Below are 56,576 nucleotides of genomic sequence, written 5' to 3' on the forward strand. Positions count from 1 at the left end.
ATGGCGGACCGGACGGGACTCGAACCCGCGACCTCCGGCGTGACAGGCCGGCATTCTAACCAACTGAACTACCGGTCCGCATGTTTCCATTACGTGAACGCTACCATCGGTCGATATCGACAAAATCGCATCAAAATCAACAATCAATGGTGGGTGGTACTGGGTTCGAACCAGTGACCCCCAGCTTGTAAGGCTGGTGCTCTCCCAACTGAGCTAACCACCCGATCACGTGGCGCTGCATTCTACAGCGACACGGGGGAATGTCAACGCTTTTCATCGCCCGGCGAGAAGCCCGCTTTCTGTTTCGATTTCATCGACTTGCCGCCATCGTCGCGGCGATGCCGGCGGCTCCTTCGGCGATCAAATCCGCCTGGTCGCGCCCGGAAATCCTGCGCGGTTTCCAGTCGTGATCGCCATCCTCGAGAAACCGCACGCTGACGCTTGCCGGCAGATCGTAACCTTCGACCTCGTCACGCGTGCCAAACGGGTCTCGTGTGCCCTGCATCACCAGCGTCGGGCAGGCGATTGCCGGCCAGTGCGCCAGGCGCGTCTTGTCGGGCTTGCCGGGCGGGTGGAATGGGTAGCCACACAGCGCCAGACCCGCGGCGCCATCACGCGCCGCCAACATGCTCGCCACACGGCCACCCAACGACTTGCCACCCAGCCAGAGTGCCGGCGAATTCGGCTGTGACACAACGTCGCACCAGCGCGCCATTTCCTCGATCAATCCATCGATTTTCGGTGGCGGTCGGCGGCGGTTTTCCTCGCGCATGCGCTGCATGTAAGCGAATTCGATAGCCAGGGTTTGCACGCCATTTTCGGACAATGCCTGGCGCAGTAAACGCATGAAGGTCGAGTCCTGCCCAGCCCCCGCGCCATGGGCGATCAGCAAGCGTCCCTTGCGTGCTTCACCGCGCTTTTCCAGCGGGCCAATACCCTCGATAAATAGCTTGGCATCGCCTGGCTCTTGCAAGGCCGTGCGCAACTGTTGTGGGGTCACTTTCCGATATCCCAGATGAGTGTAGACCGACAAATAAGTTCCCTCTCGCTGCTCAATACATGTGTACTTTCGTTGCAACCATTGGGCCGAGCTTATTCAGCTTGGCCGCCGGCTGCGCTAGACTCCCGCCCTGCATCTTGATCTGCATTATCGTGCGGGTAGTCAATCCGCGGCATACGGCTGCGCGGGTATGTCTGCCCAGGGAATTGCTGACAAAACCGCGTTCGATGGGAACCTGACATGAGCACAGCATTGGAACACCCGACCTACAACTACAAGGTAGTTCGGCAGTTCGCGATCATGACCGTGGTATGGGGCATCGTGGGCATGGGCCTGGGTGTCGTCATCGCTGCACAACTGGTCTGGCCGGAACTGAATCTTGGCCTGCCCTGGACGAGCTTCGGACGCCTGCGCCCGATGCACACCAATACCGTCATCTTCGCCTTCGCCGGTTCCGCGCTGATCACGACGTCGTATTATGTCGTGCAGCGTACCTGTCAGACGCGGCTGTTTTCGGATGGCCTGGCGCAGTTTACCTTCTGGGGCTGGAACGCGGTCATCGTGCTGGGGCTCGTCACCCTCAACATGGGCTGGACCACCTCCAAGGAATACGCCGAGTTCGAATGGCCGATCGACATTCTGCTCGCGGTGGTCTGGATCGCCTACGCCATCGTCTTCCTCGGCACGCTCAAGCAGCGCAAGACCTCGCACATCTATGTCGCCAACTGGTTCTATGCCTCGTTCATCCTGACCGTGGGCGTGCTGCACATCGTCAACTCCGCCGAGGTGCCGGTCTCCTTCGGCAAGTCCTATTCCGCCTATGCCGGCGCCATCGACGCCATGGTGCAGTGGTGGTACGGCCACAATGCCGTCGGCTTCCTGCTCACCGCCGGCTTCCTGGGCATGATGTACTACTTCGTACCCAAGCAGGCCGAGCGCCCGATCTATTCCTATCGCCTGTCGATCGTGCACTTCTGGGCGCTGATCACCACCTACATGTGGGTCGGCGCACACCACCTGCACTACACCGCCCTGCCCGACTGGGTGCAGTCGATCGGCATGATCATGTCGATCATCCTGCTGGCGCCCTCCTGGGGCGGCATGATCAACGGCATGATGACGCTCTCCGGCGCCTGGCATAAGCTGCGCACCGATCCGACGCTGCGCTTCCTGGTCGTGGCCCTGTCGTTCTACGGCATGTCGACCTTCGAAGGCCCGATGATGGCGATCAAGACCGTCAACGCGCTTTCCCATTACACCGACTGGACCATCGGTCACGTTCACTCCGGCGCGCTCGGCTGGGTGGCGATGATCACCTTCGGCTCGCTGTACCACTTGATACCGCGCCTCTACGGCCGCAGCGAGATGTTCTCGGTGCCACTGATCGCCGTGCACTTCTGGCTGGCGACCATCGGTACCGTGCTGTACATCACCGCGATGTGGGTCAACGGTATCCTGCAGGGCCTGATGTGGCGCGCGGTGAATGAAGACGGCACCTTGATGTACACCTTCATCGAGGCCCTCGAGGCGAGTCATCCGGGCTATGTGGTGCGCTGGATCGGTGGCTGTTTCTTCCTGACGGGGATGCTGTTAATGGCCTTCAACGTCTACATGACGGTGAAACGCAGCGAGCAGGTGCGCGAGCCGCTCCCGCAGACCGCCTGATCAACCGGGGAACCTGACACCGATGAGACACGAGATAGTTGAAAAGAACGTTGGCCTGCTCTCCATCCTGATTCTGGTAGTGATCAGCTTCGCAGCCATGGTCGAGATCGTGCCGCTGTTCTTCGCCAAGGAAACCACCCAGCCCGTCGATGGTCTGGAGCCGCTCTCCGCGCTGGAGCTCGAAGGCCGCGATATCTATATTCGCGAAGGTTGTGTCGGCTGCCATTCGCAGATGATTCGCCCGTTCCGCGCCGAGACCGAGCGCTATGGCCACTACAGCGTGGCCGGCGAGTTCGTCTACGATCATCCGTTCCTGTGGGGCTCCAAGCGTACCGGCCCGGATCTGGCTCGCGTCGGTGGCCGTTATAGCGATGCCTGGCACCGCGCCCACCTGTACAACCCGCGCGACGTGGTGCCCGAATCGAAGATGCCGGCCTACCCCTGGCTGTTCGAGAACACCCTGACCGGCGAGCACACCGCCGACAAGATGCGCGCCTTGCAGAGCCTCGGCGTGCCATACACCCGGGAGCAGATCGAGGGCGCCGCCGTTGCCGTGCGCGGCAAGCAGGAGATTACCGCCCTGGTCGCCTATCTCCAGCAACTGGGCACCGTGCTCAAGGACACGCGCTGAACCATGGATATCGGAACCTTTCGTGGCATTACCACGCTGCTCGTCCTGTTCTGCTTTCTCGGCATCGTATTCTGGGCGTACTCGAAGCGCCGCAAGAAGGACTTCGACGAAGCGAAGAACCTGCCGTTCGCCGACGAAGAAGACGACAACAAGTCGGGCCAGGAATCCGACACCTCGACGGGCGAGATCCGTTCCCGATCAGATAGGGGAGACAACGATTCATGAATAACCTGTGGGGTGACTCCCTTAGCGGCTTCTGGAGTGCATGGGTCATCGTCATTACCCTGGGCACCATCGTCTTCTGCTGGTGGCTGCTGTTCGCCAATCGCAAGACCGACAAGCAACCCAATGCCGATGGCAATGTCGAGACCACCGGGCATAGCGCCGACGGCATCGATGAATTCGACAACCCGCTGCCACGCTGGTGGTTCATGCTGTTCATCGGTACCATCGTCTTCGCGGTGGGCTATCTGCTGCTCTACCCCGGCCTTGGCAACTTCAAGGGCGTGCTCGGCTGGACCCAGGAAGGCCAGTGGGAGGAAGAGATCGCCTACGCCCAGCAGCAGTACGCGCCGATCTTCGACCAGTACGGCGAGATTCCGGTGCCCGAACTGGCACAGGATGGCCAAGCCATGCAGGTTGCCGAGCGCATTTTCCTCAACAACTGCGCGGTGTGCCATGGTTCCAATGCGCAAGGCGGCTATGGCTTTCCCAACCTGACCGATAACGACTGGCTGTATGGCGGCGCGCCGCAGGATATCATCGCCACCATCACCAACGGGCGTAACGGCCTGATGCCTTCCTGGCAGCAGCTGGGCGGGACCAACTTGCGCAACGTCGCCAACTACGTAGTCAGCCTGTCCGGCGCCGAGCACGATGCCGAACTGGCCAAAGAAGGCGAGGCGATCTTCGACTCCGCCTGCGTGGCCTGCCACGGCCTCGACGCCACCGGCAACCAGGCGCTCGGCGCGCCCAACCTGACCGATGCCACCTGGCTATATCGCCAGCCCGGCCAGGAGACGCTCGATGCCGTGCTCGAGACGCTGCGCAACGGCCGTAACGGGCATATGCCGTCACAGATCGCCTATATTGGCGAGAACAAGGTGCATCTGGTCGCCGCCTACGTCTACAGCCTATCCAACTAAGCAATAAACCACGGGTGCGGCTGGCAGTCGCACTCTGTCCTCTCCTCCCGCCGCACTCGGTAGAATCCGCACTCGGCTCGCAAGATTTCCTTTGTGACACAGCAGGTGGCACATGACGGACAAGATCCCGCTTCGGGACGAGACCCCAAACCCGGCCGTGGGCATACATGATCCACGGCGCGGCGCGGCCCAGGATTTATACGCCTCGCGCCGACACATCTACGTGCGTGAGATCAAGGGACTGTTCCAGCGCGTGAGGCGCAGCGCCAACTGGGCGCTGATGGCGCTGTATTTCGGCACGCCCTGGCTGAGCTGGGGCGAGCGTCAGGCGGTGTGGTTCGACCTGCCCTCGCGCCAATTCCATATCTTCGGCGCGACCTTCTATCCGCAGGACTTCATGCTGCTGTCGTGGCTGTTGATCATCTGCGCCTTCGGCCTGTTTCTGATCACCGTGTTCGCCGGCCGGGTGTGGTGCGGTTATACCTGCCCGCAAAGCGTATGGACCTGGCTGTATATCTGGGTCGAGCACCTGACCGAAGGCTCGCGCAACCGGCGCATCAAGCTCGACAAACAGCCAATGAGCGCCGAAAAGGCCGCGCGCAAGGGTGCCAAACACAGCCTGTGGCTGTCGATCGCCTTCGCCACCGGGCTGACCTTCGTCGGCTATTTCACGCCGATTCGCGGCCTGGTCAACGACTTCGCGACGCTGAGCGTCGGTGGCTGGGCACTGTTCTGGACCGGCTTCTTCACCGTGTTCACTTATCTCAATGCCGGCTGGCTACGCGAGCAGGTCTGCGTGCACATGTGTCCTTATGCGCGCTTCCAGTCGGTGATGTTCGACCGCGATACGTTGATCGTCTCCTATGACGAGGCGCGCGGCGAACCACGCGGTGCGCGTAGAAGGGACATCGATCACCGCGAGCGGGGGCTCGGCGACTGCATCGATTGCGGCCTGTGCGTGCAGGTCTGTCCCACCGGGATCGATATCCGCGACGGCCTGCAGATCGAATGCATCGGCTGCGCCGCCTGCGTCGATGCCTGCGACAGCGTGATGGACCGGATGAACTATCCGCGCGGGCTGATTCGCTACACCACCGAACACGCCCTCGAAGGCGGCAAGACGCGCGTCTTGCGCCCGCGTCTGCTGGCCTATTTCGCCGCACTGGTAGTGATGATCGGCCTGTTCGTGTGGGCCATCGGTGACCGCGTGGCGCTGGATATCGATATCCAGCGCGACCGCAATCGGCTGTATAGCATGACCCCGGAGGGCGATATCAGTAACTCCTACACCTTGGGCATTCGCAACCTCGACGACGAGGCGCATCGTTACGCGATCACGGCCCAGGGCCTGGCGGGCCTGCGCCTGATCGGTAACCACACCATCACCGTCGAGGCAGGGACCAGTCGCAGCGTGCCACTGCAACTCGCCGTGCCGCCCGGTTCGCTCGACTCACCCAGCGAAGCGATCACGCTACGTGTCGAAGCCCAGGACGACCCGACTATCACATTGACCACGGAAGCCCGCTTCCTGGGCCAAGTCAGGAGATAACCCCATGAATCATCCGCCGCCCTGGTACAAACAATTCTGGCCATGGTTTCTGCTCGGCATACTGGGCCTCTCCATCGTCGTAAGCACGATCTTTCTGGTGGTCTCCATCACCAGCTTCGATGGCATGGTCGAAGACAACTATTACAAGCACGGCATGGCGATCAACGAGAGGCTCGAGCAGGATGACCATGCCAAAGCATTGAATATGGTCGCCGAACTGCGTATCGACGACCTCACCGGCGGCGTGGTGGTGGTGCTCGACGGCGAGGCACGCCCCGAGCGCCTGCTGTTGGAATTGATCTTTCCCACCCAGGGCGAGCGCGACCAGCGGGTGGTTCTCGAGCACGTACGCGATGGCCACTATGCCGGCCAGTTGCCGCACGCCCTGCAATACCGTTGGTACGTACACCTGGCGCCGGATACCAGCGATCCCGAGTGGCGCCTGCGCGGCGAGATCGAACTACCACGCCAGGCCCCGCTGACCCTGAGCGCCGACAGCGAGAGCGCATGAGCGCCACGCTCGAGCACAGCTCCGATACGCCGGGCTGCTATCACTGCGGCGCCGGCGTCCCGCGCGGCGCGCCCTGGCGCATCACTCTCGATGGCGAGCCGCGACCGCTGTGCTGCCCGGGCTGCGAGGCGGTGGCGCACGCCATCGTCGATGGCGGCCTGGCGAGCTATTACCGCTTTCGCACCCAGTTGCCCGCGCGCCCCGACGACCGCCAGGCCGCTCGCGCCGAAACCTGGGCGGTATTCGACGACCCTGAACTGCAACGCCAGTTCGTACACCGCGTGCCTGGCGACGCCGTCGACGATTCTCGCGTCCAGGCCACCTTCGCCGTCGATGGCATCACCTGCGCCGCCTGCGCCTGGTTGATCGAGCATCGCCTCAACGATCTCGATGGCCTGGAGTCCAGCGCGGTGAACCTGAGCCATCATCGCCTGCATCTGATCTGGGACCCGACCCGGCTCGCGCTGTCGCGGATTCTCTCCGAGCTCGCCGCCATCGGTTATCCCACGCAGCCCTACGAGCCGAATATCGCCCAGCAGAAACTCCAGCGCGACGAGCGCCAGGCGATTCGCCGCCTGATCGTCGCCGGCGTGGCGATGATGCAGGTGATGATGTTCTCGATTCCGCTATATGTCGCCGGCCCGGATGGCATCGGCGAAGGCTTCCAGCAACTGTTTCACTGGCTGTCGCTGACCCTGTCCACCGCAGTAGTAACGTTCTCCGCCGTGCCGTTCTTTCGCGGCGCGCTGCGCGACCTGCGCGTCCGCCACCTGGGCATGGACGTGCCGGTAGCCATCGCCATCCTCGGCGCCTACCTGGCCAGCGCCTATGCGGTACTGATCGGCAGCAACGAGACTTACTTCGACTCGGTGACCATGTTCACCTTCTTCCTGCTGTTCAGTCGCTATATCGAGATGCGCGCGCGGCGCCGCAATGGGCATAGCGGCAATGCCATGACTGGCGTGCTGCCAGCGAGCGCGACGCGCCTCGAGGCCGACGGCAGCGAGCGCATCGTGCCCGCCAATCATCTGCGCCCCGGCGACCGCGTGCTGGTGCGTCCCGGGCATGGCGTGCCCGCCGATGGCATGATCGTCTCGGGCCAGGCCAGCCTCGACGAATCGATGCTCAGCGGCGAGTCGCTGCCCATCGCCCGTAGCGTCGGCGATAGCGTCACCGGCGGCAGCCTGAACACCGACAGCCCGCTGACCATCGAAGTGACGCGTAGCGGCCGCGACGCCCGCGCCGCCGGCATCCTCGAACTTAGCGATCGCGCCTTTGCCAGCCGCCCCAAGATCGCCGAACAGGCGTCGCGCATGGCACACCATTTCGTGCTGCGCGTGCTGATCGCCACCATCGGCGTAGCGATCGTGTGGAGCTTCATCGATCCGTCGCGGGTACTGTGGGTCACGCTCTCGGTACTGGTCGTCACCTGCCCCTGCGCATTGGCACTGGCCACGCCTACAGCGCTGACCGCCAGCCATGGGCAACTGCGCCGGCGCGGCGTGCTGATCACCCGCGCGCATGCCATCGAGGGGCTGTCCCAGGCCACCCGGGTGGTATTCGACAAGACCGGCACGCTGACCGAGGGGCGCATGCGCCTGCGCGAGACCCGCCCGCTGGCCGATGGCTTGTCCGCGCAGCGCGCACGCGAGTTGGCCGCCACGCTGGAAGCGCATTCCGAGCACCCGATCGCCCGGGCATTTCGCGACCATCGCGAGCCACGGCTGTCCGCCTGCGAGGTGCGCAATCATCCCGGCCAGGGGCTGGAAGGCGTGATCGACGAGCACCGCTATCGGCTAGGCCGCGCCGATTTCTGCATGGCGACGCCACCCGCCGAGCCCGAGCAGCGAGGCCAATGGTTGCTATTGAGCCGTTATGAACCGGGGGATGCCACGCCGCTGGCTTGGTTTCGCCTAGACGACGCCCTGCGCGAAGATGCCCACGCTACCATCGCCGCACTGCGCCAGGCGGGACTCGAAGTCGAGCTGCTGTCCGGTGACGGTCGCAACGCGGTCGCCGCGCTGGCCGATGAGGTAGGCATAACCACCTGGACCGCCGGCGCCACGCCGGAAGATAAACTCGCCCGCATCCAGGCATTGCAAGCCGATGGCGAACAGGTAGTCATGGTCGGCGACGGCATCAACGACGTGCCGGTACTCGCCGCCGCCGACGTATCGGTGGCGATGAACGGCGCCACCGATCTCGCCCGCACCCGCGCCGATGGCGTATTGATGAGCCCCCGGCTGTGGCGTATCGTCGAGGCCGTGCAGCTCGCCCGCCTGACCCGTCGCCTGATCCGCCAGAACCTGACGTGGGCGCTGTGCTACAACCTCTGCGCCCTGCCGTTGGCCGCGCTGGGCCTGGTGCCGCCGTGGGCCGCCGCGCTGGGCATGTCGGCCAGTTCGCTGGTGGTGGTGGGCAACGCCCTGCGTCTCAATCGCACGCGCCTGCCGGCGACGCGCTCACCCCTGGCGGAGTCCACATGAGCATTCTCTATCTGTTGATTCCCCTGTCGCTGCTACTGCTCAGCCTGGCCGTGGCTGTATTCTTCTGGGCGGTCAAATCCGGCCAGTTCGACGACCTCGAAGGCCCGGCGCACCGCATCCTCTTCGATGACGACGACAACGACCTGACACCCGAGCAGCGCCGGCGCAAGGCGCAAGGCGAAACGCCAAACCGCGATTCAAGCGACAGCGAAAACCACGACCACGATACGCGGCCGCCTCGATGAACCCCACCGGACTCGACCTCCCGCCGCTGACCGCCGCCTTCGTTTTCGGCTTGCTGGGTGGCGCGCACTGCATCGGCATGTGCGGCGGCATCATGAGTGCGCTGACCTTCGCCGTGCCGCCCAGCATGCGCAGCCCGGCCCGGCTCGGCGGCCTGCTGCTCGGCTACAACCTGGGGCGCATCGCAAGCTACATGCTCGCTGGCGCACTGGTAGCGGGGCTCGGTACGCTGATCGGCGGCACCCACCCCGGCCTGCGCCTGGCCCTGCAGGTGCTCGCTGCGCTGATGCTGATCCTGATGGCGCTGTACCTGGCCAACTGGTGGCGCGGGCTGACCCGCGTCGAAGCCTTGGGGCGTCGGCTATGGCGGCATATCGAGCCGCTTGGCCGCCGGCTGATGCCGGTGGTCAGGATTCCTCAGGCGGTGGCGCTGGGCGCGGTGTGGGGCTGGCTGCCCTGCGGGCTGGTCTATTCGATGCTGGCCTGGAGCCTGGCCGGCGGCGATCCCGCGCGTGGCGCAGCGCTGATGGGCGCATTCGGCCTCGGCACGCTACCGGCGCTACTGGTGACCGGCGTCGCCGCGCGCCAGATGACCGCGCTGATTCGTCACCCCGCCACGCGCACACTGGCCGCCGTGCTGATCATCGCCTTCGCGCTGTGGCAACTGTGGGGACTATGGCCGCAGTTCTTGCCGGGTAGCGAGATGCCGCACGCCCATGGGCATCATCATGCTTGAGATAGCGCCATTTGGCTGAAAGCGTTTTCTGCCTCGCTTCAAGCGCATCTAATACCCACTTAATCCCGCCCTGCCAGACTGTTGCCCTTTATCCCGATGGAGGGCGCAAATGTCTGACAGGTTCTTGATGCGAGCCTGGCGCCAGTGGACTCTACTAGCCATTGCCGCGCTGCTTGCGGTTCTTTCCTTGCCTGCGTCGGCAACCGAAGACTTCCTGCCGGTTGACCAGGCCTTCCAGCTCGAAGCCGAGCAGCAGGGCGATGAGATCGTGCTGCGCTGGGAGATCGCCCCTGGCTATTACCTGTATCGCCATCGCCTCGGGGTAGAGGGCATGCCCTCTGCCATAACGCCGCCGGCGATGCCCAATGGAGAGACCATCAGCGACGAGTACTTCGGTGAGTCCGTGGTCTATTATGACGTTCTGGAAGTCCGCGTCGATCCCGGTCAAGCCGAGCGCCTTGCGCTGACCTGGCAGGGCTGTGCCGAGGCGGGGCTATGCTATGCCCCACAGCATGACACCCTCGACCTGACGAACCTGACCCTGGAGAATGGCACGCTCGCCGATAATGGCGGTTTTTTCTCCCAAAGCAGCCCCGGTCTTTTTGCCAACGCTTCTCCCAGTGCCTCGTCAGAGCGCACCAATGTCACCAGCAGCGAGGCGCTTACGGCCACCGGCGTTACCGAAGCGAGCCTGGGTGAAGACCAACGGCTGGCCGCACGGCTCGCCAACGCTCATATCGGTTGGACGCTGGCGGCCTTTTTCGGCATGGGCCTGTTGCTCGTATTCACGCCCTGTGTGCTGCCGATGGTCCCGATCCTATCCAGCCTGGTGGTGGGCGCCGGCGCGAGTGCACGGCGCGGGCTGCTGCTCTCCATCGCCTTCGTCATGCCCATGGCACTGACCTATGCCGCCCTCGGTGTCGTTGCCGCGCTGGCCGGGGCCAGCCTGCAGGCCATGCTGCAGACGCCGTGGGTGTTGGGCGGCTTCGCCGCGCTCTTCGTGGTGCTCGCCCTGGCCATGTTCGGCCTCTTCGAGCTCGAGCTACCGCAGGCGCTGCGCCAGCGGTTCGCCAGCCTCCAGCAGCGTCAGCGCGGCGGCACCCTGGGCGGCGGCGCGGCAATGGGCGTGCTCTCGGCACTGCTGGTCGGCCCCTGCATGACCGCGCCGCTGGCCGGGGCCCTGCTGTATATCGCCGATAGCGGCAATGCCCTGCTGGGTGGCTCGGCCCTGCTGGCATTGGGGCTGGGCATGGGCGCGCCGCTACTGCTGGTCGGTACGCTGGGGGCACGCCTGCTGCCCCGCCCCGGGCCCTGGATGACCCGCATCAAGGCCCTGTTCGGATTCGTGTTGCTGGGCATGGCGATCTGGTTCGTGGCTCGGGTCATCCCCGCCAGTGTCGAACTGGGGCTCTGGGGCGTCTGGCTAATCGGCGCCGCGGTCGCCCTATGGCAGATGAGCGTGTCGCACTCACCGACGGCCCGGCAGTTGATTGCCAGGACGTCGGGACTGGTACTCGGCCTGTGGGGCGCCACGCTGATCGTCGGCAGTGCTGGCGGCGGAGAAAGTTTCTATCGCCCCTTGGCGACGATCCAATCGAATGCTAGCACCGAGCGCCTCCAGGAAGCTTTCATGGCGCGCTTCGCAGCCGTCGAGGGTAGCGCCGACCTAAAGCGCCGGATCGAGCAGGCCGGCAACCGGGGGCAATGGACGCTGGTGGATGTCTATGCCGACTGGTGCGTCTCCTGCCAGGTCATCGAAGATGAGGTCTTCGGCGATGCCCGCGTCCAGGCCAAGCTCGCCGGCATGCAATTGCTACGTCCCGATGTGACCGACAACAACGCCGCGGATCGCGAGCTCCTCGAGGCCTACGGCATTCTCGGCCCTCCCACGCTGATGCTGTTCGACCCCGATGGACGCGAGCGGCGCGCCCAACGCATCGTCGGTGAAATCGATGCCGAGGCCTTCCTCAAGCGGCTCGAACGGGCGCGCCAAGCCACTGGAGACGCCTCATGACGGCCCTGACCCAGAGCATCGCCCTTGGCCCGATGGTGCTGAGCCTGAACCAGCTGCTTATCGGCCTGGCACTGAGCATGGCCCTATTGACCAGCACCCTGGTCGGCTCGCGACGTGGCGAATCCGCCAGCGACACGCTGTTCAATACACTGCTGATAGGCATCGTTGCCGCGCGGCTGGTCTTCGTGACGCGCTATCACGCCGACTATGCCAGTGTCTGGGCGATGTTCGATATCCGTGACGGCGGTTTCGACACGCTCGGCGGTGTCGTGGCCGGCTCCGCCTATGTCTGCTGGCGACTGTGGCGCGCGCCCCGACAACGCGTGGTATTGGCCAGCGCCGTGCTAACGGGTGCGCTGGCCTGGAGCGTTGCGGCCGGCAGTCTACTGCTGATCGACAACCAGGTACGCTCACTGCCCAAGACGCAACTTGCGACGCTGGATCACCGCCCCATCACGCTGACGGCGCTGGCCGAGCGCGCCGACCAGCCCATGGTGGTCAACCTCTGGGCGACCTGGTGCCCGCCCTGTCGGCGCGAGATGCCGATTCTGGCCGCCGCGCAACGGGCACGAGACGATATCACCTTCGTGTTCGTCAACCAGGGCGAATACGCCGCTCGGGTAAAGCAATATCTAAAAAACGAATCGCTGGAACTGAGCCATGTGTGGCTCGATCCGGGCCAGGCACTGGGCAGGGCGGTCGGTTCGCAAGCCATGCCCACCACCCTGTTCTATGACGCCGATGGGCGGTTGCGCGATAGCCACCTCGGCGCGCTTTCCCGCGCCAGCCTGAGTGCCAAGCTCGAACAGCTGTACTGATGCCCCCTAACACGACCCAGGCAAGGAGATGCCGATGATCGTCAGCAACGCACGCTTCCCTCTCACCCTACTGGCCCTTTCGGGCCTGCTATGGCCAGCGGCTGGCATCGCCGAAGAGTGGCCGGCTCCCATCGCCGCACTGGAGAAGCAGGGACTGAACGTCCACCAACGCTTCGATGCGCCCAGCGGATTGACCGGCTATGCCGCCAGCGTGCGCGGGCAGGCGGTGGCCGTCTATCTCACCGAGGACGGCGAGCACGCCATCGTCGGCACGCTGCTGGACGCCGAGGGCAACGACCTATCGGCCGCGCAGCTCGACGAGCTGGTGCGCAAGCCGCAGGACGCGGCGACCTGGAACAATCTGGGGGACAGCGCCTGGATCGCCGATGGTGCTGCCGATGCCGAGCGGATCGTTTATGTCTTTACCGACCCCAACTGCCCCTATTGCCAGCAGTTCTGGAGCGAGGCACGGCCCTGGGTCGAGGCCGGCAAGGTCCAGCTACGCCATATCATGGTCGGCATTCTGAAGCAGGACAGCCCACGCAAGGCGATTTCACTGCTGGCCGCCGATGATCCTGCCGCGGCACTGCATGCCCATCAGCAGGGTAGCCAGGCGATCGCCCTGCTCGAGTCGCTTCCTCGTGAATTCGAAGATGCCTTGGCAAAAAACCATCGGCTGATGCAGCGGCTGGGGCTACGGGCGACGCCGAGCATTCTCTACCGCCGCGACGGGCTGCTGAAGATCGCCCAGGGAGTGCCTGCCGAGCAGCAGCTCGAGGCCATCATGGGTTCACCGAGGCCCTGAGCCACAGCCATTCCCCATCACCTGGGCCCGGTCGATCCGGGCCCAGCGGGCTCAGGCATCCGGCGTGGCTGGCCGTTCATCCTGACCATAGTTGGCGTGATCGCCGAGCGTCTGGCCATTGAATGGCCGGCCGTAGTAGCCGCCATGCTGATGGAAGGTCTCGACGGTCGCCTCGAGCGATTCCATCGTGCGGCGGCGAGGATCCTGTGGACGCTCATGACTGTTGATGTAGGCCGCCACGTCCCAGGCTTGCTGGTTGCTCAGCGAATTGGGCTGGCCCAATGGCATATTGGCCTTGATGAAGGCGGCGGCAGTACTCACCCGATGCATGCCGGCCCCCCAGTTGTAGGCACCGTCTCCCCACAGCGGCGGAAACACCTGGCGGTCGCCGACCTGCTGACCGGCACCGTCCGCGCCATGGCAGACGGCACAGTTCTGGGCATAGACTTCGGCGCCACGCGCCGGATCGTAAGCCTTCTCGGGTTCTGGCAGATCCGGATAGCCGCGTCCCGGCATGGCCTGGTTGATGGGCGCGCCCGTGGCCATCCAATGCAGGTACGTCTGCATGGCGACCAGTGGCTCGCTGCCCGCCGCCGGGGGCTTGCCATTCATCGAGTAGGTGAAGCAGCCCTGAATACGCTCGGCCATGGTATTGACCCTGTCGTTCTTGCCCCGATAGGCCGGATACATGCCAAACGAGGCCCACATCGGCGCGGAGTCGGCCAGGCGTCCGGCATCGAGATGGCAGTTCGAGCAATTCTGGTCATTGAAGACATAGCGACCGCGCAACTGCTGCGTGTTGATGAAGATATCGCGGCCCAGGCGCACCATGTCGCCGTACTGGTTATCCGGAATGTCGCGCTCCAGCGGGGGCTGGAAAGTCGCCTCGCCCGGCGGCGCCGGCGGTAGCGGTTTCTGATAGTCGCGCTCGGGTTCCGCTGCCTGAGTCACGGCTGCCAACGACAGCGCCAGTAGCGACAGGGTGCCACCGGCTACCCACAGGGTCGGTTTCCAAGGGGTCATTGCGCGCCCTCCTTCTTATCGGCAATGGATGCCGTGCTCAGCCGCTCGGGCAGGGTCGCGTAATAGTCACTGATCAGCCCGATCTGCTCATCACTGAGACGCTCGGCGACGCTCTTCATCAGGTCGTTGGGATCGTTGGCACGACTGCCATTGCGCCAGGCATTGAGCTGGGCCTTCAGGTAGCTCGCGTGTTGTCCGGCCAGCGGCGGGAAGGCCTCCCCCACGCCTTGGCCATTCGGACCGTGACACTGGTTACAGGCGGGAATGACATTGCCCCAATCACCCCGCTTGGCCAGCCATTCCGCCTCATCGGCCGGGTCAGCGGCCTGATACGCGGTGGGTAGGTCCAGCCCCTCCAGGCTGGCGTAATAGGCCGACACGGCACGCATGTCGTCTTCGCTCAACGCCTTGGCAAACGGCTGCATCACCGGACTCTGGCGCGAACCCTCGCGGTAATCATGTAACTGCTTGCTCAGATAGCCGGCGGGCAGACCCGCCAGGCGCGGAAACCCGGTAGCCGCATTGCCCATGCCCTCGGCGCCGTGACAACTCATGCAGGCAATCGCGCCCTGGCCATTACCCTGTTGGGCTATCGTCTCGCCACGCGGGACGTCGTCCGCGGCCCACGCAGGCCCTACCCATGCGGCCCCTGTGCCGATAGCCACTAGCGTTACCAGCAGCCCCGGCGCACGCATCGCCATTCTCATCATCTTCGCTACTCCCATGCTCCGCCCCAGTCTATGCCTTTGAATATCCGCCGGCCCGGGGTCGTTCGTTATCGTTGCCAGATTCTGCCGGGGCATCAGGTGGGGCAACTCGCGGCTCCCCTGGCCAGTGCCGTGGCCCCAAGGGGAACCACAACCGTGCCACCAGCCCTTGCGGCCGGTTATGCTCGAAGCGCAAATGGCCGGCGAATCGCTCGGCAATGGCTGCCACGATCGCCAGCCCCAAGCCACTGCCATGCCCGTTACCTTGCTGCCAAAAACGCCCGGTGAGCTTCGTCAGGGCAAGCTCATCGACACCGGGCCCTTGGTCGCGTATGACAAAAGCCAGCCCCGCGGCATCCTGCTGGAGAGCAAGGCCTACCGATCCCGGCGCCGGGCTGAAGCGCCGGGCGTTTTCCAGCAGGTTGCGCAGTGCCGTCACCGCCAGTTCATGGGGTACCGCCAGCGATATCTCCCTGACACCTCGGTCAATCACGAAGGCGCGCTGGGCCTCGGCGTCCAGGGTATCGAGAGCGTCTTCGACCACCGCGCCCGACTGGCAACCGGCCGGCCACTGGGTGTCGAAACCGCCTTCCAGGCGGGCCAGCATAAGCAATTGCTCCAACGTGCCCTGCAGGCGAGCCACGCCTTTTTCCGCCTGGGCCTGGGCATGTTGCGCCGCTTCACCCTGCTGGCGGCGAGCCACCTGCAGATGGGTCTTGATCGCGGTCAGGGGCGTGCGCAACTCATGCGCGGCATCGCTGGTGAAGCGCTGCTCGCGTGCCATGGCCTGGCGAATGCGCGCCAACAGGTTATTGAGCGTATCGACCAACGGGCGTAGCTCAGCCGGCAAGTCGTTGGTGGCCACCGGGGCAATCGCCTCCGGATCACGCATGGCCAGGGATTCCCGCAGCCGCGAAAGCGGACGCAGTCCACGCAGGATGCCCAGCCACAGCGCGGCCAGGCTGCCCAGCAGCGCCACCAGGAAAGGCACTACCGCCACCCTGAGTACGTCACGCAACAGGATGTCGCGCTCATCGACGCGATCGGCGGTGGTGATGGTCAAGTCACCCCGCTGGTAGGTATAGACACGCCACTGCACACCCTCGTCTTCGCGGTAGCTATACCCCGGCTCGCGGGCTTCGAGTACCTCCGGCATGTCCGCGTGGGTACGCGCGACCACCTTGCCGCTGGGGGAATGAACCTGGCAGGCCAGGCCGGCGATGGGCGGAATCGACAACTGTCGATTTTCGGCCTGCTGCCAGACCTCCGCCGGCAACTGCGACACCAGTCCGGCAACCATGCGTGCCGATTGGGCCAGGCGCTGGTCGAGGGTATGTTCCACCTGTTGATGCAGGTCGCGCATCAACCAGGCAGCGGCCAGCCCCCATAGCAGGGTCAGGGTCAATCCCAGGGTGAGCAACAGGCGTACGCGCAGACTCATCGCGCCGTTCCCAGCGGCGCATCGGGGGCGACAATGGCGTCCGGCTTGCCGAGCCGATAGCCCAGGCCGCGTACCGTTTCGATCACACCGCTGCCGAACTTGCGGCGCAGGTGATGGATATGCACATTCAGGGCATTGCTCTCGACGTCTCCGCCCATGCCGTAGAGCCTGTCCTTGAGCTGGTCCGCCGAGAGCACGCTGCCCGGGGCCTGGAGAAAAGTCTCGAGCAGCACTAATTCCCGTCGCTTGAGGCATACTGGTTGGCCCGCCACACTGACCTGTCGGGCCAAGGGGTCGAGGCATAGCGTGCCATGCTCGATCAGCGTACGCGGTCGACCGGCGGCCCGGCGCAGCAACGCATGCAGGCGGGCCACCAGTTCATCCAGGTCGAAGGGCTTGAGCAGATAGTCATCGGCCCCGCCCTGCAGACCGGCCACCCGGTCAGGCACGGCATCGCGCGCCGTGAGTATCAGCACGGGTGTCGTTATGTTGGCCGAGCGCCACTCCTCGAGCAGGTCCATGCCGTCGCCGTCGGGCAGGCCGAGATCCAGTATCACGACATCACTGGACACGCTGGGCATGGCCATGCGTGCCGCGGCTAGCGTATCGACGTGGTCGACCACGCAATCAGCAACGGCGAGACCGGCCTGGATACCCGATGCAACGAGGGCATCGTCTTCGATAAGCAGGACATGCATGAAGGAATCCTTTGAACTGCGCCAATCATCGCAGCCAAGCATTAAGGGAGCGTTAACCACGCTTTCAAACACCATGGGTATTAGGTGAATGGCGGCTGCCGAGAGGGTTCGATGACAACCGCCCAAGCATCCGGATAGCTGCGGAATGTATTCAGTCGCTAATCCCAGGCGGCGCCCTTCAGGGCATCGAGCGGTATCTTGAGATAGCGTCGCCCATTGGCCTCCGGCTCAGGCAAGGCACCGCCGCGAATATTGACCTGTAACGCGCTAAGGATCAGCTTGGGCATGGGCAGCGTGCTATCACGCTGGTTACGCATGGCCACGTAAGCGTCCTCGTTACTGCCGACCAGGTGCTTGTTGGTCTGTCGCTGCTCTCTAACCGTGCTTTCCCACTGCGGTTCACGGCCGTCGGGCATGTAGTCATGGCCGGTGAATATTCGGGTGTCGTCGGGCAATGCCAGGATCGATTGGATCGACTGCCATAGCTGGCGCGCATCGCCCCCGGGAAAGTCGGCGCGGGCCGTCCCCGAGTCCGGCTGGAACAGGGTATCGTGGACGAAGGCCGCATCACCGATCAGATAAGTGATCGAGGCAGGCGTGTGGCCTGGCGAGAACATGATGCGGCCTTCGATTTCACCGATCTGGAAAGTTTCCCCCGCGCTGAAAAGACGATCCCATTGACGGCCGTCGGCGGGCAAGTCAGGCCAGTCGTACAACGCCTTCCACAAGGCCTGGACCCGTGTCACGCAACCGCCGGTGGCGGTCGGCGCCCCAGTCTTCTGCTTGAGATATTGCGCCGCCGAGAAGTGATCGGCATGGGGATGGGTGTCGAGAACCCAGGCCACTTGAAAGCCTTGCTTGGCGACATAGGCAAGCAACTCATCGGCATGGTGGGTCGCCGTGGCTCCCGACTTCTCATCGAAATCGAGTACCGGGTCGATAATGGCGCAGCACTGCGTTTCGGGATCGCTCACCACGTATTGCACGCTAAAGGTTCTCGGGTCGAAGAACCCCGCGATATCAGGCTTTCCCGGAGAGTGACGAAAGGTCCGCATAACGCCTCGCTTAGCTAACGATGGCTTGAGTTATTACGATAGCCTAAAAAGCTATATGCGAAAATCTCAGATGCGCGATGAAAACACCTAACCCTTTGAATTAAAAAATAATAATGACACCCGCGAAGATTCCATGGATTCACCAACAACGCTGCGACGTTCGAGGTCAGGCTTCGCGCGTCAGCAGGTCGAAGGCGTCGATGCGGCTGGCGCTCATGCGCTCGCGCTTGGCCTCAAGGCCGTGGAAGTCGAACAGGTCGCGATCGGCGAGTTGCGACGGCGCGACGTTGGTCACCGCCTTGAACATGGTCTCGAGCCGGCCCGGGTGCTTCTTCTCCCATTCGGCGAGCATCTCCTTGACCACCTGGCGTTGCAGATTGGGCTGTGAGCCGCACAGGTTGCAGGGGATGATCGGGAATTCCATCAGCCGCGCGAACTCGGCGATGTCGGCTTCGCGGCAGTAGGCCAGCGGGCGGATGACGATGTTCTTGCCGTCATCCGAGAGCAGCTTGGGCGGCATCGCCTTGAGCGTGCCGCCGTAGAACATGTTGAGGAACAGCGTCTCGAGGATATCCTCGCGATGGTGCCCGAGCGCCACCTTGGTCGCGCCGATCTCCTCGGCGAATCCGTACAGCGAGCCGCGGCGCAGGCGCGAGCACAGCGCGCAGGTGGTCTTGCCCTCCGGCGTCTTCTCCTTGACCACCGAGTAGGTGTCGCGCTCGAGGATATGGTAGGCGACGCCGATGCCATCGAGATACTCGGGCAACACATGCTCGGGAAAGCCCGGCTGTTTCTGGTCCAGGTTGACTGCCACCAGTTCGAAGTCGACCGGGGCGCTGCGCTGCAGGTTGCGCAGGATCTCCAGCATCGTGTAGGAGTCCTTGCCGCCGGATAGACAGACCATGACCTTGTCGCCCTCGTCGATCATGGCGTAATCGATGATGGCGTTGCCGACCTGGCGACGCAGGCGTTTCTGGAGCTTGTTGAACTCGCGTTTGGAATTGCCGGTGAGCGCTTGCATGAGTGTGACGACACGCAGGAGAATGGAAGGCCGCCTATGCTATCACCGTGCCGGAACGCTGTCAGGTAAGCCGCCCATGTCCAGACTCCCGCTCATTCCAGTGACCGCTGCCGCCTTGATGCTTGCCGGCTGTACGGCCGGACCGCTCAAGGATTCCCCGGACCCCATCGACGACCAGCCGCCCGCGTCGATTGACGCGATCCCCGCCCTTTTTCTCGGAACATGGGATGCCAATGCGGAAAGCTGTGGCTGGGAGAGCAGCAACGGGCGCGTCCTTATCGAAAGACAAACGCTCACTTACTATGAAAGCGTCGCCAGGGTGCAGACGATTCAGCAACCGCAACCCAATGCGATCCGGCTCGATCTCGCGTTCACCGGCGAGGGGCAGACCTGGGATAAGACGCTGACGCTCGCGCTTTCGCCCTCCGGCAATGAACTGACCTTCAAGGATCCCGGGATCGCACGCTACACGCTGACGCGCTGTCGACGTTGACAGCGGTCCCGTCAATCAACAGCGCTGAGACGCCAAGGCAGCCTTTTTCAGCTGTACGTACATCGCTGCGACGGTTAGCGCTTCATCCAGCGCGGAGCCTCGGCCCGTCATCGGCACGCCCGGATTGCCGGCGAACGCCTCGAAGGAGGGATCGGACTCACGCGGTGGGCGCGCCCCGCGCATCTCGCGCCGATAGACCTGGGCCATATCGAGCGTGGCATTGGGCAGATCGAAACCGAAGCGCGGGCGCAGATGGCGATCGATGGCCAAGCGAGTGGCATCGATACGCCAGCCCAGCAATGGCCGGTTACCGACGAAATCCAGCAACGTTTCCAGCGCGTCGCCGAGCATCTCACCCTCATGGAAATCGTCATTGCACAGGCACAGGTCCAGCGAATCGCTGGCCAGTACCCGCTCGCTGGTGAGTCGCACCGCGCCAACCGTTACCAGGCCGGCGTCTCTCGGATCGAACCCCGGCGTATCGCAGGCGATGGCCACCATTTCGTCGCCGGTGTAGGGATTGAACAGCCAAGCGTAGTGGCCACCCGCCTGGCGGCGGCGATCGAATGCGCGATGCAGGGCTCGTATCATCGCAGTCTCTCTCAATTGTCCGCTCATGGAGCCCGACGGGTTGCATGCACGGATACCGATCAAGTGTCCAGACTAGACAAATTCACCCTCGCGGTGCAGCGGACGTTAGTCGAAGTCCTGTGTCGCTCTCGTGATTCAAGCGATTAAACACGGGTCGCATCGTGGACTGACGCCGGGGGGCGCAAAACCGCTAGAATGGGGCAGCACTCGGAGGGCTCCCATGTTTCACGGCTGGCTGCTGATCGGCATATCGCTGCTCTATATCGGCATACTGTTTTTCATCGCCTGGCGCGGCGATCGTCGCGCCAGGATTCATGGCGCGGCGCAGCGGCGACCGATCATCTACAGCCTGGCGTTGGCGATCTATTGCACCTCCTGGACGTTCTACGGCGCCGTCGGCCAGGCGGCCACCTCGGGTTGGTCGTTCGCCAGCATCTTCGTCGGCCCGGTGCTGACCTTCCTGCTGTTCTGGCCGGTGCTGGCCAAGATGATCCGCGTCGCCAAGCGCCAGAACGTCACCTCGATCGCCGACTTCATCGCCTCGCGCTACGGCAAGACTCAGTCGCTGGCGGCGTTCGCCAGCCTGGTGGCGCTGATCGGCACCCTGCCTTACATCGCCCTGCAACTGAAGGCGGTGTCGACGGCGTTCATGGTGCTTACCGACTCGTCGGACATGACCCGCGCGCCGCTGTTCGCCGATACCGCCTTCTACGTCGCGGCGGTGATGGCGTTGTTCGCGATTCTGTTCGGCACCCGTCACACCGATGCCACCGAGCACCACGAGGGCCTGATTCACGCCATCGCCTTCGAGTCGATCGTCAAGCTGGGCGCCTTTCTGATTCTCGGCGCCTACGTGACCTGGGGCATGTTCGACGGTCTCGGCGATCTGCTCGGGCGCGCCGATGCTTTCATGGACCTGCAACGCCAGTTGGCCGAGCAGGATTTCGGCCAGAGCTTCTGGGCCCAGACGCTGTTGGCGATGCTCGCGGTGCTGTGCCTGCCGCGCCAGTTCCACGTCACCGTGGTCGAGAACACCCACCCCGACGATGCCTCCCGCGCGCGCTGGATGTTCCCGCTGTACCTGGTGATTTTCGGCTTCTTCGTGCTGCCCCTCGCCGCCGCCGGCCTGACGATATTTCCCAATGGCGACGTCGCCCCGGACACCTTCGTGCTGGCGCTGCCGATGGCCGCCGACAACGTGCCATTGACGCTGCTGACCTTCATCGGCGGTTTCTCGGCGGCCACCGGCATGGTCATCGTCTCCGCCGTGGCGGTGTCGATCATGATCTCCAACGAGATCGTCATCCCCTTGCTGTTCCGCCTGCGCTGGTTCGACACCAAGGCCCGCGATTATGGCCGCCTGGTGCTGCGCACGCGGCGCGTGACCATCGTGGTGATCCTCGCGCTGGCGTATGGCTTCTATCAGTTGACCGCCGAGTTCAGCTCGCTGGCCTCGACCGGCATGCTGTCGTTCGCCGCCGCCGCGCAGTTCGCCCCGGCCCTGCTCGGCGGGCTCTACTGGAAGCGCGGCAATCGCCTCGGTGTAATCGCCGGCATGAACGTCGGCTTCGCCGTGTGGGCCTACACCCTGCTGCTGCCGACGCTGATCAAGGCCGACGTGCTGCCGACCTGGCTGCTCGGCGGCCCCTTCGGCATCGCCTGGCTGGCGCCGACCCAGCTGTTCGGCGTCAATATCGGCGATCCGTTCACCCATGGCGTGATGCTGTCGCTGGGCTTCAACCTGTTCTGCTATATCTTCGTCTCGCAGGTTACCCCGCAGCGGGTGGTCGAGCGCATTCAGGCCTCGCTGTTCGTCGATAGCGTCGAGACCCGTCAGACCTCGGTCAATCGCCCGTGGACCGGCGCCACCACGGTCGGCGACCTGCGCGTGCTGTGCGAGCGTTTCCTGAGCGCCGATCAGGTCGGGCGCGCCTTCGACGACTATGCCCGGCGCAGCGGTCAGCCGCTGGAAGGCAACACCCGCGCCTCGATCGACGCCATCCAGTTCACCGAGCGCCTCATGGCCTCGGTGCTCGGCGCCTCCTCGGCGCGCATCGTCGTCAACTCGGCGCTGCAGGGGCGCGGTATCGGCATCTCGGACGTGATCTCGATCGTCGACGAGGCCTCTCAGGTTCTCGAGTTCAATCGCGCGCTGGTGCAGGCGACCATCGAGAACATCAACCAGGGCATCAGCGTGGTCGACCAGCACCTGCGGCTGGTGGTGTGGAATCAGCGCTATCTGGAACTGTTCCGCTTCCCCGATCAGTTGATTCGCGTCGGCGCGCCGATCGACAAGATCTTCCGCTACAACGCCCACAACGGTGAGTACGGCCCCGGCGACCCCGAGGAGCACATCGACCTGCTGCTGGAGAACATTCGCCAGGGCCAACCGCACCGCTATGTGCGCTACCGTCAGGACGGCACCGTGCTCGAGGTGCAGGGCAACCCGATGCCCGGCGGCGGCTTCGTCTACAGCTACCAGGACATCACCCAGCAGAAGCGCACCGAGGAAGCGCTGATCCGCTCCGAGAACAACATCCGTATCTATACCGATAACGTGCCGGCGCTGATCGCCTACTTCGACAAGGAATGCCGCTACCTCTTCACCAACCGCGCCTACGAGCAGGTGTTCGGCGTCGATCGCAACAAGGTCATCGGCGAGCGGGTCGAGAGCGTGATGTCGAGCGCCATCGCCCGCGACCGCGCGCCCTGGATGCGCCGCGCCCTCGACGGTGAACGCGTCAGCTTCGAGATCTCGCTGGACGACGGCGCGGTCGGCACCCGCTACATGCTGGTGACCTATACCCCCCACTTCGGCGACAGCGGCGCGATCCTCGGCTTCTTCGCGCTGTATCAGGACATCACCGAACGCCGCCTGGCCGAGATTGCCCTCAAGGAAACCAACGAGAATCTCGAAGAGCGCGTGCGCGAGCGCACCCAGGCGCTATCCGAAGCCAACGCCGCGCTGCGCCAGGAAAACCGCGTGCGTGCCGAGGCCGAACTGGCGCTGCGCCAGGCCAAGCAGGTCGCCGAGGATGCCAATACCTCCAAGACACGCTTCCTGGCCGCTGCCAGTCACGACCTGCTGCAACCGCTGAACGCCGCGCGGCTGTTCACCTCGGCGTTGTCGCAACAGATCGAGCATAGCGATCACAAGCGCACCATCGGGCATATCGACAACTCGTTGCAGGCCGCCGAGGAGCTGCTGGGTACGCTGCTGGATATTTCCAAGCTGGAGGCCGGCGCCCTGACCCCACGGCGCAGCCACTTCGCGCTGGCCGATATCGTCCGCCCGCTGCGCGCCGAGTTCGAGGTCATGGCCGAGGAGCGCGGGCTCGACCTGCAGGTCGTGACCACGCGTGCCTGGGTCGACAGCGACGCCCAGATGCTGCGCCGCATCGTGCAGAACTTCCTCTCCAACGCGATTCGCTACACCCAGCACGGGCGCATCCTGCTCGGTTGCCGGCGGCGCGGCGAGCGGCTGTCGATCGAGGTGTGGGACACCGGACCGGGCATTCCCGAATCCAAACTCAGCGAGATATTCCAGGAGTTCCGGCGTCTCGACCAGGCCTCGCGCCACAAGGAGAGCGAAAAGGGCCTGGGCCTGGGACTGTCGATCGCCGATCGCATGAGCCGCGTGCTCGACCACCCCATCAGGGTGCTCTCATGGGAAGGCGCAGGCACGGTATTCAGCGTCGACGTACCCACGGTTGTCGCCCGCGATGCCGGCGACATCATCGATGAAGCGCCCAGCCGCCGCGCCGGCAATAAACTGGCCGGCGCCCGGGTGCTGTGCATCGACAACGAGACGCTAATCCTGGAGGGTATGAAAGCCATGCTCGGCGGCTGGGGCTGCGAGGTGTTCACCGCCACCTCGATCGGCGGCGCCAAGTCGATCCTGCGCCATCTCGACGGCGACCCCGACGCCATTCTCGCCGATTATCATCTGGATAACGAAGTCACCGGCCTGATGGCGCTGGAAGCCATTGCCGAGCGCTGCGACGGCCCGGTACCGGGTATCGTGATCACCGCCGACCGCACCGACGAGGTCGCCGAAGAGGTCAAGCGCGGCGGTTATCACCTGCTGCTCAAGCCGGTGCGCCCGGCCGCCCTGCGTGCGCTGTTGACGCGCACGCTACAGGCCAACCGCGCCGCCCGGCAGACGCTATAGCCGAGCTTCCTCGGCCAGGGTCGCGACCATCGCGGCGGCAGACATGCGCCGCAGGCGATCCACGCCGACGCCGGACCACAGCGCCATCAGGCCAGCATCGTCGCGTTCCGCGCCGACGCGGCGGACGGGCTGGGTCAGCGCATTCTGAATTGGGAAGTCGGCCAGCGGCCAGCCTTGGGCCTCGACCTCGATGGTGAAACGATTGGGCAATGCACGCGCCGGGCGCCCCGAGAAGGCGCGGGTCAGCCAAGGGAGTTCATTGGCACCACGCAATGCGACCCGATAAGGCTCGCGCGTGCCGGCCTCGTCGGTATCCAGGAAGGCGGTGCCGAACTGCCCCGCCACCGCGCCGCGCTCGAGCAGCGCGTTCAGGTCGTGGCCATCCATCAGCCCGCCGGCTGCAATCAACGGCACCTTCACCCGCCCGGCTGCCGCCTCGACCAGCGCAAGGGTATCGAGCCCATCACCGTCATCTTCCGGCGAGAACGTGGCGCGATGACCGCCAGCGCCCACGCCTTGCAACACCACGGCATCGCAGCCCGCCTGCACCAGCCGCTCGGCATCCTCGACACTCATCGCGTTGCCCCACACGACGCTGCCCGCGTCGTGCAGCCGGCTCACCAGCGCCGCCTCGGGCACACCGAACATGAAGCTGACGATGGGCACCCGCTGCTCAATCAGCACATCCACCTGAGCGTGAACATCCGGCTGCCAGGGTGCCGTGGGAAGTTCATCGGACAGCGACAGTGCAGCGCGCGTGGCTGCCAACGCCGCATGGGCGGGCACCAGCGTGGCCGGGTCGGGGCGATGTTCCAGGAAGAGATTGACCTTGAACGCCGCCGAGGTGAGCCCGCGCACGGCGAGTAACTGCTCGCGCAGCGCCTGCGGCGACAAATAGGCCGCGCCGAGCGAGCCCAACCCGCCCGCGCCGGCCACTGCCGCGACCAGTTCCGGGGTGGTCACGCCCGCCATCGGCGCCTGCACGATCGGGTAGCGCAAGCCGAACCTCTCGCAGAATTCGTCACTGGCTGTGGTCTGGCGCATCGGATGTCTCCTCGTGGAATCGAAATCCGCCCAGCGGGAATGGGCGGGTGGCAACTCGATTATAGCCAAACCAACCTCAACGGCTGGGCTTCTCCCCCTTGGGCTTGCGCAATGCACGCACCGGGCGACGCTTGTTCTTGTCGCGACTCCAGCGGTTCTGCTCGTCGGGGGTCAGGTCGGGCACTTTGCGGGGCTTGAGCCCGGCCAGCGTCGAAAGATCGTCGATCTCTTCCTGGGTCAGTTCGACCCATTCACCGGCTTTGGCACGCTTGTCGATGAAGGTGTTGCCGTAGCGCACACGCTTCAGGCGACTGACGGTCAGCCCCTGGGATTCCCACAGGCGTCGCACTTCGCGGTTGCGGCCTTCCATGATCACCACATGGAACCAGGTGTTGATGCCTTCGCCACCGAACTCCTGAACGTCGGTGAAGCGCGCCGGGCCGTCTTCGAGCATCACGCCCTCGACCATCGCCACGACGTTTTCACGCTGCACCTCGCCCATCACGCGTACCGCGTATTCGCGCTCGATCTGCGTCGAGGGGTGCATCAGGCGGTTGGCCAGTTCGCCATCGGTGGTGAACAGCAACAATCCGCTGGTGTTGATGTCCAGGCGGCCGATAGCGATCCAGCGCTCGCCCTTGAGGCGCGGCAACCGGTCGAACACGGTGCGCCGGCCCTCGGGATCCTTGCGCGTGCACAGCTCGCCCTCGGGCTTGTTGTACATGATCACCCGGCGCGGTACCTCTTCGGCGCCCCTGAGGTTGAGCGGTCGGTCGTCGAAGGTGACCTTGTCGCGCATCTCGATGCGATCGCCTAGCGTTGCCAGCTTGCCGTTGACCTTGACGCGCCCGGCGCTGATCGCGGTTTCCATCTCGCGGCGCGATCCCAGCCCGGCGCGAGCGAGCACTTTCTGGAGCTTTTCAGTGGTGGTATTGGTCGTGGTGTTCATGAGTCGGACGGTTTCTCGTCTGTTGAGTTTTCCGCGCCCGCGAGACCGTCATCGTCGTCGACGGCTTGCATGTTGCGGGCGCGTTCGGCCAGGCGCAGTTCGAGATCGGCGAAGCTGAGTCCCGGCCGTGCGGACGCCATCCCGGCGTGTGATGGTTCGTCGGCCATCCCGGCCGTCGTTTCCTGCTGCTCTTGATGATCTTCTTGATGTTGCTCTCGATCCGCGTCGCCGTCGATTTTGGCGCGCGTCTCGTCTACGCGTTCGTGCTTCTGCTCATGCTCATGCTCATGGCCGCTGTTGTGCGGTGCTTTATCTATGCGGGCATCCAATGTCGTCGCGGCGATATCGAAATCGTCGTCGAGCGACGTCTCGAGGCTTTCAATGCTCTCAAGATTTTCGAAGGTCTGGAGCTCATGCATCGGCGGCAGCGCATCGAGGGTCTTCAGGCCGAAGTCGTCGAGAAACTGCCGGGTGGTGGCATACACTGCCGGGCGCCCCGGCACGTCGCGATGGCCGACCACGCGAATCCAGCCACGCTCGGCGAGGGTGCGCATGATCGAGCTGCTCACCGCGACGCCGCGCACCTCTTCGATATCGCCACGAGTCACTGGCTGACGATAGGCGATCAGCGCCAGCGTCTCGAGCAGCGCCCGCGAATAACGCTGCGGGCGTTCGTCCCACAAGCGCGAGACCCACGGCGAGAGCCGCTGACGAATGCGCATCTGAAAACCCGACGCCGACTCGATCAATTCCAGCGCGCTGTTCTCCAGGCGTGTGGCCAACTCGCTCAGCGCCTCGCGCAATTCACGACGCGGCGGACACTCGCGTTCATCGAACAAGGCCTCCATGCGCTCCACCGACAGCGGTTCACCCGCCGCCAGCAGCGCCGCTTCGAGAATCTCGTCGAGGCGTGCCCTATCACTCATGGTGCGTCCTCGAAGGCGCTTTCTCCAAGATTTCCTGCTTCATCATCGTCGTCGATATCAAGCACGGCGTCTTCCATGGGCTGGCGCGCGCGCACATGAATCGGCGACAGCGGCGCATTCTGGACGATCTCGATCATTGCTTCCTTGGCCAACTCGAGGATCGCCATGAAGGTGACGACCACCCCGGCGCGCCCTTCCTCAAGGGTGAACAGCGACTCGAAGGTGGTGAAATGCGCATGATTCAAGCGATCCATGATTCTCAGCATACGCTCGCGGGTGGACAGCACCTCGCGGCTGATGGTGTGCGTTTGATTGAGTTCGGCGCGGCGAAGAATACCCGACAACGCGCGCAGTAGCTCGTCGAGTTCGACATCCGGGTGAACGATCCGGGTTTCGAGTGCCGGCAACTCCACCTGGGCACCGAACCAGTCGCGGCCGAGTCGCGGCAGCTCATCGAGCCCCTCGGCAGCCAGCTTCAGGCGCTCGTACTCCTGCAGGCGGCGAATCAACTCGGCGCGCGGGTCTTCTTCGTCGTCCTCGGCGTCGCCCTTGGGCGGGCGTGGCAACAGGGTGCGCGATTTGATCTCGGCGAGCATCGCCGCCATCAACAGGTATTCGCCAGCCAGGTCGATTTCCAGCGCCTTCATCAATTCGACGTACTCGATGTATTGCCGGGTGATGGCGGCGACATCGATGGCGAGGATATCCAGATTCTGACGGCGGATCAGATACAGCAGCAGATCCAGTGGCCCCTCGAAGGTTTCGAGGAACACGCGCAGCGCCTCCGGCGGAATATACAGGTCTTCCGGCAGCTCGGTAATCGGCTGGTCGTGCAAGCGCGCCAATACCCCCGCCGCCTGTGCGATGGGGGTCGTCTCCAAGATGGCGGTTGATGGCGTATCGCTCACGCGTGGCCTGGCCTCCTGTGGCGTCTCTTTACATAACGGCTACGACGATCAATCGTGCAGTCTAGCAAGGCAGACGCCTACGCGTAAGAAGCGCTCGACGCTAGCGGTCGGCCAGCGTATTACTTTCTCGCAAGCCCTGAATCAAAACCGCCATTCGAACATCGCGCGACCACTGTGGTCTTCCATTCCATCGCCATACTGCCCGCCATAAGCCAGGTTCAGCGAGGCGCGTTCGCTCAGTGGCAGGCCAATGCCTGCCTCGACTACCGCGGCATCTTCGGCAATCGGCGTGCCGGCAATCGTGAAGGTATCGCCACCGGCAAAGCGCTGTTCGAGCTCGGGGGTGGTATCAGCGAAGGCGTGTCGCCAACCGAGGCTGCCGTATAGGCTGGCGCGGGTGCTACCCAGCGTCACATCCAGCGAGGGGCGCACGCCCAGCGTCGTGAAGGTAACCGAGGAGGTCTGGCTGCCACTGCGTAACGCCGCGTCGCCGCCGCTTTCCTGCTCGCTGTCGCTATGCAGATGTACATGGGCGATATTGGCGAAGGGCTCCAGCGTCAGCGGGCCGGTATCGATGGCGTAAGCGAGCTCAGCGTAAGCCTGGAGCATATCGGCGTCACGCTCGTCATCGAGGCGCTCGTTGAACGAACCCACCTGGGCATGGCGCTGGGTGTCGATTGCGTGATGGCTGTAAAAGGCGCCACCGCGTAGCGCCAGAGCGCCATATTGGGCGCCGGCGTAAACACCGGCATGCGCGCTGTCGATATCCGCCGAGCCACGCCCATCGCCGGCATCGAGATCGGTCTGGCTATAGCCGGTCAACAGGCCGACCCTCACATGCTCGCTGACCTGAGTGTCTACCCCGGCGATGATGCCCTGGGTATCGCGGTCGAGACTCGCCACGTTGCCATTGCCGTCGTTGTGCCCCCAATTGCCGAATGGGCGCACCCAGCCGATGGCATGGGAAGTCGTCTCATTGCCATGCGCCATGGCCGGCATGGCGGCGTCGGGAGTGTCACCGGTCAAGAAACGCAGGCGCTCGTTGGCGGCCTCTCTCACGAAACGGCTGTCTTCGATCAGCGCGATGCGAGTCGAAGCGTGCAACTCGCCCGATAGGCTATCGTAGCCGTCGCGCAGCGCCGCATCGCTGCCAGCATGCGTGACGATGGCATCGTAGACCGCGCCGCCTGCGCCCAGGCTTTCGATACCACCGGCGGTAGCGCGCTGATTACGGGTGCGGGCGACACTAGCGAAGGTGTTGTCGTTGCGGATCAATTCGAGAACGACGTTGTTCGGGTCGTAAATGAGCGTCGGGTCGAGGAAGGCGAAATTGGAAGTGGCATCGGCGAAGGTGCCGGTCACGCCGCCGTCGGCGGTCAGGATCGTATAGGTGGAACTCGGCTGATAGTTGCCAGTCTCGCCGATATGGATCACCGAGCCGCCGTTCAGCGTCGCCGTGCCGGTGGCATGGATCAGATCGCTCGCCGTGCCTGCGGGATCGACCTCCACTTCATAAATCGAGCCGGCGGCGAATGTGACGTTGCCGGCAACGTTCAGCGTGCCGATCGAATTGCCCGGCGTGATGCTGCCGCCATTGGCGACCGTCATCGTACCCACCGTGCCCGAGCCGCCCAGCGTACCGTCGGAGGTGACGGCGACCGTGCCGCCAAGGCTGCCATTGCCGCTTTCGTCGCCGACCAGCAGCGTGCCGCCTGAAATCGTTGTTGTTCCGGTGAAGCCGGAACTGTCGCCGGTGAGAGTGGTTGTGCCGGTTCCGAGCTTGCCGATGGCACCGCCGCCTGTGAACACACCGGCAAAGGTGAAGCTGTCGCCGCGGTTGAAGGCGAGCGTACCGGGCGCCGCGATCTCGACATCGCCGGCGATCGAGCCGGTGGTGCCGCCGTCGCCGAGTTGCAGCGTGCCGCTGTTGATTGTGGTGCCGCCGGTATAGGTGTTGGCGCCTGAGAGCGTCAGCGCGCCGGCGCCGGTTTTGGTCAGCCCGCCGGCGCCGGAGATGATACCGGCATAGCTGGTGTCGGTGGCCTGATCGACGGTCAGAGCAGCGGTGCCCAGCGACACTTCGCCGCCCGCGCCGGACAGTGTGCCCATGGTGAGGTCGTAGTTGTTGAGATCGAGCGTGCCGCCGTTGACTATATACGCCGCGCCGTCACCCAATGCGTCGTCGGAACCGGCCTGCAATGTGCCAGCCGAAATCGTCCAATCCTGCACGCCGCTGCCGGTCAGCGTCCAGGTACTGGCGCCGGTCTTGTCGAAAGACTCGAAGCCTTGGTATTGCGCCGAGGAACCGATCTGCGAGACATCGAAATTGCTGTCCGTCGCCCCACCGAGCGCGAAGGTATCGTCTGCGCTCACTGTGGCATCGACATTGCCATTGATCACCGAGCCGTCGCGCACTTCCAACCGGTTAGTGCCGCCGGTGAACTCGATGGCGTTGGCGCCGGTGCTGCCGTCGCCCGACAGGCCGCCGGCAATCGTGCCGCTGTTGATGATGGTGAGATTCGAGCCGTAGACACCGATACCGCCGGCGCCATCCGGACCATCGGCCTTGGTATCGCTGCCGCCGCCCAAGCCGCCCACGCCACCGGCGATCTGCCCGTCGTTGACGAGCGTGAAGCCGCTGCCGCTGACCCCGGCGCCGCCATCGCCGCCACGCCCGCCAATGACGTCGCCAGTGTTGCCGCCATTGCCGCCGGCGCCGCCGGTGATTGCCGCACCGGCCGCGGTGGTGACACTGCCACCCGCCGTCAACACCACGCCAGCGCCGCCAGCGCCACCGTCTCCGGCATGGCTGATGGCAAAATCACCGCGCCCGCCGTCGCCGCCCGCGTCGCCGGTAATCATGTGCGATGTCGTAAAATCGCCTCCACCCGTCAGCAGAACGCCGCCGCCGCCTTGACCACCGCCACCGCCGCCGCCCGAACCGCCGCCATTTTCACGGCCACCGTCGCCACCGGCTCCACCGGTGATTGCGGCACTCGTGCTCGAAGCGCCGGCCCCGGTGATGACCCAGCCGAAACCACCACCGCCACCACCGCCGGCACCGGCCGAAGGCGCACCCAAACCATCTGAACCCGCTCCGCCGGCAATCCCCACCAGCGGCACTGCATTGCTGCCATCTGCGGTGACAAGTGCTGGCGCCCCGCCGGCTCCGCCGGTTCCGCCATAATCACCACCTGTTCCGCCTGCCCCGCCGATGCCCGTTGCCAAACTGACACCGCCGCCGCCGCCACCGCCGCCGTCGGCCTCACCACCATCACCGCCGTCGGGGCTGGCCGCGGTCCCGCCCGCTCCGCCGCTGCCCGGGGCGACAGCACCGTCGCCCCCGTCACCGCCATCGGCGAGGGCGCTGCCAGCGACCAGCAGCAAGGCGAGGGCGAAGGCGGTCAGCCAAGCGCAACTTTCGTGCCCAGCGCCGCCGTCGGCGCATTGATTGTCAATGCCCCTGCCCCGTTTCCTGGTCAGTTCGGATGCCACCATGCACAGGCCCCGCGCATGGCTGAAGACGGTACGGTAGATATGATTCATGGGGAGACCCCTGCTTAATTCACCGATTTTTATGATTAATACGACCGCGCTACATTGTCGGTGACACAGGAGGGAAAACGTGAGACATGGTGTCTCAGGCAACTGGGGGGATTCGTCTCAGAAGAAAGAACCCCGGAAGAACCGGGGCCCAGTAGATCGTTTCAGCAAGGATCGGCTACGACGAAGGTACTGTTGCCAAGCTGACCCATGAGAATCCCGAACCTGGAACGCTCATGCTTCTGTACCTCGCCGCTATTGGGATCGTACAACGCAATCGTTTTCGGGTCGGCAACTCGGACGGCGACCACATGGAAGTCGTTACCTGTCCAGATGCACGTGCCCGCAGCATAATGCCCCTTCTCGACACCTTCGATGACTTGCTGCAATGACCGTATCTGGCCATGGAGCCTTTTGACGGCATAATCCACTTGGTCATCCATGTTCTGATAACCGAGGATTACCTCGGCCATCGCGAGCTTTTCGCCATTACCGAGGCTCCCAAGCCCAAAAGGAGAACTGGGGTTGTCTCTCAACCAAGCAATCGACAGCACAGAGCAGAATTGATTCACGGATATCCATTCATTCTCATCGCAAGTAGGAGTGAGCGTGGCAATTTGATAGACGACGGGATCCCCACTTAACGTTAGAGCATCCAACCACAAATGAGGGTTCGAAGATGTGATGCTACCGATATCGATTCGATTTGACATTTTGCTTCTCCTAATACTCGAAAAAATAGTCCCGGCCACGGCGTGGCCGGGAAAGCAGCGAGCCCGAGCGTTATTCGCCGGGCGAGAATTTACCGATTTGTGGGTTATATTCGAGAGCAATATCGCTGACACCACCCCCGAACTTGGCTACCGTATGCTCGCCGAAGATCCTGGTGATGATGGTTTCGCTCTCGAATTCGGCCTGTAGCCAGACGTAGACATACGTGAATGGCGTCATCGCCACGGCCTGGGTCGCCAATACCGGAGTCGCCGAAATCGGCTTGCGCTCCTCCGGCTTCTGGTTGACCAACGCCGACTGCGTCAAGCCGAAAGTAAGCGATGGGTAGTCGTCATATAGCATTTTGTTTTTCGCCGCGAAGGTCCCCCTAGGTACGGCTCGGTCGGTGGAGGGGCCTTCGAAGATGGTGTCCGACGTCAGGGTGTAGTAGGCGCCATCCTGAGCCGGCACACCGGTCTCGGATATCTTGGTAATCTTGGCGGAATGCTGCACCGAGGTATCCGAGACGTAGATACCGTACTCCTCCTTCCAGCTCACCTCGGTACTCTCGAAAGGATCGATCGACAGCCAGACCACGTTAGGCGAGTCGCCGTTGACCGGCTTGGCCAACATGATGCGCTGCCTGGCTTGCTTGACTTCTTTGAGGGCCTTCTTGTCGAACGTTAGTTGCAGTCGATAATCGCTCATGGGTATTCCCCTTCATTTCGTGCGTGCTGGTTGATTTGGTCTTTTCCGGCACTGACCGGTCCGACCCACCGCGCACCGTGCACTAATGCCTTGCATGGAGTTTGTGCGGGCGCATCTTCAGCATGGAAGGCAGGCAAGTGAGGGGCTGTTACCCAGGTAACAGGCCAGGAATATTCCATCCATTGAAAAGGCGACATTTACTGTGTCTTATCGGGGCTTTGCTCATTTATCAACAATTGCTAAAACATAAAATATGCAATTTCAAAGGCTTACACACTGCCCGAGACGCCATGACCCAACACATGAGACAACCCGCCTCACGGTGTCGAAATCTGCTGGACTATCCTCATTAAAACGTCGAACCCCCGGCGTTAAATTCTTTCAATAAGATGAAGGATGGCCCTTGGCGTGAACCGTGAAGAACGCTTCGCCGCCGTCGCGAAATGCAGTTTGTTCCGTGGGTTGGATAGACTTGCTCAGGAGCGAATCGCAGTGCTCGCTACCAGCCGACGTTATTCTCCCGGCAGCACCTTGTTCAGCCGAGGAGAAGCAGGCGGTCCGCTGCTGCTGATCGAAAGCGGCATGGTGTGCCTTTCCCTGTTCTCCGACGAGGGCAGGGAGTTGGTCGTGGATATTGCGGGACGGGGCGATACCGTCGGTGAACTGAGTTTCGCCGACGGCGACAGGCGCGAAACGAGCTGTATCGCGCTTGAGAGCGTGCGCGTCGTGAGCATCGCGCGCCATGGGTTACCGATAAGCGTCGAATCGAACCTCAACGATTATCTCAGCACCTTACTCTACCGGCGATTGAGAGAGACTGTCATATTGATCGAGGAATTGGCGCTCTGCTCCCTCGAAGCACGCCTGATACGCCGGCTCCAACACCTCGACAAACGCACCTCGGTGCGCTTGAACCGGCTGGGTCAAGGCGTGCTGGCAATGCTGGTGAACGCCTCTCGTCCAAAGCTAAATCGGCAGCTTCACCGTCTACAAAAAGTCGGTGTTATCGATCTACATAAAGGCGCGATCGTGGAGGTTCACAATATATAAACAAGCGCTCCGGGCGAAAAGACAGATTCCATAAATAGTAAAGGATTCGGAGACCACGACGACATCGCCGTACTCGTCGTCATGCCACGATATGTTCTCCCGCGGCAGCTATCCAACAGACGATTTCTTACTGGCAATGTCACTCGGTCGCTGCCCGAAACGCTCGCGAAAAAGCCGATTAAAGTTTCTCCTGTCCATAAAACCGCAACATGAGGCTATATCACCTATCGCCAGATGAGACGATGCTTTTCTCAACATTCGATGAGCCTGTAGCAGTCGCCATTCACGAATCATCCCCGCGACCGTCCGGTCATGATCGACAAATGCGCGATAAAGAGTGGCTCTTGAACAGCCGAGTGCTTGAGCGATCCATGCGGCATTCAGCTCAGGATCGGTGAGATGGTTTTCTATATGACGCTGGGCGGCAACGAATAGTCCGCGCCGATTCGGCGTCTGCTCGCTTGCCCCATGAACAGCCGACAGTTCCTGCAGCATGAACCTTACGAGATCCAGCGTCTGACGAAGCAGTATTGCGCGTTCCTCAACCGTGAGGTTACCCATATGGCGGGCAAGCAGTATAAATTGGCTCTTGAGATAGGGGGTCAGATGCGAAGTCGTTAACGCCTGCATCACCAGGCTGGCCGGCGGAACCTCGCTGCCCAGAGCCGCTTCGAGCATCGAGCGGCGCAGAACCAAATGAGCGCCCTGGTGTGTGTCCCAGTCAACACGTGAAGGGCGCGCCACATCATAGACGAAAAACTCGCCGGGAGAGGCCACTAACGCCGTATCGCTCTCTTGTCGATGACGACGGTGTCCCGGTTGAACGAGCCCAATATCGAGATTGTCGCCGCCATCCGCATGCAAGTGCATGTTGGTCCGCCGCCCGGAAACCGCCTGTGACTGATAATGGTAGAATTCTGCAACGTCGGAAATCAGGCTCCGAACCTTGGCATGATAATCGCCAAGGGCGGCCCTATCATGCCGATCGGCGTCGAAACAGTAGAAGATGGCCTCTCGCCAGCAGTCGTAAGCCTCGTCTGCCGCTAAGCCGCTCGTCGCGCTTTCCAAGCTGACAGGTTCTCTGGGCCTGCCGCACGCCGGCTCCCAACGCCCCTGATCCGGGGTCCACACCCATATACCATGCGCCCAGCTCAGGTCGGCAGTCATTTTCATCATGCCCCGCATGAATCTTGTCATTATTTACTGATTAGCATTATCACTCTCTTATATGAAATAACAACCGTATCGCCAGACGAGCTATGTCATCCTTTTTGGTTCGGGTAATCGGTATTGTCCGCCTTGCGATAGCGCCCGACATAATCGAACAACTTTTCGCGCACCTGCCAATGCCGCCCCACCTTGCGACCGATCACGAAATCCGGCGCCTTGAGCCGCTCGCGTCCGGTAATGACTTCTTCAGGCGCAGTCGGCCACCAAACGCTTCCTGGCGCGCGTAAGTGGTGACGCAGAAAGGCCGTGGCGAAGGCGCCACGCTGTGGCGGGGTTTCGAGTGCGAACCATTCATCCAGAGTCGCGCCGTCTTCGTCGTGATAAGTCACCTTGAGCCGGGGCAAGCCCCGGCCGTTGACGGCGGCGGTGAGTTGCATGCCACTCACGCGCAGCACGCGGGCATCCCTCAAGCGCAGCGCGTCCTTCAATTTGTCGTCGGGATCGACCAGTCGCGCCTGGCAGCCATGACAGGCGCGCGCGGCGATATCGTTCTCGGCGCCGCAGGCCTGGCAGATCTTGAAGCGGAAGCGGAATGAACACTGGTGCTTTCCATGAGCGCCCGAAGCTGCGCTATTGGCGCCCATTACCGCGCCACGTTTGCCTTGTTCGCCCTCGATCAAACCCTGACAACGCCGGCCATGGTGCTCGATGACGATCCCGTCGGCGACCTTGCCCCAGAACAGGTTGGCGTGACCGCAGGCCGGGCACTCGACCTGCACCGGCTCGGCGTCGGTTGCCGGTTTGGGCAAGCCGACTTCCGGCGCATAGAGATCCCAGGGGTTACCGGCGTAATCGAGAATCAAACAATCCACCTTGCCCGGCGCCAGACGCAGACCCCGCCCGACGATCTGCTGGTAAAGCCCCACCGACTCGGTGGGCCGCAGAATGGCGATCAAATCGACATGCGGCGCATCGAAGCCGGTGGTCAGCACCGCGACATTGACCAGGTACTTGAGCCGGCTTGCCTTGAAGTCCCCGATCAGCCGTGTGCGATCGCGCGATGGCGTCGCACCGGTGATCAACGCCGACTCACCAGCGGGCAGGTAACCGAGAATTTCCTCGGCATGGGCTACGCTGGCCGCGAACAGCATGACCCCACGGCGCTCGCGGGCGCGTTCGATGATTTCCTCGACGATGACCGGCGTGGCGCGATTGCCGCATGCCACGCGATTCAAGTCCTCCTCGGCGAACAGGCCACGCACGCTGGGCGTGAGCTGCGAGAAGTCGTAGCGTTCGACGGCGGCATCCACGCGCAGCGGCGCGGCCAGATAGCCCTGCTTGACCATCAAGCGCAAGGGCTGCTCGAACACGCAGTCCTGAAAGAAACCCTCAGCCTCGCCGCGCACCATGCCATGGTAATGTCGGTGATAGATAAAGCCCTGGCCCAAGCGGTACGGCGTGGCGGTCAGCCCGAGAATCTTCAGGCGTGGATTGGCACGCTTGAGATGCTCGATGACCTGGCGATAGCTGGCATCTTCGTTGGGCGACACGCGGTGGCACTCATCGATCACCAGCAGCGTGAAGGCCCCGTCGGCGAAGCGCCCCAGATTGCGCACCACCGACTGCACCGAGCCGAACACCACCTGCCGCTCGGCCTCCTTGCGACCCAGCCCGGCACTGAAGATATCCGCTTCGAGTCCGTAAGCCTGATACTTGGCGTGATTCTGCTCGACCAGTTCGCGCACATGCGCCAGCACCAGCACGCGGCCACGCGCCAGACGCGCCAGCTCGGCGATCACCAGCGACTTGCCGCTGCCAGTGGGCAGCACCACGACCGCCGGGTCGTCGGACTCGCGAAAGTGTTCGACCACGCGCGTCACGGCCTCGCGCTGATAAGGCCGTAACGTGGGACAAACGGGGTTATTGGCGGGCATGGCCGGCGGGACATCGGATTTGGGCATAGTGCGGACATTTTACGCACCCGCGATGCGAAACTCGATCAGCGACGCGCCATTACCAGGCATCACGTTTAATAAACGCTTGTTAAACTTCACCGGGAACCTAAGGGTCTACACTGTAAAGGCAGCATGACGCATAGCAATGCGCAGCCTTATCCACTCATCGCAAAAGGAAAATGGCCGCCATGAAAATTCGTACCAGCCCGGATTGCCCCAATTGCGGTGGCCGCGAGAAGCGCTTCCCACCCGGTCGCGAGGCGCAATACCACGTTTTCTGCGACCAGTGCGATCACGATTTCGGGCGCTTCGACCGCTTCACCGAGAATTTCACGCACATTCTCGATGATCTGGAAAGAAAGCTCGGTATCGACCCCACACCCCAGTATCAGGCAGAAAACGCATCGCCCGGCTCGGAGCGACGTTAGACCAGCATCTCGTTCACTAGCAGATACCCCGGCAACCAGGCCGTGATCACCCCTTGGGCGAGGGTGATCCACGCCATCGGCCGCTGCAGTTGCGGCCGATGGCAAAGCATCACGAAGAAGCCGAACCATAGCCCCGACCAGGCCAGCCAATTGCAGGCCGACCACCATCCCCATAGCGTCTCGGCGGCAGTGAACTGCAGCAGCGAAGTCGGCAGCGCGGTCAGCGCGACGAACAGGCAGAAATAGCCCAGGCCGTGACCAGAACTGCCGTTGCGCCGGTTGATCGCGACCCATAGGTAGGTGAAAGCGAATAGCAGGGTCAGGGCCGCGCCGCGCACGCTGATCGCCGTAACATCCGGGCCGAAGGCCGCATAGGCGGCGATCGCCAGGCTCAGGCCGCCGGCGAAGAAGTTGATGACCTGGATTTCGCGGTCCTCGATGCGGCCCTGCATCCACAGGCCGTTGAGTACCAGTACCGCGCCCACATACAGTAGTCCCAACCCCTCGTGCATTGTCATCCCCTGCGTTCCGACGAGGACGCGCCTCGTCACGGCCTTCTTATAAGACCAACCACGCCCGCCGGCAAGCAGTTTGTGGAATCCATTTTCATGACAATACACGAGGCGATTCGCCAAGGCTGGACGAAAAAAATCCGCGGCACATGACCGCGGATCGTTGCATCGACAGGGGCTACGCTCAGCCCAGCCATACCCGCGCGTTGCGGAACAGGCGCAGCCAGGCGCCATCGGTGGTCCACTCCGGCGGACGCCAGGAGTTGGTCACCGCCCGCGCCACGCGCTCGGGGTGCGGCATCATCACAGTGACACGGCCATCCGGCGTGGTCAGCCCGGTGATACCGGCCGGCGAACCGTTGGGATTGGCCGGATAGCGGCTGGTCACCTGGCCGTAGTTGTCGACGTAGCGCAGCGCGATCTGGCCGCCACCCTGCATGGCGCGCAGATGACCGCTGTCGCGGAACTCGGCGCGACCCTCGCCATGGGCCACGGCGATCGGCAGGCGCGAGCCCTGCATGCCGGCGAGTAGGATCGACGGGCTGTCCTCGACCTGGACCATCGACACGCGCGCCTCGAACTGCTCGGATTCGTTGCGCACGAAGCGCGGCCAGTTCTCGGCGCCGGGAATCAGCTCCTTGAGCTGGGCCAGCATCTGGCAACCGTTGCACACGCCCAGCGCGAAGCTGTCGTCACGCGCGAAGAAGCTCGCGAACTGCTCGCGGGCGCGTGGGTTGAACAGCACCGACTTGGCCCAGCCGCCGCCGGCGCCCAGCACGTCGCCGTAGGAGAAGCCGCCGCAGGCGACTAGCCCCTTGAATTCATCCAGGCTCAGGCGCCCCGCGAGGATATCGCTCATATGCACGTCGATCGCTTCGAAGCCGGCCTTGTCGAACGCCGCCGCCATCTCGACATGACCGTTGACGCCCTGCTCGCGCAGGATCGCCATGCGCGGTCGAACCGTGTTGACGAACGGCGCGCTGATATCGTCGTCGACGGCGAAGCTCGGCACGGCGGACAGCCCCGGATCGCGCAGGTCGAGCAGGCCATCGAACTCGGACTTGGCGCAGTCCGGGTTGTCGCGCAGCGCCTGCAGGCGATAGCTGGTCTCGGCCCAGGTGCGCTGGGTCAGCGCGCGGGTGGTCTCGAGCAGCGGCTCCTCGAACAGCGTCACGCGCACCTGATCGTCGTAGCGTGGGCGGGCGATGACGCCACAGGTATCGATGCCGGCGGCGGCGAACTGTGCGAGCACGAATTCGGTGTCCTGACGGTTGACCTGGATCACCGCGCCCAATTCCTCGGCGAACAGCGCGCCAGCGGCCTCGTAGGCATCGTCGACCAGCCAGTCGAGCTTGATCTCCAGTCCGCCGCGCCCGGCGAAGGCCATTTCGAGTAGCGTCACCAGCAGGCCGCCGTCGCTGCGATCATGATAGGCCAGCAACTTGCCGTCGGCATTCAGGCCTTGAATCACCGTGAAGAACGCCTTGAGGTCCTCGGCATCGTCGAGATCCGGACATTCATCGCCGATCTGACCGTAGACCTGCGCCAGCGCCGAGCCGCCCAGGCGGTTTCTACCCTCGCCCAGATCGATCAGGATCAGGTCGCTCTCGTCCTGGTCGAGACGCAATTGCGGCGTCAGCGTCTTGAGCGCATCGGTCACCGGGGCGAAGGCGGTCACGACCAACGATAGCGGCGCGGTGATCGTCTTGGACTCGGCGTCGTCGCCTTCGCCCTCCTGCCAGGCGGTGCGCATCGACATCGAATCCTTGCCCACCGGGATGGCGATGCCCAACGCCGGGCACAGCTCCATGCCAACGGCATGCACGGCGTCATACAACGCCTGGTTCTCGCCAGGGTGTTCGGCGGCGCTCATCCAGTTGGCGGAAAGCTTGACGTCGCCGAGCTTGGCGATCGGCGCTGCCGCCAGGTTGGTGATCGCCTCGGCGACCGCCAAACGCGCGCTGGCGGCGGGGTCGATCAGCGCCACCGGCGGGCGCTCGCCCATCGCCATGGCTTCGCCGGCGTGAGTATCGAAACTGGCGGTGGTCACCGCGCAATCGGCCACCGGCACCTGCCACGGCCCGACCATCTGGTCGCGCGCCACCTGGCCGGTGATCGAGCGATCGCCGATGGTGATCAAGAAGCTCTTCGAAGCCACCGTCGGCAGGCGCAGCACGCGGTCGAGCGCCTCGCGCAGGTCGAGATTGTCGAAGTCGGCTCCCGGCAATTCCAGCGCCTGGCGCTGGAACTCGCGCTGCATCTTCGGCGGCTTGCCGAACAGCACGCTCATCGGCAAGTCGATCGGCTGGCTATCGAAGTGGTTGTCGTGAACCGCCAGATGGTGCGCCTCGATGGCCTCGCCGACCACCGCGTAGGGGCAGCGCTCGCGCTCGCATAGCGCATCGAAGGTGGCGAGATCGTCCGGCGCCACCGCCAGCACGTAGCGCTCCTGAGCCTCGTTGCACCAGATTTCCAGCGGGCTCATGCCCGGCTCGGCATTGGGCACGGCGCGCAACTCGAAGCGCCCGCCACGCTCGCCGTCCTTGACCAGTTCCGGCAAGGCGTTGGACAGCCCACCGGCGCCGACGTCGTGGATGAAGCGAATCGGGTTGTCGTCGCCCAGCGCCCAGCAGCGGTCGATGACCTCCTGGGCGCGCCGTTCGATCTCGGGGTTTTCGCGCTGCACCGAGGCGAAATCGAGATCCGCGCTCGACGACCCCGAGGCCATGCTCGACGCCGCCCCGCCGCCGAGGCCGATCAACATCGCCGGGCCACCCATCACGATCAGCTTGGCACCGACGGGGATTTCGCCCTTCTGCACGTGGCCGTCGCGAACGTTGCCGTAGCCACCGGCGAGCATGATCGGCTTGTGATAGCCGCGCCGCTCGATGCCATCGGCGGCCACCGCATCCTGCTCGTAGGTGCGGAAATACCCGGTCAGGTTGGGCCGGCCGAACTCGTTGTTGAACGCCGCGCCGCCGATCGGCCCTTCGAGCATGATCTCGAGCGCGCTCTTGATGCGCTCGGGCTTGCCGTAGTCGAAGGCTTCCCAGGGCTGGACGAACTCGGGAATACGCAGGTTGGACACCGCGAAGCCGGTGAGACCGGCCTTGGGCTTGCCACCGATGCCGGTCGCGCCCTCGTCGCGAATCTCGCCGCCCGAGCCGGTCGCCGCGCCGGGGAACGGCGCGATGGCGGTGGGATGGTTGTGGGTCTCGACCTTCATCAGGATATGGATCGGCTCCTGATGCGCGGCGTAGAGAGCCTGTTCGTCGGACTTGCCGGTCAAGGGCGTGGCGAAGAAGCGCCCGGCATCAGAGCCCTTGATCACCGCGGCGTTGTCGCTGTAGGCCGAGAGAATGTCGTCGGGGGAGCGCTCGAAGGTGTGCTTGATCATCCCGAACAGCGAACGCGGCTGCGCCTCGCCATCGATGGTCCAGTCGGCGTTGAATATCTTGTGACGGCAGTGTTCCGAGTTGGCCTGAGCGAACATCATCAGTTCGACATCGCTGGGATTACGCTCCAACGTCTGGAACGCCTGCAACAGATAGTCGATTTCGTCGTCGGCCAGCGCCAGGCCCAACTCGAGGTTGGCGGTCTCCAGCGCTGCGCGGCCGCCCTTCACGATATCCACCTGCCCCAGCGGCGCGGGCGCCTGATGCGAGAACAGCCGGGCGGCGTCGGAGGCATTGGCCAGCACCGATTCGGTCATGCGGTCGTGCAGGGCGACGACGATGGCATTGAAGGCCGCCTCGCTCAACACGCCGCCTAGCTTGACGCGATAGGCCACCCCGCGCTCGATGCGCCGAACCTGACTCAGCCCGCAATTGTGGGCGATATCGGTGGCCTTGGACGACCACGGCGACAAGGTGCCGAGGCGCGGCACCACCAGAAACAGATGCCCCTCGCGCGAGATGGATTCGTCAACGGCCGTGCCATAAGCGAGCAGCCGTACGAGGCGCTCGCGGCTATCGGCGTCCAGTTCGTCATCGTGATCGACGAAGTGGACGTAATCGGCATGCAGGGATTCGACTTCGGGAACCTGGGCACGCAGGGCGGCCAGCAGCTTGGCATGACGGAAAGCGGAAAGGGCGGGCGCTCCTCGCAGTTCGAGCATTTCGGAAGAAGCCTCTGAAGAAAGCCGAATGGGGGCCGCATCACGCGGCGGCAACGAGCGCATATGATACTGGAAAGCCACGCTGGCGAGAAATCCGTGGAATGGCGCAAGGTGACAGTCTCCGGGGTGCCCGGTATGGTGAGGCGTCCATCGTTACCGACCGCAACGCATGCTCAAGGCTCTCGCCCGCCATCCGCGCGGGCTCGTCATTCTGCTGATCGGCCTGGCCCTGCTACTGGTGCCCGCCCCTCCCGCGACGCCGGATGACCCGCTGCTCGAGGATATCCGCGCACGCGACTTCATCCAGGTATTTACCCGCAACACGCCAACCACGTATTACCAGGGACGCCAGGGGCCGACCGGTTTCGAATTCGAGTTGGTCAAGCGCTTCGCCGAGCATCTGGGCGTGAGCCTGGCGCTGAATAGCGACGGCAACATCGAAGAGGTGTTGACGGCGGTGCGCAGCGGCGAGGCCGATCTCGGCGCCGCCGCGCTGCCGCTGGACCCAACGCTGCCGGGCATCCGCTTCAGCCGCGAGATTCTCACCCTGCAACCGCTGGTGGTGTATAACCGCGACTTGCCGCCGGTACGCGAAGCCGAGGATCTGCGTGATCTCGAGATCGGCGTGATTCGCGGCTCGGGGGCCAACCTGGTGCTGCGCGAGTTGCAGTCGCAGATGCCCGAGCTGGGCTGGATGGAATCCGGCGATGTCGAAGTCGCCGATCTGCTGCAGATGGTCGAAGACGGCGAACTCGATGCCGCCGTGATCTACGAACACCAGTTCAAGCTCAACCGCCTGTTCTTCCCCGGCGTGGAAAACGGCTTTTTGCTTGGCGACCCACTGAGCCTGGCCTGGGCGCTACCCGCCGGGCAGGGCCTGGGATTGCTGCGCGAGGCCAATCGCTTTCTCGGCCAATTGCGCGCCGACGGCACCCTCGATGCGTTGATCGAACGCTACTTCGGCCATGACGACTATCTCGAATACGTGGGCGCCAGGCTGTTCATCCGCCATGTGCATCAGCGCTTGCCGGCGTATGCGGACACCTTCAAGGAGGCCGCCCGCAATAGCGGCTTCGATTGGAAACTGCTGGCCGCGCTGGGCTATCAGGAGTCGCACTGGGAGTCGCGTGCGACCTCGCCCACCGGCGTGCGCGGATTGATGATGCTGACCCTGCCTACCGCCGAGGAAGTCGGTGTCGAGAACCGCCTCGACCCCGAGCAGAGCATCCGCGGCGGCGCGCGCTACCTGCGCAGCGTGAAGGAGCGCCTACCGGAAGAGATCGTCGAGCCGGATCGCACCTACATGGCCATGGCGGCCTATAACGTCGGTCTGGGGCATCTGTTCGACGCGCAGCGCATCGTGGAAATGCGCGACGGCGACCCTTACAGTTGGTCCGATGTACGCGAGGCGCTGCCCCTGCTGCAAAAGCGCGAATGGTACTCCAAGGTGCGCCATGGCTATGCGCGCGGCGGCGAACCGGTCATCTACGTGCGCAACATCCGTCGCTATTACGAGATTCTCAATTACGTCAAGCGCAGCCAGCAGCAGTTCTTCCAACTCAATCAGCGACCGCCGGACGATATCGACAACAGCCACCTGTTCGATATCGTGGCGCCGGTGCTTTAGGCAGACGTCACCGAACTAGACACCTCGCCGCTCGACAAAGAACGTCTGCAATAGGCGACAGGCTTGCACTGCCAGCACGCCCCCCTCCACCGTTACGCTGTGGTTATGCCATGGCTGGGCGAACAGGTTGGCCCGGGATTCGACCATGCCGGTCTTGGGTTCGGCGGCGCCGTAGACCAGCCGCGCCAGGCGCGCATGAATGATCGCCCCGGCGCACATCATGCAGGGCTCGAGCGTGACATACAGCGTACAGCCGTCGAGGCGGTAATTGCCCAGCCGGGTCGCGGCGGCGCGTAGCGCGCGGATCTCGGCATGCGCGCTGGGGTCATGCACCGAGACCGGCGCGTTGAAGCCCGCGCCGACGATCTCGCCATCGGCGGCGACGACCACCGCGCCAACCGGCACCTCGCCGGCATCCAGCCCCTCGCGGGCCTGATCGAGGGCACGGTGCATATAGAACGTGTCGCTACGCATGATCGCGTCGTCTCCGGTATCCTTGCCTCGCACGTGCCAAACATCCCAGAGGATACGAACATGACGCAAGCGCTGGATAAGCTGGTCGCCCTGCTGGGCATGGAAATGCTCGAGGAAAACCTGTTCCGCGGCCACAGCCAGGACCTCGGTTTTCCGCAACTGTTTGGCGGCCAGGTGCTCGGTCAGGCACTCTCGGCGGCCAGTCAAACGGTCGATCCGGTGCGCCAGGTACATTCGCTGCATGGCTACTTTCTGCGCCCTGGCGATGCCAAACGCCCGGTAGTCTATCAGGTCGATCGCGTGCGCGACGGCGGCAGCTTCACCACTCGGCGCATCAGCGCGATCCAGAACGGCAAGACGATCTTCTTCTGCAGCGCCTCGTTTCATGGCATGGAAGAGGGATTCCACCACCAGCCGACGATGCCAGAACTGGCCCTGCCCGAAGCGCTTATCGACTCGGGCACCCGCGTCGAGCGCTACGAAGGCCATCCCATCGAGTTCCTGCGTTTTACGGATGAAACCGACGCCATTCCACGCAAGCGACTGTGGTTCCGGCTCGCCGGAGAGCTCCCCGACGACTCGGCGCTCAATCGCTACCTGCTCGCCTACAGTTCGGACTTCAATCTGCTGACCACCAGCCTGGTACCTCACGCCATCACCTTCGGAGATCCCAAGCTGCAGATCGCCAGCCTCGATCATGCGATCTGGTTTCACCGCGATATCCGGATCAACGACTGGTTGCTTTACGACATGGACAGCCCCTGGGCCGGCGGCGCGCGCGGCTTCGCGCGTGGCAGCATTTACGACCAGCAGGGGTATCTGGTGGCGTCCAGCGCGCAGGAAGGGCTGACACGACTGCGCAGCCAATAACCGCGGGCCAGCGGCTATTTAGCAAAAGCGCGGGGCAGTTCGGTTCTCAGGCGTCTATCGATCCAATGCAGAGCAGCGCAATGGGCTCGATATCCGCGCGCACGTTCACTGCGGCCTTGACCCGCTCATCATCGAAACCCGCGGCCAGGACGAACCCCATGCCCAGCGCCGTCGCACTCAGGTGCACGTTTTCGGCCAGCGCGCCCGCTTCGAGGTAGACGTAGCGTTCGCCACGCCTGCCCGCCGGCGGCTGCGAGTGAAAATGCTCGCGCATGGCCTTGAAGTCGCCGGCAACGACAATGACGACGGCCGCGTTTCTTACCCAGGGCTGCTCTCCTAGCGCCGCCTCGTAAAGCGACTCCCTGGCATCGAGGCTCGAGATCGGCTCAAGCGCGTGACCGTTCGACTCATAGCGGTACAGCCCCACTGGGAGATCCACGACACGCCCAACCGCCACATAGAGCGCTAGCGGGTATTGGGCGCCTGCCGATGGCGCCGTGCGCAGCCCGGCACCTCCGGTAGCGCCCTGCGCCGCCCAGAGCAAGCGGTCGAGATCGTCCATGTGTATCGGCTGGCGGTCGAACTCACGGCATGTGCGACGCGCCCCGATAGTCTCGTCCAATGGCAACGACAACCGTACATCACATTCTTTCGGAAAGGTTATCGTCATTCATCGGCTCCAGAATGCGTAAAGGCGAGCTTCGATTCCCACCCAATGCCGGCTCCGACCAACCGGGCGTGAGACGCACGAATCATCAACGCCAATTCCCTTCTTCGCTGATCAGAACTTCGGTCTCGTTTCGCACCACTTCCAGCTTGCCGTCCTGCGTGACGACGTAGGTGACATTACCATTCTTGAACCGGTAACCGAGAAAGCGGCAAGGGGTCACGCCATCCGCGCACAACGTGTGCCAGGTCGCTCCCCGCAAGGTAATGGCGTTACCTGATATTCTGCTTTTCCCGGTATACGTGACGTCATCGCAGGTCACATTTCCCTCGGCGCAATGTCTCTCGATAGTAACGGTATAATGCGGAGTAACGAGCGTCGCCGCCACGGCGGGAAGGCTCATGATTGACGCTAGGAACAATACGATGACTCGCACGATTGTCTCCTAAAAGTATTGCCGCGTGAGTGTTCACATGAGTTTACGCACAAATGCCCAATCGCAGCCTGGCACATTTTCTAGTGCGGTAAGACGAAGTCCGCCGGCACCGGCACCTCTATAAGAGCCACTATAATAAGTGTTGCCGAGCTGGCCTAGATTACCAAGCATGTGGATAGCATGACGAATCGGAGCCGACCATGATCGATCACTACCGCCGCCAGGCCTATTGCAACCTCTGGTCCAATCACCGGCTGCTCGGCGCCTGCGCCGGACTCTCGCAAAACGAGTTCATGGCAGAGCGCACCAGCTTCTTCCCCTCAATCTGGCAGACACTCAACCACATCCATATCGTCGATGCCTTCTATATCGACGCCCTGGAAGGCGGCACGCTCGGTCTCGCCGCCTTCGATGACGAAACGCCGTACGACTCGGTCACGGGCCTGCTTCCCGCACAGCGCAAGCTGGACCGGCGGCTGCTTCAATTCTGCGAAGCGCTCGATCCCGCAAGGCTCGGCACCGGGGTAATACTTCAACGCACGGATCGACAGCAGAACGAGCCGGCCCATCGCGTGCTATCGCATCTGTTCGTTCACCAGACCCACCACCGTGGGCAGGTGCATGCGATGCTTGCGGGTACCACCGTAGCACCACCACAGCTCGACGAGTTCTGGCTGGTCGACGAGTCGTCGCTGCGGCGTGATGAATTCGAGTCGCTGGGCATTAGCGAACGGCAGGTCTGGTACGCCGACGAGCCAACGGATTCCTCGGCCTTGTAGCCTCCGAACATGGCATAGAGCGTATCGGCGGATTTTCGCGCTGCTTCAGGCGTCTTGAAGCTCCAGTGCGGCAGTAACTCACTCTTGTAGGGCTCGACCTTGAGCACGCCCTGCTCGCCGCGGCCGATGCGATAACGCTCCGGATGACGGCGATAATCGGTCATCTCATCATGTAGCGTATCTCCGCTCACCGGGCCTCCTTACTGACTTGCCTTGGCCATCAATGCACCTTCAATGAAGATAAGCCCCTCAACGCGACTCACGCTGCCATTGCCGATTCATTCATGAAACCAGTTCACTGGCCTCCATGTTCACTCATCATTGTCGATACAACGGAACGATGACGCCGACGAAAAGTTGGTTGCGTTGAAGCGCTGCACCATTTTTCTTAACTGCCGACGCTGCCTCCTCGATGCCAGGCGCTGGGTATCCCATGTAGCAGGAATCAAGGCATAGCTGTGATCGTTGTCCTCAAGATTGAAGCCGCGCTCGGCGCCGACCGGCATGTCCTCGGGACCATAAATCGTGATGAGGCGAATGGTCAGGCGATAAAACTTTAGGTCACCCGCGGGGCGATACCCAACCATCTCGATGCCTTCGTCGCGAGCCAGACGCTTGATGACATCGCTGAAACTGCCGATATGCAAGAAGTCGCCAGATTCCAACGGGCCTTGTCGGGTATTTTCGTCCACTCGGCCGGGATTTAGGGTTCTGCGCTCTCTACGCTCCTCGGGTTCACCCTCGCCCTCCTCGTCGCCTTCTTCATATTCCTGTTCGAAATCGGTCACGTCCATGGTAATGGTGCCGCGCGAGGTTTCGAGTTCGGCGATGATGTATTCGACAAAGATCGACTCGGCGCTCATGTTGCTGATGATGCACAGGGCATCGATATCTTTCCTCTTGCCACGGTTGATGATGATTCGCGGACGGCGCTGACGGCGAAAGCCCAAGTACAATAACTGGGCGTAAACCAACCAGATGATCAAGGTGCCGATGCTGGTGAAGACGCTAAGCACATCCTTGTGTTGAGAAATCCACTCGAACATAAATTTTCCTTTTTACGTTGCTCAGTACGCTATTGCGAAGATGGCTACCGAAGCACGCCACTCCTTGCGGCGATGCCCCGAGTATCGCGAGAGTCTAGTCGTCTCACGATACGATTCTCTATCCTGTAGCAATTGCAGAAGAAATCAGCGTGAAAGCAGCGCCACCATGGCGCCTGCACGACGCCGACGTGTGAACCACGGATGGGATAATCGTGCTGCAAGAGGAAAAATGCCGCGTATCCAAAAAGAGACGCTTTAAGTTGTTGATTTAAATAAAAACAAAAAAATGCCGCCAATAAACGTTGCCATATGGAGACATTTTCCTACCGATAATCCGGATTTTTACTATGCCCGTCAGTGGCTCTCAACCAGGAGTTGTTTTAAACATATGATATTTATGAATTTTTAAAAAAATGGCACAGCGTTCGCAATATCTAGGATGTAATGGCACGGCTTTCGAGCCAAGGATAGTGTCACTAGGGAAAGGATTCCCCGGCACGGACGCCCTCGAATTTGTAGCACGTCGTCATGAAGACGACCTGTTGAATGCATCACCAGTTCCCTGCGTACCTTGGACCGCTCATGCGGTCCATTTTTTTGCGCCCTACTCTAGAATCCTGAATCAGATGGTCAGCGAACCGCTGGTCATTGACGTCGATTAAGCCATAAGGCTTATACAGTTGATTTTGCAGGTCTTTAGTGTCTGGTCCTAAAGCGTGATTTTAGGGGTTTTCTTAACACAAGTTAACATATGACGTGCCGAATAGGCTTATCCTGCCATAGCGGGGTAGCGGGAGCGACGTGACTATCGACCGACGCTTGCGCGGCGGTTCGATCGCGGCAGGGATACGCGACACACTGACATGGACGCCGCGCTCCACTACCACCGCACCACCTTATTCTCTATTCGCGCCCGCGTTCGTCCTGTCTTGAAATCGCCAGAACGAAAAGCACCCCACGAGGGGGGCGCTCTACGTAACGTATTGCTAGTTTCGGCGTCGGCACATTACGCGACTGGCGACAGCCACTCGGCATCGAGAGTCTGCTTGCCACCCACCACATCGAAGTACATCGACTGGATCCGCTCGGTGACCGGGCCACGGCGCCCCTCGCCGATGGTCCGGCCATCGAGTTCGCGAACCGGCAACACTTCGGCGGCGGTACCGGTAAAGAACACCTCGTCGGCGATATACATCTCATCGCGGGTGATCTGCTTCTCGACCAGTTCGTAACCGAAATGCCGGGCCATGTGGAAAACGGTGTTACGGGTGATGCCGTTCAGGCAGGCAGTCAGCGACGGCGTGTAGATGACGTCGTTCTTGACCACGAAGACATTCTCACCGGTACCTTCGGCGACATAACCTTGCGGGTCGAGCATCAACGCCTCGTCATAACCGCCACGCTGTGCCTCGGCGAGTGCCATCATCGAGTTGATGTATTGACCGTTGGCCTTGGCGCGGGTCACCGAGATATTGACGTGGTGGCGAGTGAACGACGATGTCTGCACCTTGATGCCCAGCTCGCGAGCCTCCGGCGACATGTACGATGGCCACTCCCAGGCGGCGACGATAACGTGCGTTTTCAGGTTGTCGGCACGCAACCCCATGCCTTCCGAGCCGAAAAACACCATCGGCCGCAGATAGGCCTCCTTCAGATTGTTCTCGCGAACCGCCGCGCGCTGCGCTTCGTTGATCTCGGCCTTGCTGAACGGCATCTCCATGCCGAGGATCTTCGCCGAATCGAACAGCCGGTCGGTGTGTTCCTTCAAACGGAAGATCGCGGTGCCCTTCTCGGTGGCATAGGCACGTACGCCCTCGAAACAGCCCATGCCGTAGTGCAGGGTGTGGGTCAGTACGTGGACATTGGCATCGCGCCAGGGAACCAGTTCGCCATCGAACCAGATAAGACCGTCTCGGTCGGCCATCGACATAGTGATCTTCCTTCGTCTCTCAACGTGTTGCTGTCATTGATTACCGACAGCGCAAAGCGCCAGCGGAATTACGGTAAGCCTTGGTCCTCACGGCGAGCCGAAGATACCGGTCAGGCATCATCGGTGGGCTCCAGCCAGCGCTGCCACAGTTCGGTAACGGCCTGGCGGTGCTCGTGGTAATCGGCCTCGTCCACACGCCCGCCGGTCTTGGTCAGCGCGTTGCGGTGCGAAGCGTCGCGATAGGCCAGGTAGGCGTCGCGAAGACGTCGAGCATCGTCGGCCGGTAGGCAGCCACTCGACTCCAAGGTCTCCAGAATACGAATATTGTCGCTCCAGGCCAATAGATCGGGCGTTTCAAATCCCATCGATAGCACCGCGTATTGGCATAGGAACTCGATATCGACCATGCCGCCGGCATCGTGCTTGAGGTCGAACTGGCCCTCCTGGCGTGCCGTGGCGCTGCTGCCCAGGTGCTCGCGCATCTTGTGGCGCATCTTGACCACCTCGGCGCGCAGCGCCTCGCGATCACGCTCGCGGGCAAGAGTCTCTCGGCGCACCGCGTCGAAACGTTCACCCAGCGCCTGGCTGCCGGCCACCACCCGCGCGCGCACCAGCGCCTGATGCTCCCAGGTCCAGGCCTGGTTGCGCTGGTAATCGGCGAAGGCATCGAGGCTGGCGACCAGCAGCCCGGAATTGCCCGACGGGCGCAGGCGCATGTCGACCTCGTAGAGCGCGCCGGCCGGGGTGATCGCGGTCAATAGATGAATGATGCGCTGGCCCAGGCGGGTGAAGAACACCGCATTGTCGATGACACGCTTGCCGTCGGTGGTGCCTCGCGACGCCGCATCGTGGATGAACACCAGGTCGAGATCCGAGGCGTAACCCAATTCGATGCCGCCCAGCTTGCCGTAGCCGACGATCAGGAAATCGCCTGTTGGCTCATTGCCGCCGGCCCCCTCGCGACGCTGTGGACGGCCATGCTTGCGCACCAGGTGCTTCCAGGCCATCGCCTGCACCTGTTCGAGCACCACCTCGGCAATGAAGGTCAGGTAGTCGCTGACCTTCATCAGCGTACGCGCGCCGGCAATGTCGGAAGCCGCCACGTGCAGCACCTGGGCATGCTTGAAGATACGCAACGCCTCGAGCTGGGATTCCTCGTCGTCTTCGGGGATACGTCCCAGCGCCTGGCGCAACTCATCGACCAAGCGCGACTTGTCGGCCGGCGAATATAAGGTTGCCGGGGTCAGCAGTTCATCGAGCAGCACCGGATGGCGGGCGATCTGCTCGGCTATCCAGGGGCTTGCCGCGCACAGCGTCATCAGATGGCCCAGCGCATCGGGGTTCTCGCGCAGCAAGGCCAGATAGGCGGTGCGCCGCAATACCGCCTCGATCAGCGGCAGCACCCGTTCGAGCACGCTATCCGGCGAGCGGCTCTCGGCCACTGCGGCCAATAACAGCGGCATCAGCGCATCGAGGCGCTCGAAGCCGATGCGTTGCATGCCCTGCACCTGGCGCGACTGACGCAGCGTCGACAGGCGCCGCGCGGCGGTTTCGGGGTCGTCGAATCCGGCGCTATCGAGCAATTCCTGGGGCTCGTCGTCGGCCAGATCGCCGCGCCACAGCGCCCGCCATTCATCGAGGGGTATCGGGTTTTCTTCCACTGGATCGCCTCCTTCGTCATCGTCGGCGGCGATTGGCGTATCGGCTTCCTCTTCGGGGTCGGCGATCACCGCGTCGAAATGCCCACGAATGCGTTCGCGCACCGCGGCCAGCGTATCCGTCAGTGCCGTCCAATCGCTGAAATGCTGGGGCTGCCGACTCATCGCCAGCGCCACCCGCGTGCGATCCAGCTCGTCCTCGGGCAGGGTCTGGGTCTGGCGATCCTCCAATGCCTGCAAGGCATGCTCGAGATCGCGCAGGAAGACATAATCGGTCCCGAGTTCGTCGACCACCGGCTGCGGCAGCAGTTCGAGTGCCGGCAGATGCTTCAGCGCCATCTTCAGCGACGAGACCTGCAATTCGGTATCGCGGCCGCCACGAATCAACTGCAGCGCCTGGACCACGAATTCCACCTCGCGGATGCCGCCATGGCCGAGCTTGATATTGTCGGCCATGCCCTTGCGGCGCACCTCGCGATTGATCAGCGACTTCATCTCGCGCAGCGATTCGATCGCACCGAAGTCCAGATACTTGCGATAAACGAAGGGCCGCAGGCTGGCCAGCAGTTCGTCGCCGGCGTCGAGATCGCCGGCGACCGGCCTGGCCTTGAGCAGCGCGTAGCGCTCCCATTCGCGGCCCTGATCCTGATAATAACTGGCCAGCATATTGAAGCTGCCGACCAGCGGCCCGCCATCACCCAGCGGGCGCAGACGCATATCGACACGAAACGCGAAGCCGTCGGCGGTGATCGCGTCCAGCGCGCCGATCAGCTTCTGGCCGAGACGCGTGAAATACTCCTGATGATCGTATTCACGCTTGCCACCCTGGGTGCAGCCCTTCTCGGGAAATGCAAAGATCAGGTCGATATCCGACGACAGGTTGAGTTCGCCGGCACCCAGCTTGCCCATGCCGAGCACCACCAGGCGCTGCTCGCTGCCATCCTCGCGCGGCGCGGGCGTGCCCCAGCGCGGCGCGAAGTGTGTCTCCAGCCAACCGAGCGCGCCTTCCAGGCAGGTTTCGGCCAGTCGCGAAACGCTGGTGGCGGTGTCCCACATGTTGCACTCCGCTGGCCGGGCGAGGTCGCGCCAGACGATGCCCAGCATGCGTGCGCGGCGAAAACGCCGGATCGCCGCGTGCATCTGCGCCTCGTCCTCGGCGTCGTCGAGCGCATCACCCAGCATTTGTTCCAGGGTATCGACGTCAAGCGGCGCATCCAGTTCGCCGTCGGCGTCCAGGCTGCACAACCAGGCGGGATAGCGCACCAGCGTCTCGGCGGCGAAGCTGGAGATAACCAGCACCCGCGCCAACTGCTCGCGACGCGCCTCCGGCAGCGCCATCCAGCACTCGCTGGGCAAGTCGGCCTGCTGATGCTCGGCGAGGTTATCGGCCTGGGCCAGCGCCTCGCGCAGCCGCTCCTCCACCCGGCGCAGCGACGCATGCAGCGATTCGGGAATGTTCGTCGGCGGCAGAAAGGCGTCGGGCAGGGGCATTGGGAATCTCACAGGCAAAGGGTCTCTTGCCTGCAGCATAGCGAAGGGCCCGGCGATGCAGAAGGGTCCGCGAAATAGTGCCGGAAAGCCGGTTTTCTTCTAACTAGGCGAAAACGTTCTTTTTCTACGATCAGCGCTGCTTCATAACTGTGCTTTCCAGGGTGATCCGGCCGCAGGCTACGGGCGAAGTTGTCTGCATTGACCATGGACGTCTTACTGCGATCCAAAAAACGATCATGGAACGTCGGTTTGCCCGCGCCATTACCACCAACCGGCAACCAAAGCTCTGGCGGCGTCATGACGACCCCCTGATTGCCTGAAAATATGTGTAACCTTTTCCTCCCACCTGAATCTATATAAGCGGACACCCAAAATGACGTAACTCGGAACTGGAGATAAACATGTTTAAAGCTATATCCTTTGCCGCTTGTTTACTGGCTACATCTGTCGCGTTTGCACACGATGAAAGCAAACTGGAACAAATGCCTCCGGAGGGCCCTTATGTACAAGTCAGCGATGTACTCCCGCTGCCTGCTTTCCTTCCCGGACTGGGCACTCTCTTTGTAAACCCGGATACACTGCCAGCCGGCCCCTTCCTTGGTTATGATCACGACGGGAAATTGTCTGCAACCATCTATATGACTCCGCTGGAAGAGCTGAAGAACGGCGTGACCTATGATGATCTCGGGGTAGGGCTGCACAAGGTGACATCCGTGGATGTCTACTACAACGCAGGACACCCTGGTGTTGATAAGCCACACGCGCACATTGTGCTGTATCACGATGCAGGCGCAGAAGAACGGCTAGCAAAATGATAATGACACGGCGTGAACTGCTAATAGCAGCGGGTGGTGCCCTGTTAGCAGTCAACATGCCAGTGCTTGCATCCGGTCAGCCTCATGTGCTGATCGAGATGCAAGGCACGGCACGAGGCGAACGGGTCTGGTTCGATCCGTTCGGGGTGGCTGTCAAGCCGGGCACAACGTTGAAATTTTTAAACCGGGACAGCGGTAACTCTCACACAGTAACAGCCTATCACCCAGCGCTGTTCGAACGTGCGCGCCGTATTCCCAAAGAGGCCGAACCGTTTAACAGTGGATACCTGCTGCCTGACGACAGCTTCGAGCTAACATTAACCATACCGGGTGTATACGATTACTACTGCCTACCCCATGAGCGGGCAGCCATGGTAGGGCGTATCGTGGTCGGAAAACCAAGCGATAAAGGCTGGGACGACTCGGCAATCAAAGCGGGGAATGTGGAAGACAATGTTGAAGCTGCATTTCCATCCGTTAAAGACATACTGACATCAGGTAAAATCAGAACGCCGAGGTTAACATGAAACTTACTGCTGAAATACTGGATATCAAGGGTGTAGGGCCTGATACACCCGAATCTGAGTTGGTCGACTTAGCACGTAATGGCCAAGAGACTGCGGTAAGGGAAATCATCAGACGCATGAACCCAAAATTGTTCAGAATTGCTAGGGGAATCGTGGATAGCGATGCCATTGCAGAAGAGGTTGTTCAGGAAGCCTATCTTATTGCATTCACCCGAATTTCTGAATTCCGGAGCGAGGCAAAATTCGCCACCTGGATTACCCGAATTACATTAAATGCGGCCAAAATGCATTTACGTAAAATACGTCCAACTCAGGAATACGACTCCATCAATGAGCCAAAAAATCTCGATGTTTCAGTGGTCGCCTTTCCTGGCGCCAAAACGGCAAACCCGGAAAGCGAACAAGGGCGCGCCCAATTTCGTGCGCTCATCGAATCTGCCGTAACACAACTACCAAGCACTTTGCGGGTTGCCTTTGTGTTGCGCGAGGTGGAGGGAATGTCTGTTACAGCCATTGCAGAAGACTTGGAAATAAGCGCTATAACTGTAAAGACTCGGCTATTTCGCGCACGTCGTCATCTGCGCGGCGCTTTGGAAGAGAAAATTAAAGGCGGATTTGATTCTATATTTCCATTTGACGGTCTGCGATGCGCGAATATGGCCAATTCAGTTATTGAGATATTGAATACTGCTACAGGTACAGAAAAGTAAAAACAATCGCCGAAAGCCTAAAATCCACACCGGCATGAAAGATATTCTTACCCATATCGTCAAGAATTGATTTGGCTTTGTTGAAGGTATCGTCTATACCGCGCACCTGCTTCAGGCGGCACTGGCGTTGGCTCAATGCGGCTTCAGCGAGACACGGGTAGTGCTACGCGGGGAGGATTCGCCTACCGAGCTGGGCATAACCGATACGCTGAATGTCACTCATCATCCGCCGAAGCCATTGGGCTAGACGCCTTCCACATGCCGGCAACTGGCCGCCCGTGCCGACCCGGCCTTATGCTGCGTCCACGCCATAGCGGTCGCGCTGGGCACCCGGTATTGGCGGGGTTTCTGGCCACGCCTGAACCGCCTCAAAGGCGATCATGAACTGACCCCCAATAGTTGGACGGTTCATTTAGCCGGCGCTCAAGGCCTGAGTCCTGTACTGTACGGGGCTCAGGCCTTTTAGCTTCACCTTGATGCGTTCGTGGTTGTAGTAATGGATGTACTGGTCGAGGCCCTGCTGCAACTGCCCAATGGTGTCGAATCGGTGCAAATGGAAGTACTCGGCCTTCAGGGTGCCGAAGAAACTCTCCATCGCGGCATTGTCCAGGCAGTTGCCCTTGCGTGACATGCTCTGGGTCAGCGCCTGTCCTGCCAACAGGGCACGATAGGCGGGATGCTGGTAATGCCATCCCTGATCAGAATGCAGCAGTGGCCGGTCC

At 62.6% G+C, this 56,576-nt stretch carries 49 protein-coding genes, 2 tRNA genes and 1 pseudogene; 22 read left to right on the forward strand and 30 right to left on the reverse strand.

Going from position 1 to position 56,576, the window contains the following annotated elements; all coding sequences use genetic code 11:
- Position 1 precedes the first annotated feature (1 nt).
- The 3 genes from BLR92_RS06830 to BLR92_RS06840 all read right to left on the reverse strand — a co-directional run bounded on the left by BLR92_RS06830 (position 2) and on the right by BLR92_RS06840 (position 1,000).
- Positions 2 to 78: transfer RNA gene (locus tag BLR92_RS06830), tRNA-Asp, on the reverse strand.
- 69 nt (positions 79 to 147) lie between these two features.
- A tRNA-Val gene (locus tag BLR92_RS06835) sits at positions 148 to 223 on the reverse strand.
- Positions 224 to 310: 87 nt separating this feature from the next.
- Positions 311 to 1,000 carry an alpha/beta family hydrolase gene (locus BLR92_RS06840; RefSeq protein ID WP_089726805.1) on the reverse strand — a complete coding sequence of 230 codons (690 nt, stop codon included), beginning with the start codon at positions 998 to 1,000 and terminating at the stop codon, positions 311 to 313.
- 240 nt (positions 1,001 to 1,240) lie between these two features.
- Here BLR92_RS06840 and ccoN point away from each other — a divergent pair, with 240 nt between their 5' ends.
- The 12 genes from ccoN to dsbG all read left to right on the forward strand — a co-directional run bounded on the left by ccoN (position 1,241) and on the right by dsbG (position 13,603).
- A complete protein-coding gene (gene ccoN / locus BLR92_RS06845; RefSeq protein WP_089726807.1) occupies positions 1,241 to 2,665 on the forward strand; it encodes a cytochrome-c oxidase, cbb3-type subunit I in 1,425 nt (474 codons plus the stop codon).
- 22 nt (positions 2,666 to 2,687) lie between these two features.
- Positions 2,688 to 3,296, forward strand: a complete 609-nt coding sequence (gene ccoO / locus BLR92_RS06850) for a cytochrome-c oxidase, cbb3-type subunit II (protein WP_089726809.1) — start codon at positions 2,688 to 2,690, stop codon at positions 3,294 to 3,296.
- Between the two features lie 3 nt (positions 3,297 to 3,299).
- Positions 3,300 to 3,521, forward strand: a complete 222-nt coding sequence (locus BLR92_RS06855; protein WP_089726811.1) for a cbb3-type cytochrome oxidase subunit 3 — start codon at positions 3,300 to 3,302, stop codon at positions 3,519 to 3,521.
- Complete coding sequence (ccoP, locus tag BLR92_RS06860; RefSeq protein WP_089726813.1) at positions 3,518 to 4,441, forward strand: cytochrome-c oxidase, cbb3-type subunit III; 924 nt, start codon at positions 3,518 to 3,520, stop codon at positions 4,439 to 4,441. Before BLR92_RS06855 ends, ccoP begins: the two co-directional genes overlap by 4 nt.
- A 112-nt stretch (positions 4,442 to 4,553) precedes the next feature.
- Positions 4,554 to 5,990 (forward strand): cytochrome c oxidase accessory protein CcoG, encoded by a 1,437-nt coding sequence (gene ccoG / locus BLR92_RS06865; protein ID WP_089726816.1) that lies wholly within the window; start codon positions 4,554 to 4,556, stop codon positions 5,988 to 5,990.
- Between the two features lie 4 nt (positions 5,991 to 5,994).
- The gene (locus BLR92_RS06870; RefSeq protein ID WP_089726818.1) at positions 5,995 to 6,501 is read left to right on the forward strand and encodes a FixH family protein; all 507 of its coding nucleotides are present in this window, start codon (positions 5,995 to 5,997) and stop codon (positions 6,499 to 6,501) included.
- Positions 6,498 to 8,987 (forward strand): heavy metal translocating P-type ATPase, encoded by a 2,490-nt coding sequence (locus BLR92_RS06875; protein WP_089726820.1) that lies wholly within the window; start codon positions 6,498 to 6,500, stop codon positions 8,985 to 8,987. Before BLR92_RS06870 ends, BLR92_RS06875 begins: the two co-directional genes overlap by 4 nt.
- On the forward strand, positions 8,984 to 9,232 hold the full coding sequence (gene ccoS, locus BLR92_RS06880; RefSeq protein ID WP_089726822.1) for a cbb3-type cytochrome oxidase assembly protein CcoS: 249 nt from the start codon (positions 8,984 to 8,986) through the stop codon (positions 9,230 to 9,232). The genes BLR92_RS06875 and ccoS overlap by 4 nt, the downstream gene beginning before the upstream one ends.
- Entirely contained in the window at positions 9,229 to 9,966 is a 738-nt protein-coding gene (locus BLR92_RS06885) for a sulfite exporter TauE/SafE family protein (RefSeq protein ID WP_089726824.1), read from the forward strand. The genes ccoS and BLR92_RS06885 overlap by 4 nt, the downstream gene beginning before the upstream one ends.
- 109 nt (positions 9,967 to 10,075) lie before the next feature.
- Positions 10,076 to 11,980: a protein-disulfide reductase DsbD gene (gene dsbD, locus BLR92_RS06890; RefSeq protein ID WP_245704125.1), complete on the forward strand. Its 1,905-nt coding sequence runs from the start codon at positions 10,076 to 10,078 to the stop codon at positions 11,978 to 11,980.
- The gene (locus BLR92_RS06895) at positions 11,977 to 12,798 is read left to right on the forward strand and encodes a TlpA disulfide reductase family protein (RefSeq protein WP_089726826.1); all 822 of its coding nucleotides are present in this window, start codon (positions 11,977 to 11,979) and stop codon (positions 12,796 to 12,798) included. The genes dsbD and BLR92_RS06895 overlap by 4 nt, the downstream gene beginning before the upstream one ends.
- 34 nt (positions 12,799 to 12,832) lie before the next feature.
- A complete protein-coding gene (gene dsbG, locus BLR92_RS06900) occupies positions 12,833 to 13,603 on the forward strand; it encodes a thiol:disulfide interchange protein DsbG (RefSeq protein WP_089726828.1) in 771 nt (256 codons plus the stop codon).
- A 51-nt stretch (positions 13,604 to 13,654) separates the two neighbouring features.
- On the opposite strand, the gene BLR92_RS06905 is transcribed toward dsbG, so the two are convergent.
- The 6 genes from BLR92_RS06905 to ttcA form a co-directional block, all read right to left on the reverse strand.
- On the reverse strand, positions 13,655 to 14,626 hold the full coding sequence (locus BLR92_RS06905; RefSeq protein WP_089726830.1) for a c-type cytochrome: 972 nt from the start codon (positions 14,624 to 14,626) through the stop codon (positions 13,655 to 13,657).
- Positions 14,623 to 15,336 (reverse strand): c-type cytochrome, encoded by a 714-nt coding sequence (locus BLR92_RS06910; protein ID WP_245704126.1) that lies wholly within the window; start codon positions 15,334 to 15,336, stop codon positions 14,623 to 14,625. The genes BLR92_RS06905 and BLR92_RS06910 overlap by 4 nt, the downstream gene beginning before the upstream one ends.
- A gap of 28 nt (positions 15,337 to 15,364) precedes the next feature.
- On the reverse strand, positions 15,365 to 16,774 hold the full coding sequence (locus tag BLR92_RS06915; protein WP_089726832.1) for an ATP-binding protein: 1,410 nt from the start codon (positions 16,772 to 16,774) through the stop codon (positions 15,365 to 15,367).
- Positions 16,771 to 17,472, reverse strand: a complete 702-nt coding sequence (locus tag BLR92_RS06920) for a response regulator (protein WP_089726834.1) — start codon at positions 17,470 to 17,472, stop codon at positions 16,771 to 16,773. The genes BLR92_RS06915 and BLR92_RS06920 overlap by 4 nt, the downstream gene beginning before the upstream one ends.
- 158 nt (positions 17,473 to 17,630) lie before the next feature.
- Positions 17,631 to 18,527: an MBL fold metallo-hydrolase gene (locus BLR92_RS06925; protein ID WP_089726836.1), complete on the reverse strand. Its 897-nt coding sequence runs from the start codon at positions 18,525 to 18,527 to the stop codon at positions 17,631 to 17,633.
- Positions 18,528 to 18,693: 166 nt separating this feature from the next.
- The gene (gene ttcA, locus BLR92_RS06930; protein WP_089726838.1) at positions 18,694 to 19,548 is read right to left on the reverse strand and encodes a tRNA 2-thiocytidine(32) synthetase TtcA; all 855 of its coding nucleotides are present in this window, start codon (positions 19,546 to 19,548) and stop codon (positions 18,694 to 18,696) included.
- A gap of 76 nt (positions 19,549 to 19,624) precedes the next feature.
- Between ttcA and BLR92_RS06935 the strand changes: the two genes are divergently transcribed.
- Complete coding sequence (locus BLR92_RS06935; protein WP_139171578.1) at positions 19,625 to 20,041, forward strand: hypothetical protein; 417 nt, start codon at positions 19,625 to 19,627, stop codon at positions 20,039 to 20,041.
- 15 nt (positions 20,042 to 20,056) lie between these two features.
- Here BLR92_RS06935 and BLR92_RS06940 read toward each other — a convergent pair whose 3' ends face one another.
- The gene (locus tag BLR92_RS06940; RefSeq protein WP_089726843.1) at positions 20,057 to 20,632 is read right to left on the reverse strand and encodes a 3'-5' exonuclease family protein; all 576 of its coding nucleotides are present in this window, start codon (positions 20,630 to 20,632) and stop codon (positions 20,057 to 20,059) included.
- 220 nt (positions 20,633 to 20,852) lie between these two features.
- On the opposite strand from BLR92_RS06940, the gene BLR92_RS06945 reads away from it, so the two are divergent.
- A complete protein-coding gene (locus BLR92_RS06945; protein WP_089726845.1) occupies positions 20,853 to 24,803 on the forward strand; it encodes a hybrid sensor histidine kinase/response regulator in 3,951 nt (1,316 codons plus the stop codon).
- Here BLR92_RS06945 and BLR92_RS06950 read toward each other — a convergent pair.
- The 7 genes from BLR92_RS06950 to BLR92_RS06980 all read right to left on the reverse strand — a co-directional run bounded on the left by BLR92_RS06950 (position 24,798) and on the right by BLR92_RS06980 (position 33,592).
- Positions 24,798 to 25,847 (reverse strand): NAD(P)H-dependent flavin oxidoreductase, encoded by a 1,050-nt coding sequence (locus BLR92_RS06950; protein ID WP_089726846.1) that lies wholly within the window; start codon positions 25,845 to 25,847, stop codon positions 24,798 to 24,800. The genes BLR92_RS06945 and BLR92_RS06950 overlap by 6 nt on opposite strands.
- Before the next feature lie 76 nt (positions 25,848 to 25,923).
- Positions 25,924 to 26,796: a 23S rRNA pseudouridine(2605) synthase RluB gene (gene rluB, locus BLR92_RS06955; RefSeq protein WP_089726848.1), complete on the reverse strand. Its 873-nt coding sequence runs from the start codon at positions 26,794 to 26,796 to the stop codon at positions 25,924 to 25,926.
- Positions 26,793 to 27,722 (reverse strand): SMC-Scp complex subunit ScpB, encoded by a 930-nt coding sequence (gene scpB / locus BLR92_RS06960; protein ID WP_089726850.1) that lies wholly within the window; start codon positions 27,720 to 27,722, stop codon positions 26,793 to 26,795. The genes rluB and scpB overlap by 4 nt, the downstream gene beginning before the upstream one ends.
- On the reverse strand, positions 27,719 to 28,630 hold the full coding sequence (locus BLR92_RS06965) for a segregation and condensation protein A (protein WP_089726853.1): 912 nt from the start codon (positions 28,628 to 28,630) through the stop codon (positions 27,719 to 27,721). The genes scpB and BLR92_RS06965 overlap by 4 nt, the downstream gene beginning before the upstream one ends.
- Positions 28,631 to 28,771: 141 nt before the next feature.
- On the reverse strand, positions 28,772 to 32,176 hold the full coding sequence (locus BLR92_RS06970; RefSeq protein ID WP_089726855.1) for an autotransporter domain-containing protein: 3,405 nt from the start codon (positions 32,174 to 32,176) through the stop codon (positions 28,772 to 28,774).
- Between the two features lie 161 nt (positions 32,177 to 32,337).
- Positions 32,338 to 32,886, reverse strand: coding sequence for a hypothetical protein (locus tag BLR92_RS06975; protein WP_089726857.1), 549 nt, complete (start codon positions 32,884 to 32,886; stop codon positions 32,338 to 32,340).
- 70 nt (positions 32,887 to 32,956) lie between these two features.
- Complete coding sequence (locus BLR92_RS06980; RefSeq protein ID WP_089726859.1) at positions 32,957 to 33,592, reverse strand: hypothetical protein; 636 nt, start codon at positions 33,590 to 33,592, stop codon at positions 32,957 to 32,959.
- A gap of 408 nt (positions 33,593 to 34,000) precedes the next feature.
- On the opposite strand from BLR92_RS06980, the gene BLR92_RS06985 reads away from it, so the two are divergent.
- Positions 34,001 to 34,642 carry a Crp/Fnr family transcriptional regulator gene (locus tag BLR92_RS06985; protein ID WP_175488744.1) on the forward strand — a complete coding sequence of 214 codons (642 nt, stop codon included), beginning with the start codon at positions 34,001 to 34,003 and terminating at the stop codon, positions 34,640 to 34,642.
- Positions 34,643 to 34,750: 108 nt separating this feature from the next.
- Here the strand turns inward: BLR92_RS06985 and BLR92_RS06990 are convergent, their stop codons facing one another.
- Together BLR92_RS06990 and BLR92_RS06995 are read right to left on the reverse strand one after the other, a co-directional pair.
- Positions 34,751 to 35,710: an AraC family transcriptional regulator gene (locus BLR92_RS06990; protein ID WP_175488745.1), complete on the reverse strand. Its 960-nt coding sequence runs from the start codon at positions 35,708 to 35,710 to the stop codon at positions 34,751 to 34,753.
- Positions 35,711 to 35,904: 194 nt separating this feature from the next.
- Positions 35,905 to 37,773, reverse strand: a complete 1,869-nt coding sequence (locus tag BLR92_RS06995) for a DNA repair helicase RadD (RefSeq protein ID WP_245704127.1) — start codon at positions 37,771 to 37,773, stop codon at positions 35,905 to 35,907.
- A gap of 182 nt (positions 37,774 to 37,955) precedes the next feature.
- Between BLR92_RS06995 and BLR92_RS07000 the strand changes: the two genes are divergently transcribed.
- Positions 37,956 to 38,195, forward strand: coding sequence for a hypothetical protein (locus tag BLR92_RS07000; RefSeq protein ID WP_089726865.1), 240 nt, complete (start codon positions 37,956 to 37,958; stop codon positions 38,193 to 38,195).
- On the opposite strand, the gene BLR92_RS07005 is transcribed toward BLR92_RS07000, so the two are convergent.
- Both BLR92_RS07005 and purL read right to left on the reverse strand, forming a co-directional pair.
- On the reverse strand, positions 38,192 to 38,707 hold the full coding sequence (locus tag BLR92_RS07005; RefSeq protein WP_089726866.1) for an AmiS/UreI family transporter: 516 nt from the start codon (positions 38,705 to 38,707) through the stop codon (positions 38,192 to 38,194). The genes BLR92_RS07000 and BLR92_RS07005 overlap by 4 nt on opposite strands.
- Positions 38,708 to 38,891: 184 nt before the next feature.
- Positions 38,892 to 42,824: a phosphoribosylformylglycinamidine synthase gene (gene purL / locus BLR92_RS07010; protein ID WP_089726868.1), complete on the reverse strand. Its 3,933-nt coding sequence runs from the start codon at positions 42,822 to 42,824 to the stop codon at positions 38,892 to 38,894.
- A gap of 169 nt (positions 42,825 to 42,993) precedes the next feature.
- Between purL and mltF the strand changes: the two genes are divergently transcribed.
- The gene (mltF, locus tag BLR92_RS07015) at positions 42,994 to 44,451 is read left to right on the forward strand and encodes a membrane-bound lytic murein transglycosylase MltF (RefSeq protein WP_089726870.1); all 1,458 of its coding nucleotides are present in this window, start codon (positions 42,994 to 42,996) and stop codon (positions 44,449 to 44,451) included.
- A 15-nt stretch (positions 44,452 to 44,466) separates the two neighbouring features.
- Here mltF and tadA read toward each other — a convergent pair whose 3' ends face one another.
- Complete coding sequence (tadA, locus tag BLR92_RS07020) at positions 44,467 to 44,925, reverse strand: tRNA adenosine(34) deaminase TadA (protein WP_089726872.1); 459 nt, start codon at positions 44,923 to 44,925, stop codon at positions 44,467 to 44,469.
- 60 nt (positions 44,926 to 44,985) lie between these two features.
- On the opposite strand from tadA, the gene BLR92_RS07025 reads away from it, so the two are divergent.
- On the forward strand, positions 44,986 to 45,795 hold the full coding sequence (locus BLR92_RS07025) for an acyl-CoA thioesterase (RefSeq protein WP_089726874.1): 810 nt from the start codon (positions 44,986 to 44,988) through the stop codon (positions 45,793 to 45,795).
- 46 nt (positions 45,796 to 45,841) lie between these two features.
- On the opposite strand, the gene BLR92_RS07030 is transcribed toward BLR92_RS07025, so the two are convergent.
- A complete protein-coding gene (locus tag BLR92_RS07030; RefSeq protein WP_089726876.1) occupies positions 45,842 to 46,465 on the reverse strand; it encodes a SagB/ThcOx family dehydrogenase in 624 nt (207 codons plus the stop codon).
- A gap of 85 nt (positions 46,466 to 46,550) precedes the next feature.
- Positions 46,551 to 46,898, reverse strand: a complete 348-nt coding sequence (locus tag BLR92_RS07035) for a hypothetical protein (RefSeq protein WP_245704128.1) — start codon at positions 46,896 to 46,898, stop codon at positions 46,551 to 46,553.
- Positions 46,899 to 47,098: 200 nt separating this feature from the next.
- On the opposite strand from BLR92_RS07035, the gene BLR92_RS19915 reads away from it, so the two are divergent.
- Positions 47,099 to 47,677 (forward strand): DinB family protein, encoded by a 579-nt coding sequence (locus BLR92_RS19915; RefSeq protein ID WP_089726878.1) that lies wholly within the window; start codon positions 47,099 to 47,101, stop codon positions 47,675 to 47,677.
- 44 nt (positions 47,678 to 47,721) lie between these two features.
- Here BLR92_RS19915 and BLR92_RS19920 read toward each other — a convergent pair.
- From BLR92_RS19920 to BLR92_RS19545, 5 genes and pseudogenes are all read right to left on the reverse strand, one after another.
- Positions 47,722 to 47,841: pseudogene (locus tag BLR92_RS19920) on the reverse strand (DUF4385 family protein); the annotation flags it as partial.
- A 147-nt stretch (positions 47,842 to 47,988) separates the two neighbouring features.
- Positions 47,989 to 48,723 (reverse strand): hypothetical protein, encoded by a 735-nt coding sequence (locus tag BLR92_RS07050; RefSeq protein ID WP_089726880.1) that lies wholly within the window; start codon positions 48,721 to 48,723, stop codon positions 47,989 to 47,991.
- 1,006 nt (positions 48,724 to 49,729) lie between these two features.
- Complete coding sequence (locus BLR92_RS07055; RefSeq protein ID WP_089726882.1) at positions 49,730 to 50,653, reverse strand: branched-chain amino acid transaminase; 924 nt, start codon at positions 50,651 to 50,653, stop codon at positions 49,730 to 49,732.
- A gap of 110 nt (positions 50,654 to 50,763) precedes the next feature.
- On the reverse strand, positions 50,764 to 53,802 hold the full coding sequence (gene glnE, locus BLR92_RS07060) for a bifunctional [glutamate--ammonia ligase]-adenylyl-L-tyrosine phosphorylase/[glutamate--ammonia-ligase] adenylyltransferase (protein ID WP_089726884.1): 3,039 nt from the start codon (positions 53,800 to 53,802) through the stop codon (positions 50,764 to 50,766).
- Positions 53,803 to 53,810: 8 nt separating this feature from the next.
- A complete protein-coding gene (locus BLR92_RS19545; RefSeq protein WP_139171579.1) occupies positions 53,811 to 54,101 on the reverse strand; it encodes a hypothetical protein in 291 nt (96 codons plus the stop codon).
- 102 nt (positions 54,102 to 54,203) lie between these two features.
- Here BLR92_RS19545 and BLR92_RS07065 point away from each other — a divergent pair, with 102 nt between their 5' ends.
- From BLR92_RS07065 to BLR92_RS07075, 3 genes are read left to right on the forward strand one after another with little or no spacing between them, the layout of a single operon-like run.
- On the forward strand, positions 54,204 to 54,617 hold the full coding sequence (locus tag BLR92_RS07065; RefSeq protein ID WP_089726886.1) for a hypothetical protein: 414 nt from the start codon (positions 54,204 to 54,206) through the stop codon (positions 54,615 to 54,617).
- Positions 54,618 to 54,619: 2 nt separating this feature from the next.
- On the forward strand, positions 54,620 to 55,144 hold the full coding sequence (locus BLR92_RS07070; RefSeq protein WP_217636543.1) for a plastocyanin/azurin family copper-binding protein: 525 nt from the start codon (positions 54,620 to 54,622) through the stop codon (positions 55,142 to 55,144).
- Positions 55,141 to 55,854 carry an RNA polymerase sigma factor gene (locus tag BLR92_RS07075; RefSeq protein ID WP_089726889.1) on the forward strand — a complete coding sequence of 238 codons (714 nt, stop codon included), beginning with the start codon at positions 55,141 to 55,143 and terminating at the stop codon, positions 55,852 to 55,854. The genes BLR92_RS07070 and BLR92_RS07075 overlap by 4 nt, the downstream gene beginning before the upstream one ends.
- A gap of 412 nt (positions 55,855 to 56,266) precedes the next feature.
- Here the strand turns inward: BLR92_RS07075 and BLR92_RS07080 are convergent.
- Positions 56,267 to 56,576, reverse strand: a 310-nt coding sequence (locus BLR92_RS07080) for an IS3 family transposase (RefSeq protein ID WP_139171568.1), incomplete at its 5' end; no start/stop codon positions are given.

This window comes from Modicisalibacter muralis, from assembly GCF_900102945.1.
Taxonomy (GTDB): Bacteria; Pseudomonadota; Gammaproteobacteria; order Pseudomonadales; family Halomonadaceae; genus Modicisalibacter; species Modicisalibacter muralis.

What these genes read in the sequence shown, in the direction of transcription:
- ccoN (WP_089726807.1), top strand. Translation starts at nt 1,241, where the DNA reads ATGAGCACAGCATTGGAACACCCGACCTACAACTACAAGGTAGTTCGG.
- ccoO (WP_089726809.1), top strand. Translation starts at nt 2,688, where the DNA reads ATGAGACACGAGATAGTTGAAAAGAACGTTGGCCTGCTCTCCATCCTG.
- BLR92_RS06855 (WP_089726811.1), top strand. Translation starts at nt 3,300, where the DNA reads ATGGATATCGGAACCTTTCGTGGCATTACCACGCTGCTCGTCCTGTTC.
- ccoP (WP_089726813.1), top strand. Translation starts at nt 3,518, where the DNA reads ATGAATAACCTGTGGGGTGACTCCCTTAGCGGCTTCTGGAGTGCATGG.
- ccoG (WP_089726816.1), top strand. Translation starts at nt 4,554, where the DNA reads ATGACGGACAAGATCCCGCTTCGGGACGAGACCCCAAACCCGGCCGTG.
- BLR92_RS06870 (WP_089726818.1), top strand. Translation starts at nt 5,995, where the DNA reads ATGAATCATCCGCCGCCCTGGTACAAACAATTCTGGCCATGGTTTCTG.
- BLR92_RS06875 (WP_089726820.1), top strand. Translation starts at nt 6,498, where the DNA reads ATGAGCGCCACGCTCGAGCACAGCTCCGATACGCCGGGCTGCTATCAC.
- ccoS (WP_089726822.1), top strand. Translation starts at nt 8,984, where the DNA reads ATGAGCATTCTCTATCTGTTGATTCCCCTGTCGCTGCTACTGCTCAGC.
- BLR92_RS06885 (WP_089726824.1), top strand. Translation starts at nt 9,229, where the DNA reads ATGAACCCCACCGGACTCGACCTCCCGCCGCTGACCGCCGCCTTCGTT.
- dsbD (WP_245704125.1), top strand. Translation starts at nt 10,076, where the DNA reads ATGTCTGACAGGTTCTTGATGCGAGCCTGGCGCCAGTGGACTCTACTA.
- BLR92_RS06895 (WP_089726826.1), top strand. Translation starts at nt 11,977, where the DNA reads ATGACGGCCCTGACCCAGAGCATCGCCCTTGGCCCGATGGTGCTGAGC.
- dsbG (WP_089726828.1), top strand. Translation starts at nt 12,833, where the DNA reads ATGATCGTCAGCAACGCACGCTTCCCTCTCACCCTACTGGCCCTTTCG.
- BLR92_RS06905 (WP_089726830.1), bottom strand. Translation starts at nt 14,626, where the DNA reads ATGACCCCTTGGAAACCGACCCTGTGGGTAGCCGGTGGCACCCTGTCG.
- BLR92_RS06910 (WP_245704126.1), bottom strand. Translation starts at nt 15,336, where the DNA reads ATGATGAGAATGGCGATGCGTGCGCCGGGGCTGCTGGTAACGCTAGTG.
- BLR92_RS06915 (WP_089726832.1), bottom strand. Translation starts at nt 16,774, where the DNA reads ATGAGTCTGCGCGTACGCCTGTTGCTCACCCTGGGATTGACCCTGACC.
- BLR92_RS06920 (WP_089726834.1), bottom strand. Translation starts at nt 17,472, where the DNA reads ATGCATGTCCTGCTTATCGAAGACGATGCCCTCGTTGCATCGGGTATC.
- BLR92_RS06925 (WP_089726836.1), bottom strand. Translation starts at nt 18,527, where the DNA reads ATGCGGACCTTTCGTCACTCTCCGGGAAAGCCTGATATCGCGGGGTTC.
- ttcA (WP_089726838.1), bottom strand. Translation starts at nt 19,548, where the DNA reads ATGCAAGCGCTCACCGGCAATTCCAAACGCGAGTTCAACAAGCTCCAG.
- BLR92_RS06935 (WP_139171578.1), top strand. Translation starts at nt 19,625, where the DNA reads ATGTCCAGACTCCCGCTCATTCCAGTGACCGCTGCCGCCTTGATGCTT.
- BLR92_RS06940 (WP_089726843.1), bottom strand. Translation starts at nt 20,632, where the DNA reads ATGATACGAGCCCTGCATCGCGCATTCGATCGCCGCCGCCAGGCGGGT.
- BLR92_RS06945 (WP_089726845.1), top strand. Translation starts at nt 20,853, where the DNA reads ATGTTTCACGGCTGGCTGCTGATCGGCATATCGCTGCTCTATATCGGC.
- BLR92_RS06950 (WP_089726846.1), bottom strand. Translation starts at nt 25,847, where the DNA reads ATGCGCCAGACCACAGCCAGTGACGAATTCTGCGAGAGGTTCGGCTTG.
- rluB (WP_089726848.1), bottom strand. Translation starts at nt 26,796, where the DNA reads ATGAACACCACGACCAATACCACCACTGAAAAGCTCCAGAAAGTGCTC.
- scpB (WP_089726850.1), bottom strand. Translation starts at nt 27,722, where the DNA reads ATGAGTGATAGGGCACGCCTCGACGAGATTCTCGAAGCGGCGCTGCTG.
- BLR92_RS06970 (WP_089726855.1), bottom strand. Translation starts at nt 32,176, where the DNA reads ATGAATCATATCTACCGTACCGTCTTCAGCCATGCGCGGGGCCTGTGC.
- BLR92_RS06975 (WP_089726857.1), bottom strand. Translation starts at nt 32,886, where the DNA reads ATGTCAAATCGAATCGATATCGGTAGCATCACATCTTCGAACCCTCAT.
- BLR92_RS06980 (WP_089726859.1), bottom strand. Translation starts at nt 33,592, where the DNA reads ATGAGCGATTATCGACTGCAACTAACGTTCGACAAGAAGGCCCTCAAA.
- BLR92_RS06995 (WP_245704127.1), bottom strand. Translation starts at nt 37,773, where the DNA reads ATGCCCAAATCCGATGTCCCGCCGGCCATGCCCGCCAATAACCCCGTT.
- BLR92_RS07000 (WP_089726865.1), top strand. Translation starts at nt 37,956, where the DNA reads ATGAAAATTCGTACCAGCCCGGATTGCCCCAATTGCGGTGGCCGCGAG.
- BLR92_RS07005 (WP_089726866.1), bottom strand. Translation starts at nt 38,707, where the DNA reads ATGCACGAGGGGTTGGGACTACTGTATGTGGGCGCGGTACTGGTACTC.
- purL (WP_089726868.1), bottom strand. Translation starts at nt 42,824, where the DNA reads ATGCTCGAACTGCGAGGAGCGCCCGCCCTTTCCGCTTTCCGTCATGCC.
- mltF (WP_089726870.1), top strand. Translation starts at nt 42,994, where the DNA reads ATGCTCAAGGCTCTCGCCCGCCATCCGCGCGGGCTCGTCATTCTGCTG.
- tadA (WP_089726872.1), bottom strand. Translation starts at nt 44,925, where the DNA reads ATGCGTAGCGACACGTTCTATATGCACCGTGCCCTCGATCAGGCCCGC.
- BLR92_RS07025 (WP_089726874.1), top strand. Translation starts at nt 44,986, where the DNA reads ATGACGCAAGCGCTGGATAAGCTGGTCGCCCTGCTGGGCATGGAAATG.
- BLR92_RS07030 (WP_089726876.1), bottom strand. Translation starts at nt 46,465, where the DNA reads ATGACGATAACCTTTCCGAAAGAATGTGATGTACGGTTGTCGTTGCCA.
- BLR92_RS19915 (WP_089726878.1), top strand. Translation starts at nt 47,099, where the DNA reads ATGATCGATCACTACCGCCGCCAGGCCTATTGCAACCTCTGGTCCAAT.
- BLR92_RS07050 (WP_089726880.1), bottom strand. Translation starts at nt 48,723, where the DNA reads ATGTTCGAGTGGATTTCTCAACACAAGGATGTGCTTAGCGTCTTCACC.
- BLR92_RS07055 (WP_089726882.1), bottom strand. Translation starts at nt 50,653, where the DNA reads ATGTCGATGGCCGACCGAGACGGTCTTATCTGGTTCGATGGCGAACTG.
- glnE (WP_089726884.1), bottom strand. Translation starts at nt 53,802, where the DNA reads ATGCCCCTGCCCGACGCCTTTCTGCCGCCGACGAACATTCCCGAATCG.
- BLR92_RS19545 (WP_139171579.1), bottom strand. Translation starts at nt 54,101, where the DNA reads ATGACGCCGCCAGAGCTTTGGTTGCCGGTTGGTGGTAATGGCGCGGGC.
- BLR92_RS07065 (WP_089726886.1), top strand. Translation starts at nt 54,204, where the DNA reads ATGTTTAAAGCTATATCCTTTGCCGCTTGTTTACTGGCTACATCTGTC.
- BLR92_RS07070 (WP_217636543.1), top strand. Translation starts at nt 54,620, where the DNA reads ATGACACGGCGTGAACTGCTAATAGCAGCGGGTGGTGCCCTGTTAGCA.
- BLR92_RS07075 (WP_089726889.1), top strand. Translation starts at nt 55,141, where the DNA reads ATGAAACTTACTGCTGAAATACTGGATATCAAGGGTGTAGGGCCTGAT.